Origin of the sequence: Pseudomonas kurunegalensis (assembly GCF_030291635.1) — a bacterium.
GTDB classification, from domain to species: domain Bacteria; phylum Pseudomonadota; class Gammaproteobacteria; order Pseudomonadales; family Pseudomonadaceae; genus Aquipseudomonas; species Aquipseudomonas monteilii.
The window spans coordinates 397,911-455,581 of sequence record NZ_CP127871.1; the positions used below are offsets into that span (position 1 = coordinate 397,911).

General features: G+C 63.4%; 46 protein-coding genes and 1 pseudogene (2 of these 47 cut by a window edge). 23 read left to right on the forward strand and 24 right to left on the reverse strand.

From position 1 onward, the window contains the following. On the forward strand, nucleotides 1–130 hold the end of the coding sequence (gene creC, locus QQ992_RS01640) for a two-component system sensor histidine kinase CreC (RefSeq protein ID WP_286112038.1). It extends 1,304 nt beyond the left edge of the window; 130 of the gene's 1,434 nt are visible here — the last part of the coding sequence; its start codon lies beyond the left edge, outside the window; its stop codon occupies nucleotides 128–130. A gap of 95 nt (nucleotides 131–225) precedes the next feature. Beyond that, the gene (creD, locus tag QQ992_RS01645) at nucleotides 226–1,554 is read left to right on the forward strand and encodes a cell envelope integrity protein CreD (protein WP_286112039.1); all 1,329 of its coding nucleotides are present in this window, start codon (nucleotides 226–228) and stop codon (nucleotides 1,552–1,554) included. Between the two features lie 147 nt (nucleotides 1,555–1,701). On the opposite strand, the gene QQ992_RS01650 is transcribed toward creD, so the two are convergent. The 5 genes from QQ992_RS01650 to aceE all read right to left on the reverse strand — a co-directional run bounded on the left by QQ992_RS01650 (nucleotide 1,702) and on the right by aceE (nucleotide 10,437). Then, a complete protein-coding gene (locus QQ992_RS01650; RefSeq protein ID WP_286112040.1) occupies nucleotides 1,702–2,325 on the reverse strand; it encodes a glutathione S-transferase in 624 nt (207 codons plus the stop codon). Between the two features lie 3 nt (nucleotides 2,326–2,328). Further along, nucleotides 2,329–2,997: a peptide-methionine (S)-S-oxide reductase MsrA gene (msrA, locus tag QQ992_RS01655; RefSeq protein WP_286112041.1), complete on the reverse strand. Its 669-nt coding sequence runs from the start codon at nucleotides 2,995–2,997 to the stop codon at nucleotides 2,329–2,331. 168 nt (nucleotides 2,998–3,165) lie between these two features. Next, entirely contained in the window at nucleotides 3,166–5,856 is a 2,691-nt protein-coding gene (locus QQ992_RS01660) for a putative bifunctional diguanylate cyclase/phosphodiesterase (RefSeq protein WP_286112042.1), read from the reverse strand. A 281-nt stretch (nucleotides 5,857–6,137) separates the two neighbouring features. Beyond that, on the reverse strand, nucleotides 6,138–7,778 hold the full coding sequence (gene aceF, locus QQ992_RS01665) for a dihydrolipoyllysine-residue acetyltransferase (RefSeq protein WP_027610127.1): 1,641 nt from the start codon (nucleotides 7,776–7,778) through the stop codon (nucleotides 6,138–6,140). Between the two features lie 13 nt (nucleotides 7,779–7,791). Further along, entirely contained in the window at nucleotides 7,792–10,437 is a 2,646-nt protein-coding gene (gene aceE / locus QQ992_RS01670) for a pyruvate dehydrogenase (acetyl-transferring), homodimeric type (protein ID WP_119368577.1), read from the reverse strand. A gap of 383 nt (nucleotides 10,438–10,820) precedes the next feature. On the opposite strand from aceE, the gene glnE reads away from it, so the two are divergent. From glnE to QQ992_RS01710, 8 genes are all read left to right on the forward strand, one after another. After that, nucleotides 10,821–13,754 (forward strand): bifunctional [glutamate--ammonia ligase]-adenylyl-L-tyrosine phosphorylase/[glutamate--ammonia-ligase] adenylyltransferase, encoded by a 2,934-nt coding sequence (gene glnE / locus QQ992_RS01675; protein ID WP_286112043.1) that lies wholly within the window; start codon nucleotides 10,821–10,823, stop codon nucleotides 13,752–13,754. A gap of 226 nt (nucleotides 13,755–13,980) precedes the next feature. Continuing rightward, complete coding sequence (waaF, locus tag QQ992_RS01680; protein WP_286112044.1) at nucleotides 13,981–15,030, forward strand: lipopolysaccharide heptosyltransferase II; 1,050 nt, start codon at nucleotides 13,981–13,983, stop codon at nucleotides 15,028–15,030. Then, nucleotides 15,031–16,089, forward strand: coding sequence for a lipopolysaccharide heptosyltransferase I (waaC, locus tag QQ992_RS01685; RefSeq protein WP_286112045.1), 1,059 nt, complete (start codon nucleotides 15,031–15,033; stop codon nucleotides 16,087–16,089). Continuing rightward, on the forward strand, nucleotides 16,089–17,213 hold the full coding sequence (locus QQ992_RS01690; RefSeq protein WP_060499115.1) for a glycosyltransferase family 4 protein: 1,125 nt from the start codon (nucleotides 16,089–16,091) through the stop codon (nucleotides 17,211–17,213). Before waaC ends, QQ992_RS01690 begins: the two co-directional genes overlap by 1 nt. Then, the gene (gene rfaP, locus QQ992_RS01695) at nucleotides 17,210–18,016 is read left to right on the forward strand and encodes a lipopolysaccharide core heptose(I) kinase RfaP (protein WP_060709251.1); all 807 of its coding nucleotides are present in this window, start codon (nucleotides 17,210–17,212) and stop codon (nucleotides 18,014–18,016) included. Before QQ992_RS01690 ends, rfaP begins: the two co-directional genes overlap by 4 nt. After that, nucleotides 18,016–18,750 (forward strand): lipopolysaccharide kinase InaA family protein, encoded by a 735-nt coding sequence (locus tag QQ992_RS01700; protein ID WP_016714545.1) that lies wholly within the window; start codon nucleotides 18,016–18,018, stop codon nucleotides 18,748–18,750. Before rfaP ends, QQ992_RS01700 begins: the two co-directional genes overlap by 1 nt. Further along, complete coding sequence (locus tag QQ992_RS01705; RefSeq protein WP_286112046.1) at nucleotides 18,747–19,499, forward strand: lipopolysaccharide kinase InaA family protein; 753 nt, start codon at nucleotides 18,747–18,749, stop codon at nucleotides 19,497–19,499. Before QQ992_RS01700 ends, QQ992_RS01705 begins: the two co-directional genes overlap by 4 nt. After that, nucleotides 19,499–20,941: a lipopolysaccharide kinase InaA family protein gene (locus QQ992_RS01710; protein WP_286112047.1), complete on the forward strand. Its 1,443-nt coding sequence runs from the start codon at nucleotides 19,499–19,501 to the stop codon at nucleotides 20,939–20,941. Before QQ992_RS01705 ends, QQ992_RS01710 begins: the two co-directional genes overlap by 1 nt. On the opposite strand, the gene QQ992_RS01715 is transcribed toward QQ992_RS01710, so the two are convergent. From QQ992_RS01715 to QQ992_RS01750, 8 genes are all read right to left on the reverse strand, one after another. Continuing rightward, nucleotides 20,902–23,925 (reverse strand): dermonecrotic toxin domain-containing protein, encoded by a 3,024-nt coding sequence (locus tag QQ992_RS01715; protein ID WP_286112048.1) that lies wholly within the window; start codon nucleotides 23,923–23,925, stop codon nucleotides 20,902–20,904. The two genes, QQ992_RS01710 and QQ992_RS01715, sit on opposite strands and share 40 nt — an antisense overlap. Nucleotides 23,926–23,996: 71 nt before the next feature. Continuing rightward, nucleotides 23,997–24,173, reverse strand: coding sequence for a DUF4175 domain-containing protein (locus tag QQ992_RS01720; protein ID WP_147406331.1), 177 nt, complete (start codon nucleotides 24,171–24,173; stop codon nucleotides 23,997–23,999). Beyond that, the gene (locus tag QQ992_RS01725) at nucleotides 24,170–25,282 is read right to left on the reverse strand and encodes a PepSY-associated TM helix domain-containing protein (RefSeq protein ID WP_286112049.1); all 1,113 of its coding nucleotides are present in this window, start codon (nucleotides 25,280–25,282) and stop codon (nucleotides 24,170–24,172) included. Before QQ992_RS01725 ends, QQ992_RS01720 begins: the two co-directional genes overlap by 4 nt. A 56-nt stretch (nucleotides 25,283–25,338) precedes the next feature. Next, nucleotides 25,339–27,774 (reverse strand): TonB-dependent siderophore receptor, encoded by a 2,436-nt coding sequence (locus tag QQ992_RS01730; protein WP_286112050.1) that lies wholly within the window; start codon nucleotides 27,772–27,774, stop codon nucleotides 25,339–25,341. Between the two features lie 108 nt (nucleotides 27,775–27,882). Beyond that, the gene (locus QQ992_RS01735; RefSeq protein ID WP_286112051.1) at nucleotides 27,883–28,839 is read right to left on the reverse strand and encodes a FecR domain-containing protein; all 957 of its coding nucleotides are present in this window, start codon (nucleotides 28,837–28,839) and stop codon (nucleotides 27,883–27,885) included. After that, a complete protein-coding gene (locus QQ992_RS01740) occupies nucleotides 28,836–29,354 on the reverse strand; it encodes an RNA polymerase sigma factor (RefSeq protein ID WP_286112052.1) in 519 nt (172 codons plus the stop codon). Before QQ992_RS01740 ends, QQ992_RS01735 begins: the two co-directional genes overlap by 4 nt. Nucleotides 29,355–29,745: 391 nt before the next feature. Beyond that, nucleotides 29,746–30,456, reverse strand: a complete 711-nt coding sequence (locus tag QQ992_RS01745; protein ID WP_286112053.1) for a 3'-5' exonuclease — start codon at nucleotides 30,454–30,456, stop codon at nucleotides 29,746–29,748. Beyond that, entirely contained in the window at nucleotides 30,453–32,390 is a 1,938-nt protein-coding gene (locus QQ992_RS01750) for a DUF294 nucleotidyltransferase-like domain-containing protein (RefSeq protein ID WP_119368588.1), read from the reverse strand. The genes QQ992_RS01745 and QQ992_RS01750 overlap by 4 nt, the downstream gene beginning before the upstream one ends. Nucleotides 32,391–32,506: 116 nt before the next feature. On the opposite strand from QQ992_RS01750, the pseudogene QQ992_RS01755 reads away from it, so the two are divergent. Further along, nucleotides 32,507–33,045 (forward strand): annotated as a pseudogene (locus tag QQ992_RS01755) (response regulator). A 34-nt stretch (nucleotides 33,046–33,079) separates the two neighbouring features. On the opposite strand, the gene QQ992_RS01760 reads toward QQ992_RS01755, so the two are convergent. Then, the gene (locus QQ992_RS01760) at nucleotides 33,080–35,257 is read right to left on the reverse strand and encodes a malate synthase G (protein WP_286112054.1); all 2,178 of its coding nucleotides are present in this window, start codon (nucleotides 35,255–35,257) and stop codon (nucleotides 33,080–33,082) included. Nucleotides 35,258–35,706: 449 nt separating this feature from the next. On the opposite strand from QQ992_RS01760, the gene QQ992_RS01765 reads away from it, so the two are divergent. Next, a complete protein-coding gene (locus tag QQ992_RS01765; protein WP_286112055.1) occupies nucleotides 35,707–36,225 on the forward strand; it encodes a glycine cleavage system transcriptional repressor in 519 nt (172 codons plus the stop codon). A gap of 231 nt (nucleotides 36,226–36,456) precedes the next feature. Here the strand turns inward: QQ992_RS01765 and rarD are convergent, their stop codons facing one another. The 4 genes from rarD to QQ992_RS01785 form a co-directional block, all read right to left on the reverse strand. Beyond that, nucleotides 36,457–37,344: an EamA family transporter RarD gene (gene rarD / locus QQ992_RS01770; RefSeq protein WP_060499101.1), complete on the reverse strand. Its 888-nt coding sequence runs from the start codon at nucleotides 37,342–37,344 to the stop codon at nucleotides 36,457–36,459. Nucleotides 37,345–37,408: 64 nt separating this feature from the next. After that, nucleotides 37,409–38,383 (reverse strand): serine/threonine protein kinase, encoded by a 975-nt coding sequence (locus QQ992_RS01775; protein WP_119368590.1) that lies wholly within the window; start codon nucleotides 38,381–38,383, stop codon nucleotides 37,409–37,411. Between the two features lie 94 nt (nucleotides 38,384–38,477). Further along, nucleotides 38,478–39,242: a TOBE domain-containing protein gene (locus tag QQ992_RS01780; RefSeq protein WP_286112056.1), complete on the reverse strand. Its 765-nt coding sequence runs from the start codon at nucleotides 39,240–39,242 to the stop codon at nucleotides 38,478–38,480. A 59-nt stretch (nucleotides 39,243–39,301) separates the two neighbouring features. Continuing rightward, nucleotides 39,302–40,033, reverse strand: coding sequence for a ComF family protein (locus QQ992_RS01785; RefSeq protein WP_286112057.1), 732 nt, complete (start codon nucleotides 40,031–40,033; stop codon nucleotides 39,302–39,304). 89 nt (nucleotides 40,034–40,122) lie between these two features. Between QQ992_RS01785 and bioB the strand changes: the two genes are divergently transcribed. The 9 genes from bioB (at nucleotide 40,123) to QQ992_RS01830 (ending at nucleotide 50,463) form a co-directional block, all read left to right on the forward strand. Further along, nucleotides 40,123–41,181: a biotin synthase BioB gene (gene bioB / locus QQ992_RS01790; protein ID WP_016714563.1), complete on the forward strand. Its 1,059-nt coding sequence runs from the start codon at nucleotides 40,123–40,125 to the stop codon at nucleotides 41,179–41,181. Nucleotide 41,182: 1 nt separating this feature from the next. After that, nucleotides 41,183–42,355, forward strand: coding sequence for an 8-amino-7-oxononanoate synthase (gene bioF, locus QQ992_RS01795; RefSeq protein WP_286112058.1), 1,173 nt, complete (start codon nucleotides 41,183–41,185; stop codon nucleotides 42,353–42,355). Continuing rightward, complete coding sequence (locus QQ992_RS01800) at nucleotides 42,348–43,079, forward strand: alpha/beta fold hydrolase (protein WP_286112059.1); 732 nt, start codon at nucleotides 42,348–42,350, stop codon at nucleotides 43,077–43,079. The genes bioF and QQ992_RS01800 overlap by 8 nt, the downstream gene beginning before the upstream one ends. Beyond that, nucleotides 43,072–43,890: a malonyl-ACP O-methyltransferase BioC gene (gene bioC / locus QQ992_RS01805; protein WP_286112060.1), complete on the forward strand. Its 819-nt coding sequence runs from the start codon at nucleotides 43,072–43,074 to the stop codon at nucleotides 43,888–43,890. Before QQ992_RS01800 ends, bioC begins: the two co-directional genes overlap by 8 nt. Before the next feature lie 10 nt (nucleotides 43,891–43,900). Next, nucleotides 43,901–44,581 carry a dethiobiotin synthase gene (gene bioD / locus QQ992_RS01810; RefSeq protein WP_105947305.1) on the forward strand — a complete coding sequence of 227 codons (681 nt, stop codon included), beginning with the start codon at nucleotides 43,901–43,903 and terminating at the stop codon, nucleotides 44,579–44,581. A 146-nt stretch (nucleotides 44,582–44,727) separates the two neighbouring features. Next, nucleotides 44,728–45,024 (forward strand): pyrroloquinoline quinone biosynthesis protein PqqE, encoded by a 297-nt coding sequence (locus QQ992_RS01815; RefSeq protein ID WP_286112061.1) that lies wholly within the window; start codon nucleotides 44,728–44,730, stop codon nucleotides 45,022–45,024. A 289-nt stretch (nucleotides 45,025–45,313) separates the two neighbouring features. Then, a complete protein-coding gene (locus tag QQ992_RS01820) occupies nucleotides 45,314–47,119 on the forward strand; it encodes a phenylacyl-CoA dehydrogenase (RefSeq protein WP_286112062.1) in 1,806 nt (601 codons plus the stop codon). A 157-nt stretch (nucleotides 47,120–47,276) separates the two neighbouring features. Continuing rightward, nucleotides 47,277–48,560 (forward strand): GGDEF domain-containing protein, encoded by a 1,284-nt coding sequence (locus QQ992_RS01825; RefSeq protein ID WP_105947302.1) that lies wholly within the window; start codon nucleotides 47,277–47,279, stop codon nucleotides 48,558–48,560. A gap of 124 nt (nucleotides 48,561–48,684) precedes the next feature. Continuing rightward, entirely contained in the window at nucleotides 48,685–50,463 is a 1,779-nt protein-coding gene (locus tag QQ992_RS01830; protein WP_286112063.1) for an acyl-CoA dehydrogenase C-terminal domain-containing protein, read from the forward strand. Between the two features lie 280 nt (nucleotides 50,464–50,743). Here QQ992_RS01830 and QQ992_RS01835 read toward each other — a convergent pair whose 3' ends face one another. After that, nucleotides 50,744–51,667: a LysR family transcriptional regulator gene (locus QQ992_RS01835; RefSeq protein WP_012270171.1), complete on the reverse strand. Its 924-nt coding sequence runs from the start codon at nucleotides 51,665–51,667 to the stop codon at nucleotides 50,744–50,746. 210 nt (nucleotides 51,668–51,877) lie between these two features. On the opposite strand from QQ992_RS01835, the gene QQ992_RS01840 reads away from it, so the two are divergent. Both QQ992_RS01840 and QQ992_RS01845 read left to right on the forward strand, forming a co-directional pair. Next, nucleotides 51,878–53,158 (forward strand): aspartate aminotransferase family protein, encoded by a 1,281-nt coding sequence (locus QQ992_RS01840; RefSeq protein ID WP_286112064.1) that lies wholly within the window; start codon nucleotides 51,878–51,880, stop codon nucleotides 53,156–53,158. Nucleotides 53,159–53,311: 153 nt separating this feature from the next. Next, entirely contained in the window at nucleotides 53,312–53,470 is a 159-nt protein-coding gene (locus QQ992_RS01845) for a YqaE/Pmp3 family membrane protein (RefSeq protein ID WP_009681539.1), read from the forward strand. A 134-nt stretch (nucleotides 53,471–53,604) separates the two neighbouring features. On the opposite strand, the gene QQ992_RS01850 is transcribed toward QQ992_RS01845, so the two are convergent. The 5 genes in view from QQ992_RS01850 to pqqB are tightly spaced (at most 9 nt apart) and all read right to left on the reverse strand, a layout consistent with a single transcriptional unit that may run on beyond the window. After that, the gene (locus QQ992_RS01850; RefSeq protein ID WP_286112065.1) at nucleotides 53,605–55,428 is read right to left on the reverse strand and encodes a S9 family peptidase; all 1,824 of its coding nucleotides are present in this window, start codon (nucleotides 55,426–55,428) and stop codon (nucleotides 53,605–53,607) included. Further along, nucleotides 55,394–56,554 carry a pyrroloquinoline quinone biosynthesis protein PqqE gene (gene pqqE / locus QQ992_RS01855; RefSeq protein WP_161989624.1) on the reverse strand — a complete coding sequence of 387 codons (1,161 nt, stop codon included), beginning with the start codon at nucleotides 56,552–56,554 and terminating at the stop codon, nucleotides 55,394–55,396. Before pqqE ends, QQ992_RS01850 begins: the two co-directional genes overlap by 35 nt. Beyond that, nucleotides 56,526–56,801, reverse strand: coding sequence for a pyrroloquinoline quinone biosynthesis peptide chaperone PqqD (gene pqqD, locus QQ992_RS01860; protein ID WP_003255595.1), 276 nt, complete (start codon nucleotides 56,799–56,801; stop codon nucleotides 56,526–56,528). Before pqqD ends, pqqE begins: the two co-directional genes overlap by 29 nt. Further along, nucleotides 56,798–57,553 (reverse strand): pyrroloquinoline-quinone synthase PqqC, encoded by a 756-nt coding sequence (gene pqqC, locus QQ992_RS01865; protein WP_108078213.1) that lies wholly within the window; start codon nucleotides 57,551–57,553, stop codon nucleotides 56,798–56,800. Before pqqC ends, pqqD begins: the two co-directional genes overlap by 4 nt. A 9-nt stretch (nucleotides 57,554–57,562) precedes the next feature. Then, nucleotides 57,563–57,671, reverse strand: the final stretch of a protein-coding gene (gene pqqB, locus QQ992_RS01870) for a pyrroloquinoline quinone biosynthesis protein PqqB (protein WP_119368602.1). The gene runs 803 nt beyond the window's last position; the window shows 109 of its 912 coding nt (coding positions 804–912); its start codon lies beyond the right edge, outside the window; it ends in the stop codon at nucleotides 57,563–57,565.

A 57,671-nucleotide genomic window follows, 5' to 3' on the forward strand; every position in this document is an offset into this window, starting at 1 on the left:
CAAGAGCACCGGGCTGGGGCTGAACTTTGTGGCTGAAGTGATGCAGCTGCATGGTGGGGCGTTGGCGGTGGATAACGTCGATGGCGGGGTGCGGGTAAGGTTGTGGCTGCCGGTGCGGCGTATCAGTTGAGATAACTGCGGCCCAAAAACACACAATCTCCACACAGCCTCCCCAAGGCCTCCACGCAAGGCGCAGACACTGCGCCCACTGCCACAGGAGGCCCCATGACCAAGACCCTCGGTTACAAACTCGGCATGATCGCCGTGCTCATCTTGCTGCTGCTCGTCCCGTTGCTGCTGATCAACGGCCTGATCGATGAGCGCCAGGCCCTGCGCGACGACGTACTGCGCGACATCGCGCAAAGTGCCAGCTTCGACCAGCAGCTCAGCGGCCCGCTGCTGGTGGTGCCGTACCGCAAGTACCAGCGCCGCTGGATCGAAAAGGATGGCGAGCGTACTCAGGAAACCAGCACTGTTGCCGGCCACCTGTACTTCCTGCCGGAAACCTTTGACGCCGACCTGGGTGTGGACACCGAACTGCGTGCCCGAGGTATCTACCAGGCCCGCCTTTTCCACGCCAAAGGCCGCATCACTGGCCGTTTCAAGCTCCCGGAGCGCTGGGGCATCGACAAGGACTTCGACGATTACCGCTTCGACAAGCCGTTCCTGGTGGTGGGCATCAGCGATATCCGCGGCATCGAGAACGGCCTGGAACTGAGCATGGATGAGCAAAAGGTGCCGTTCGAGGCTGGTACCCGGCTCGACTGGATGCGCGGCGGCGTGCATGCCAGCCTGCCAGCGCTGGACGGCCTGCAGGCGCGGGAATTCAGCTACGGCTTCGATCTGGCGCTGCAAGGCACTGGCCAGTTGCACATCGTGCCGGTGGGCCGCACCAGCAGCGTGGACATGCGCGCCAACTGGCCGCACCCAAGCTTCGTCGGCAGCTACCTGCCCAACCGCCGCGACATCGATGCCCAGGGCTTCAGCGCCCATTGGCAGACATCGTTCTTTGCCACCAACCTTGAAGACGCCCTGCGTCAGTGCGCCATTGCCGGGCAGTGCGCCGACTTCAGTGAGCGCAGCTTCGGGGTGAGCTTTGTCGACCCGGTGGACCACTACCTGAAAAGCGAACGGGCGATTAAATACGCGCTGTTGTTCATTGCGCTGACCTTTGCCGGCTTCTTCCTGTTCGAAGTGCTGAAAAACCTGAGCGTACACCCGGTGCAGTACATCCTGGTGGGCGTGGCGCTGGCGTTCTTCTACCTGTTGTTGCTGTCGTTGTCCGAGCACATCGGGTTCGGCCTGGCGTATGGGGTGTCGGCTTCGGCGTGCGTGCTGCTGATCGGCTTTTACCTCAGCCATGTGCTGCGCAGTCTGGGGCGAGGGGTTGGCTTTGCGGCGGGGTTGGCGGCGTTGTATGCGCTGCTCTACGGGCTGCTGAGTGCCGAGGACTATGCGCTGCTGATGGGCTCGCTGCTGTGTTTTGGCTTGCTGGGGGTGTTCATGGTGCTGACCCGGCGGCTGGACTGGGCGCGGGTGGGGAGGGTGGCATGAGGGAGGATAGAGAAATTGGGCGGTGGCTGGCCCAGCGGATTGGGCAGCTGTTTCCTGTTGTACCGAGGTGAGGCCATCGCGAGCAAGCTCGCTCCTACAGGGGCGCCACAGGCCATGTAGGAGCGAGCTTGCTCGCGATAGGGCCGGTCAGGCCACCGGTGCAGTAGCGACCATCGACGGCCGCTTGGCCACCTCGGCATACCACGCTGCCAACCCTGGCTGGCGCTCACGCCAGCCAAACTCGGGTTGACGCAAATCCAGATACCCCAGCGCACAGGCCACGCCAATTGCCGCCAGATCGAACCCGGACATCAGCTCGGGCAAATGCTCCTGCTCCAGGTTGGCCAGGCTGCGGCGGATCTTGTCGCCCTGCGCCTGCAACCAGCCGTCCCAGCGCTTGTCTTCGGGCCGCAGGAAGCTTTCATAACGCGACGACACCGCCGCATCCATGATCGCATCGGCCTGCGACACCAGCGTCAGGCGCCGCCAGCGCGCCGAGCCCTCTCGCGGCAACAGCGGCAGGCCGACGTGTTGCAGGTCGAGGTACTCGCAGATCACCCGGCTGTCGTGCAGCACGGTGCCGTCTTCCAGGCGCAGGGCCGGGATCTTGCCGATCGGGTTGTCCTGGTTGAGCTGCAGGTCGCCGCTCACCGGGCTGATGTTCACCGGCTGCAGCTGCACCCTTTCGAGTTGGCCGGTCTCATGCAACACCACCATGACCTTGCGCACGAAAGGCGACAACGGCGAGTGGAACAGGGTCATCGTGCTCATGCTTCAATTGCCCTGCAGGCTGGATGGCAGGCACACACCGGTGCCGCCGATGCCGCAGTAGCCGTCCGGGTTCTTGGCCAGGTACTGCTGGTGGTAGGCCTCGGCAAAGTACACGGTCGGCGCCTGGTCGATTTCAGTGGTGATTTCACCAAAGCCGGCCTTGCTCAGTTCGGCCTGGAAGGCGTCGCGGCTGGCCTTGGCCTGTTCCAGCTGTTCCGGGCTGGTGCAGTAGATGGCCGAGCGGTACTGGGTGCCGACGTCATTGCCCTGGCGCATGCCCTGGGTGGGGTTGTGCAGCTCCCAGAACATCGCCAGCAGCTCGCGGTAGCTGACTTTGTCCTTGTCGAACACCACCAGCACCACTTCGGTGTGGCCGGTCAGGCCCGAGCAGACTTCTTCGTAGGTAGGGTTTGGGGTGAAGCCACCGGCGTAGCCGACCACAGTGCTGACCACACCCTCGCGCTGCCAGAAGCGGCGCTCGGCGCCCCAGAAGCAACCCAGGCCGAAGATGGCGAAGTCGATGGCGCCTTCGAAGAACGGGCCGAGCAGCGGGGTGCCTTCGAACACGTAGTGGAACTCGGGCAGGGTCATTGGCGTTTCGCGGCCAGGCAGCGCCTGTTCCGCAGTTGGCATGACGTTTTTGTTCACCAGGATTTCCGAACGCAGGACCATGGCCGTTCCTCTGTGTTTATTCAGTTGGATAGGTGGTGGGGCCATCGCCGGCAAGCCAGCTCCCACAGGGATACCACAGGTCTGGAAATCTGTGCGGTCCCTGTGGGAGCTGGCTTGCCGGCGATAGGGCCCGAATGGTCTCTATAGTGCCCGAGGTTTGAGCTGCTGTCAGGCCACCGGGCCACGCGGATAGCGTTTCAGCCGCTCAGCCAGCTCCCGCCCCGGAATCGGCCGGTCGAACAGGTAACCCTGACCCACATCGCAGCGGTGCCGGCGCAGGAACGCCAGCTGCTCCGGCGTCTCGATCCCTTCGGCCACTACCTTCAGCTTTAGGTTGTGCGCCATGGCCACCACCGCCGAGGTAATTTCCATGTCGTCCTGGTTGTCAGGGATCTCATTGATGAAGCTGCGGTCGATCTTGAGAATGTCGATCGGAAACTTCTTCAGGTAGCTCAGCGACGAGTAACCGGTACCGAAGTCGTCCATGGCCAGGGTCAGGCCCAGGGCTTTCAGCTCGTCCAGCTGGCGGTGGGTATCTTCGGTGGCTTCCAGCAGCAGGCCTTCGGTCAGCTCCAGCTCCAGCAGGTGCGGGGGCAGGGCTTCTTCCTTGAGGATGGTGCTGATAGAGGCTACCAGGTCGGGGTCGGAAAACTGCTTGGGCGACAGGTTGATCGCTACGTGCAGGTTACCCAGGCCGGCCTCGCGCAGTTGCTGGCTCATGCTGCATGACTGGCGTATCACCCATTTGCCAATGGGAATGATCAGGCCGGTTTCTTCTGCCACGCTGATGAACTGGTCCGGGCGGATCATGCCGCGCTCGGGGTGGTTCCAGCGCAACAGCGCTTCCAGCCCCAGCAGGCGGCCGCTGCGCAGGCAGATCTTGGGCTGGTAGAACACTTCCAGCTCGTTCTGGGTCAGGGCACGGCGCAGGTTGTTCTCGACGAACAGCTTGTAGCTGGCTTCGGCATTGAGCACTTCGGTAAACACCTGCACCTGATGCTTGCCGTTGGCCTTGGCCTTGTGCAACGCCAGGCCGGCGTTCTTCATCAGGCTGGCCGGGTCAGCGCCGTGCAGCGGCGCGTAGGCCAGGCCCACCGAGGCCGTGACGTTGATCAACTGGTTGTCGACGAACATCGGCTTGTCGAGGGTGCGCAGCAATTGTTGAGCAACGCCCTGACCATCTTCCAGGCTGGTATCGTCAAGCAGTACCGCAAACTCGTTACTGGCAAAGCGCGCCAGGATACCGCCGGTGTGCAAGCTGTTGCGCAGGCGGCGGGCCAGGCTGATCAGCAGCTTGTCGCCGGTCTGGTGGCCAAGGCTGTCGTTGATGCGCTTGAAGTTGTCGATGTCCACCAGCAGCAGGCACATCGCGCTTTCGCCATCGCGGGCAAAGCACTCGTCCAGGCTGCGGATGAACGCCGGGCGGTTGCCCAGGTTGGTCAGGTTGTCGGTGTAGGCCAGTCGCTCGATGCGCTGCTGGGCCAGCTTGGTCTGGGTGACGTCTTCGTAGATGCCGATGTAGTGGGTCAGCTCACGGTTATCGCCGTACACCTTGGAAATCGACAGCTGGCCCCAGTAGGGCTCCAGGTTCTTGCGCCGGCTCTTGAATTCGCCCTGCCAGCTGTTGCCCATGGCCAGGCTCGATGGCGAGTCGAACAGCAATTCGCTGAGGTTCTCCAATGCCGGCAGCTCACCCAGGTGGCGGCCTTGCACTTCTTCGGTGCTGTATTGGGTGATGGCGGTGAAACTCGGGTTTACGTACTCCACCCGGCCATCGCGGTTCACCAGCAAAAAGGCGCTGGCGCTTTGCTCGACGGCACGCTGGAACAGGTGCAATGCGCTGGCCGCAGTGCGCCGGTTGTGGTTGGTGATGACTTGGGCGAACTGGTCGGCCAGCTCACCTGCAAAGGCAATCTCGTCCGACTGCCAGGCCCGTGGCTGGCCGGTCTGCTCCAGGCACAGCACGCCGACTACCTGGCCATCGACACGGATACTGGCGTCGAGCATGGCCTTGTTTTCCGGGCGCAGGCTTTGCGCCAGGGCGCGGGTGCGTGGGTCGTGGCCGGCGTTGTGGGCGTCGATGGCGCGGCTGGCGTGCAGCGCGTCGAGGTAGTCGGGGAAACGGCTGGCATCGATGGCTTCGGGCTGGCGATGCTCCTGTGCATCGCGGTACCAGGCGGTGATCGGTTCCAGACGCTGGTCGTCCAGGTGCCAGATGCTGGCGCTGTCGACCTTGTAGATTTCGCAGGCGCTGCGGGTAATCAGCTGGGCAGCTTCCAGCAGCGAGTTCCCGGCACTGTAGCGCTGGCGAGCCAGACGCAGGATCAGGTCCTGCTGGCCGCGCACGCGCTCCAGGTGTTCCAGCTGCTCTTGCTGGGCGCGCTGGTTCAGTTGCAGGGCCAGTTGCAGGCGGTTGTTGCGTGATTCCAGGTCGTTGGCGTCGGCCTCGCCGGAATCGTCCTGCTGGTCATCGAGCACGCTCAGGTAGCCGCGCAACAGCTGGCGGTTATGCTGCTTGTAGGCTTCACCCACCTCCAGCAGGCGCAGCGAGGCGCTTGGCGTGTGCAGGGTGTAGCGCACGCGGTAGTAGCCGCGCTGGGCCAGTTGCAGTTGGACCTCGTCGTGCAGCCGGTAGCGAGCTTCGGGTTCCATCAGGCTGGCGTAGGGTGCGTCTACCAAGGCACACAGGTCGCCGGCGTGCAGGCCGAACTGGCGCTCGCAGGCCGGGTCCAGGTAGAGCATGGCCCAGGTGGCTTCGTTGAGCCGTTCGAAACGCAGCATGCCGAGCCGCGAGGGCACGGGTAACGGCGTGACGACCTCGGCCGCCACACGGCTGGCGGCATCGGGTTGGCTTTTCATCGAAGACTCGCTTGAAGAGGGAACGCGGCCTTGCGGCGGCGGCAGATTCGGCAAGGTTGCATCATGTCCCGAGGGCTGGCAAGCGGCCATGCGTGATGCTGTGTACGGGTTATCGGCTGTCAGGGCTGATTCTGTAGTTTGGCTGGAGATTTTGGGGCCGCTTTGCGGCCCTCCCAGCTTTCTCAAGGCAAAAAAAAGCCCCGCCAATCGACGGGGTTGAGGTACGAGCGTGGCAGCTCGAAAAGGGTACTGCCCCTCGCAAGGAGGGGCAGCGGGCTGCCTTACAGCAGCATGGTGCGGATATCGCCCAGCACGTCGCCCAGGCGCTTGGTGAAGCGCGCGGCGGCTGCGCCGTTGATCACACGGTGATCGTAGGACAGCGACAGTGGCAGCATCAGCTTAGGCTGGAAGGCCTTGCCATCCCACACTGGCTGCATGGTCGCCTTGGAGACGCCCAGGATAGCCACTTCCGGCGCGTTGACGATCGGCGTGAAGCCGGTGCCGCCAATGTGGCCGAGGCTGGAGATGGTGAAGCAGGCGCCTTGCATCTCGTCGGCAGACAGCTTCTTGGTGCGGGCTTTTTCGGCCAGCGCAGCCGCTTCGGCAGCCAGTTGCAGCAGGCTCTTCTGGTCGACGTTCTTGATCACAGGGACCAGCAGGCCGTCCGGGGTGTCCACGGCGAAGCCGATGTGCACGTACTTCTTGCGGATGATGGCCTTGCCGCTTGGCGCCAGCGAGCTGTTGAAGTCTGGCAGTTCCTTGAGCAGGAAGGCGCAGGCCTTGAGCAGCAGTGGCAGCACGGTCAGCTTCACGCCAGCTTTCTCGGCCACGGCCTTCTGCGCAACGCGGAAGGCTTCCAGCTCGGTGATGTCGGCGGAGTCGAACTGGGTCACGTGCGGCACGTTCAGCCAGCTGCGGTGCAGGTTGGCGGCACCGACCTGCATCAGGCGGGTCAGGGCCACTTCTTCCACTTCACCGAACTTGCTGAAGTCCACGGCAGGGATCGGCGGGATACCGGCGCCGCCGGTTGCACCGGCAGCGGCCGGGGCTTCCTTGGCCTTCTGCATCATCGCTTTGACGTAAACCTGCACGTCTTCTTTCAGAATGCGACCGTGCGGACCGGTGGCGGCAACTGCGCCCAGGTCGACACCAAATTCACGGGCCAGCTGACGAACGGCTGGGCCTGCGTGAACCTTGGCGTTGCTGCCAGCGGCCGGTGCGGTAGCAGCCGGTGCCGGGGCAGCAGCCGGGGCGGCAGCGGCAGGTGCGGCAGCCGGAGCAGCCTCAGCCTTGGCTGGCGCCGGGGCAGCAGCAGGGGCCGGAGCGGCAGCCGGGGCTGCGCCTGCCACTTTCAGCTTGAAGATCAGGTCGCCAGTGCCGACTTCGTCTTCCAGCTTGCACAGCACTTCTTCGACCACGCCAGCAGCTGGCGACGGGATTTCCATGGAGGCCTTGTCGGACTCCAGGGTAATCAGCGACTGGTCGGCTTCGACGGTGTCGCCGACCTTGACCAGCACTTCGATGATCTTGGCCTTGCCCGACGAGCCGATGTCCGGCACGTGGATGTCCTGCACGCTGGCGGCAGCCGGGGCTGCAGCTGGCGCAGGGGCGGCTTCGGCAGCCGGCGCTGGGGCAGCAGCCGGGGCCGGAGCAGCAGCGGCAGGAGCCTCAGGGGCCGCAGCAGCGGCGCCCTCGGCTTCCAGAACCAGCAGCTCGTCGCCTTCTTTCAGGCGGTCGCCCAGCTTGACCTTCAGTTCCTTGATGACGCCGGCCTTGGGGGCCGGGATTTCCATGGAGGCCTTGTCGGACTCCAGGGTCAGCAGGCTCTGGTCAGCCTCGATACGGTCACCGACCTTGACGAACAGCTCGATGATTTCACCTTCACCGCTGCCGATGTCAGGTACGCGAATGAGTTCGCTCACTTAAAAATACTCCTCAGCAGTCCAGTGGGTTGCGCTTGTCCGGATCGATACCGAACTTGACGATAGCGTCTGCAACAACCTTGGGTTCGATCTCGCCACGGTCAGCCAGGGCTTCCAGGGCAGCCAGCACCACGAAGTGGCGGTCGACTTCGAAGAAGTGACGCAGCTTCTTGCGGCTGTCGCTGCGACCGTAACCGTCGGTACCCAGGACCTTGAACTCTTTGCTCGGTACCCACTGGCGAATCTGTTCGGCGAACAGCTTCATGTAGTCGGTAGAGGCGATGACCGGGCCTTTGCGACCGTTCAGGCACTGCTCGACGTAGGTCTGCTGTGGCTTCTGGCCAGGCTTCAGGCGGTTGGCGCGTTCCACGGCCAGGCCGTCGCGGCGCAGTTCGTTGAAGCTGGTGACGCTCCACACGTCGGCACCGACGTTGAACTCTTCACGCAGGATCTTCGCCGCTTCGCGGACTTCGCGCAGGATGGTGCCGGAGCCCATCAGCTGTACGTGGTGCGCGGCTTCGCGGGTGTCTTCTTCCAGCAGGTACATGCCCTTGATGATGCCTTCCTCGACACCGGCCGGCATGGCTGGCTGCTGGTAGGATTCGTTCATCACGGTGATGTAGTAGAAGATGTCCTGTTGCTCTTCGGTCATCTTCTTCATGCCGTCCTGGATGATCACCGCCAGCTCGTAGCCGTAGGTTGGATCGTAGGTGCGGCAGTTCGGGATGGTGCCCGCCATCATGTGGCTGTGACCGTCTTCGTGCTGCAGGCCTTCACCGTTCAGGGTGGTACGGCCGGCGGTACCGCCGATCAGGAAGCCACGGGTGCGGCTGTCGCCAGCGGCCCAGGCCAGGTCGCCAATGCGCTGGAAGCCGAACATCGAGTAGAAGATGTAGAACGGCAGCATCGGCTGGTTGTGGCAGCTGTACGAGGTACCGGCAGCGATGAACGACGACATGGCGCCGGCTTCGTTGATGCCTTCCTCGAGGATCTGGCCCTTCTTGTCTTCGCGGTAGAACATCACCTGGTCTTTATCGACTGGCTCGTAGAGCTGGCCGACCGACGAGTAGATGCCCAGCTGGCGGAACATGCCTTCCATACCGAAGGTACGGGCTTCGTCCGGAATGATCGGGACGATGCGCTGGCCGATTTCCTTGTCCTTGACCAGCTGCGCCAGAATGCGCACGAAGGCCATGGTGGTGGAGATTTCGCGGTCGCCCGAGCCGTCCAGGATCGCTTTCAGCGTTTCCAGTGGCGGGGTCGGTACGCTGAAGCTCTTGGCGCGGCGCTGTGGCACGAAACCGCCCAGGGCAGCACGGCGCTCGGCCAGGTACTTGGCTTCGGCAGAACCTTCTTCCGGCTTGAAGAACGGCAGGTTTTCGAGGTCCGCATCCTTGACCGGGATGTCGAAGCGGTCACGGAAGTGACGCAGGCTGTCGACGTCGACCTTCTTGGTGTTGTGCGCGGTGTTCTTGGCTTCGCCAGCACCGGTGCCGTAACCCTTGATGGTCTTGGCCAGGATGACGGTCGGCTGCTCTTTGTGGTTGACCGCCTGGTGGTACGCCGCGTAGACCTTGTACGGGTCGTGGCCGCCACGGTTGAGCTTCCAGATCTCGTCGTCGGACAGGTCTTCGACCATGGCCTTGAGTTCTGGGGTGTTGAAGAAGTTTTCACGAACGTACGCGCCATCTTTGGCTTTGTAGTTCTGGTATTCGCCGTCGATGACTTCGTCCATGCGGCGCTGCAGGGCACCGTCGGTGTCCTTGGCGAACAGTGGGTCCCAGAAGCGGCCCCAGACAACCTTGTTGACGTTCCAGCCACCGCCACGGAACACGCCTTCGAGTTCCTGGATGATCTTGCCGTTGCCGCGAACCGGGCCGTCGAGGCGCTGCAGGTTGCAGTTGATGACGAAGATCAGGTTGTCCAGCTTCTCGCGGCCGGCCAGGGCGATTGCGCCCAGGGATTCCGGCTCGTCACACTCGCCGTCGCCCATGAAGCACCAGACTTTCTGCTTGCCGGCCGGGATGTAGCCGCGCGCTTCCAGGTACTTCATGAAGCGTGCCTGGTAGATGGCCTGGATCGGGCCCAGACCCATCGATACGGTCGGGAACTGCCAGAAGTCAGGCATCAGCCATGGGTGCGGGTACGAAGACAGGCCGTTGCCGTCCACTTCCTGACGGAAGTTGTTCATCTGGTCTTCGTTGATGCGGCCTTCCATGAAGGCGCGGGCGTAGATGCCTGGGGAGGCGTGGCCCTGGAAGAAGATCAGGTCGCCGCCGTGTTCTTCGGTCGGGGCCTGGAAGAAGTAGTTGAAGCCGATGTCGTACAGGGTGGCACTGGAGGCGAAGCTGGAGATGTGTCCGCCCAGGTCCGAGTCTTTCAGGTTGGTGCGCATGACCATGGCCAGGGCGTTCCAACGCACCATCGAGCGAATGCGGCGTTCCATGAACAGGTCGCCAGGCATGCGTGCTTCGTGGGTGACAGGGATGGTGTTGCGGTATGGCGTGGTGATCGCATACGGCAGCTGGGAGCCACTACGGGTGGCCAGCTCGCCCATACGGGTCATCAGGTAATGAGCGCGGTCTTCGCCTTCTTTGTCGAGGACCGACTCCAGGGCATCCAGCCATTCCTGGGTTTCGATTGGATCGAGGTCTTGCATGGCTTGCTCCAGGGCGGAAAGGCAACCAGAATCGATTGCCTGAAGTTGCGACTGGCCTTATGGGCAGACGTCGTGAATTCTTGGATTACCGGGGTGTCTTCCGGCGCGTTGTAGTTTTACTACATTTGCGTTCGCATTTCATGCTTTTACACGACACGAGTAGTAGTAAAACTACATTTGTGCGACGTTTGGTCGCACCTTGGCTTGTGAGGAAAAACGTTCATGTTGGTTGGCATTGTGTCGCGAACGGGTGGTTCTTGATGTTTGTTGCCAAATTTTCGTTTTTTTCAGCTATTTCCAACTTTTGTACGACAGTCCAACCGTGGTCCGGCTTCCCCTTGGCCGCTTTTTCCCCTCTATTTCACGCCGATCAAGGATAGACCATGCGCCTGCCTTTGCCGTCCGATCTGCCCGCCATCCTTCAGCCACTGGTCGCTCGCAACCAGCAATTCCTCAGCGATGCGCTAGCGGCTCATCCTGAGCTCGACCTGAATGCCTGGAGCCCGCTGCACCGGCAGCAATTCGACCAGGTGGCCGCAGCCAGCGATTTTGTCCTGGGCCTGGCCCAGCGCGAGCCGGCCATGCTGTTCGGCCTGCTGACCAGTGGCGAGCTGGAGCGTCGTTATGCGCCGGGTGAGCTGCGCGGGCACATCGCTGCGGCGGCCCAGGCGGCGCAAAGCGACGATGAGCTGGCGCGCAACCTGCGCCGCGAGCGCAACCGCCAGCAGTTGCGCATCATCTGGCGCGACATCACCCGCCAGGCGGAACTGGGTGAAACCTGTCGCGACCTGTCGGACCTGGCCGATGCCGCCATCGACGAAGCCTACCAATGGCTGTACCCGCGCCATTGCCAGCAGTTCGGCACGCCCATCGGCAACCGCAGCGGCCAGCCGCAGCACATGGTGGTGCTGGGCATGGGCAAGCTGGGGGCGGTGGAACTGAACCTGTCGTCGGACATCGACCTGATCTTCGGCTTCCCCGAAGGCGGCGAAACCGAAGGGGTGAAGCGCTCGCTGGAAAACCAGGAGTTCTTCACCCGCCTGGGCCAGCGGCTGATCAAGGCGTTGGACCCGGTGACCGTCGACGGCTTCGTGTTCCGCGTTGACATGCGCTTGCGCCCCTATGGTTCGGCCGGCGCACTGGTGCTCAGCTTCAATGCCCTGGAGCAGTACTACCAGGACCAAGGGCGCGACTGGGAGCGCTACGCGATGATCAAGGCGCGGGTGGTGGCCGGTGATCAGGCTGCCGGCGCACAACTTCAAGAGATGCTGCGCCCGTTCGTGTACCGCCGTTACCTGGACTTTTCCGCGATCGAAGCGCTGCGCACCATGAAGCAGTTGATCCAGCAGGAAGTGCGGCGCAAGGGCATGGCCGACAACATCAAGCTGGGTGCCGGTGGTATCCGTGAGGTTGAGTTCATCGCCCAGGCCTTCCAGCTGATCCATGGCGGGCGCGACCTGAGCTTGCAGCAACGGCCGTTGCTCAAGGTGCTGGCCACCCTCGAAGGCCAGGGGTACCTGCCGCCGGCGGTGGTCGCCGAGCTGCGCGAAGGTTATGAGTTCCTGCGTTATACCGAGCACGCCATCCAGGCCATTGCCGACCGCCAGACGCAAATGTTGCCAGAGGGCGAGACCGACCAGGCGCGGGTGGCCTACATGCTCGGTTTTGCCGACTGGCAGAGCTTCCACGACCAGTTGACCTACTGGCGTGGCCGTATCGACTGGCACTTCCGCCAGGTGATCGCCGACCCGGATGATGAAGACGGTGAAGGCGAACTGGTGGTGGGTGGCGAATGGTCGCCGCTGTGGGAACAGGCACAGGATGAAGAAGCCGCGGGCCGGCAGCTGGAAGAGGCTGGCTTCAAAGAGCCTGTCGAAGCCTTGCGGCGTTTGGCGGGGCTGCGCTCCAGCCCGCAGTTGCGGTCGATGCAGCGCATTGGCCGTGAGCGGCTGGATGCCTTCATTCCGCGCCTGCTGGCCCAGGCGGTCGAGCACGACAACCCTGACTTGGTGCTGGAGCGTGTGCTGCCACTGGTCGAAGCCGTGGCGCGGCGTTCGGCTTACCTGGTGCTGCTGACCGAAAACCCGGGTGCCCTGCGCCGCCTGCTGACCTTGTGCGCCGCCAGCCCGTGGATTGCCGAGCAGATTGCGCTGTACCCGTTGCTGCTCGACGAACTGCTTAACGAAGGCCGCCTGTTCAGCCCGCCCTTGGCTCCAGAGCTGGCCAGCGAGCTGCGTGAACGCCTGACCCGCATCCCCGAGGACGACCTGGAACAGCAGATGGAGGCGCTGCGCCACTTCAAGCTGGCCCACAGCCTGCGCGTGGCCGCCTCGGAAATCAGCGGCAACCTGCCGTTGATGAAAGTCAGCGACTACCTGACCTGGCTGGCCGAAGCGATCCTCGACCAGGTACTGGCCCTGGCCTGGCGCCAGACCGTTGCCCGCCACGGCCAGCCCAAGCGCAGCGACGGCAGCCTGTGCGACCCAGGTTTCATCATCATTGGTTACGGCAAGGTTGGTGGCCTGGAGCTGGGGCATGGCTCGGACCTGGACCTGGTGTTCATCCACGACGGTGACCCACAAGAGGAAACCGACGGTGCCAAGCCCATCGACAGTGCGCAGTTCTTTACTCGCCTGGGCCAGCGCATCATTCACCTGCTGACCACCCAGACCAACTCGGGCCAGCTGTATGACGTGGACATGCGCCTGCGACCTTCCGGCGCCTCCGGCCTGCTGGTGAGTTCGCTGGGCGCCTTCGAGCGCTACCAGCAGAACGAAGCCTGGACCTGGGAGCATCAGGCCTTGGTGCGGGCCCGCGTGCTGGTGGGCTGCAAACAGGTCGGTACCGCGTTCGAAGGCGTGCGTGCCAAGGTGCTGGGCCAGGCCCGCGACCTGGAAAAACTGCGCACCGAAGTGAGTGAAATGCGCGCCAAGATGCGTGACAACCTGGGGACCAAGGCCACGGCTGCGGGTACTGCGGCTAACGCGTTCGAGGCCGGTGTGCCCTTCGATATCAAGCAGGATGCCGGCGGTATCGTCGATATCGAATTTATGGTGCAATACGCCGCTTTGGCCTGGTCTCACGACCATCCGGCCATACTCCGATGGACCGATAACATCCGCATTCTGGAAGAGCTGGAGCAGGCGAGTTTGATGCCGGCCAGTGACGCGGTGCTGTTGCGTAAAGTGTACAAGGCGTTCCGCTCGGCCTCGCACCGCCAGGCCCTGCAGAAGCAGGCTGGGGTGATTGACGCGGCGCAGTTTGCCGATGAACGCCGCGAGGTGCGGCGGATCTGGGGTGAGCTGGGTTTGACTTGAGATTGCTGGGGCCGCTTTGCGGCCCATCGCGACACAAGGCCGCTCCTACAGGAGATCGCATGCCCTTTGTAGGAGCGGCCTTGTGCCGCGAATGGGCTGCAAAGCAGCCCCAAGGGTTCATGCCTCACCACCGGTGGTACACTGTCCGCCACATAGCCTGAATATAAAGAGGGGAGGCCAGGCTGTACCGCAGTCTGTAGCCTCCCCGAGCGTTTCTGGACTAAGCATGAGAATACTGATCATTGGCCCCAGCTGGGTCGGCGACATGGTGATGGCGCAGACCCTGTTCCAGTGCCTGAAACAGCAGCACCCCGACTGCGTGATCGACGTGTTGGCCCCCGAGTGGAGCCGGCCGATCCTGGAGCGCATGCCCGAGGTGCGCCAGGCCTTGAGCTTCCCGCTCGGCCACGGCGCGCTGGAGCTGGCCACGCGCCGGCGCATCGGCAAGTCCCTGGCCGGCCAGTACGACCAGGCCATCCTGCTGCCCAACTCGCTGAAGTCGGCACTGGTGCCGTTCTTCGCCGGCATCCCCAAACGCACCGGCTGGCGCGGCGAAATGCGCTTTGGCCTGCTGAACGATGTGCGCAAGCTGGACAAGGACCGCTACCCGCTGATGATCGAGCGCTTCATGGCCCTGGCCTACGCGCCCGGCGCCGAGCTGCCGCAGCCTTACCCGCGCCCGAGCCTGCAGATCGAAGCGCAAAGCCGCGACGCCGCGCTGGCCAAATTCGGCCTGGAGCTGGACCGCCCGGTACTGGCGCTGTGCCCAGGCGCCGAGTTTGGTGAGGCCAAGCGCTGGCCGGCCGAGCATTATGCCGAGGTGGCCGATGCGATGATCCGCCAGGGTTGGCAGGTGTGGCTGTTCGGCTCGAAGAAAGACCACCCGGTGGGTGAACAGATCCGCGACCGGCTGATTCCGGGCTTCCGTGAAGAGTCGTCCAACCTGGCCGGGGAAACCTCGCTGGCCGAGGCCATCGACCTGATGTCTTGCGCCCATGCCGTGGTGTCCAACGACTCCGGCCTGATGCACGTAGCCGCTGCGCTGAACCGCCCGCTGGTGGCGGTGTATGGCTCGACCTCGCCAGGCTTCACCCCACCGCTGGCCGAGCAAGTGGAAGTGGTGCGCACCGGTATCGAGTGCAGCCCCTGCTTCGACCGCACCTGCCGCTTTGGCCACTACAACTGCCTGCGCCTGCTGGAACCGGGCAAAGTCATCGCCGCCCTGCACAGCCTGAGCGGGCCGGACCTGATCGATACCGTGGCCGAGGTCGACTAAGTGCGGGTACTGATCATCAAGACTTCGTCGCTGGGTGATGTGATCCACACCCTGCCGGCGCTCACCGATGCCGCCCATGCCATCCCGGGCATCCGTTTCGACTGGGTGGTGGAAGAAGGCTTCGCCGAAATCCCCAGCTGGCACCCGGCGGTAGACAAGGTTATCCCGGTGGCCATCCGCCGCTGGCGCAAGAACCTCTGGCAAACCCTCAAGAGTGGCGAGTGGAAGGCGTTCAAGCAGCGTGTGCGCGAACGCAAATACGACCTGGTGATTGATGCCCAGGGCCTGGTGAAGTCGGCCTGGCTGACCCGCTACGTGAAGGCGCCGGTCGCTGGCCTGGACCGCTACTCTGCCCGCGAAGGCTTGGCCAGCCGCTTCTATGACCGGCGTCTGTCGGTTGCCACCGGCCAGCATGCGGTGGAGCGGGTGCGCCAGTTGTTCGCCATGGCCCTGGCCTACGACCTGCCGGAAGGTATCGGCAACTACGGCCTGGACCTCGACCGTCTGCAACTGCCGCCTGCGGCCCCTTACGTGGTGTTCCTGCACGGTACAACCTGGGCGACCAAGCACTGGCCCGAAGCCTACTGGCGCGAACTGGCCGAACGCATGGGCCGGCGCAAGCTCGAAGTGCGTCTGCCTTGGGGCAACCCGGCCGAGAAGGCGCGCGCCGAGCGTATCGCCCAGGGCTTGAACAACTGCCAGGTACTCCCCAAATTGAACCTTGCCGGCGTTGCCCGCGTACTGGCAGCGGCAAAAGCCTGCGTGGCGGTCGATACCGGCCTTGGCCACCTGGCCGCAGCACTCGATGTACCCACCATTTCGCTGTTCGGCCCGACCAACCCGGGCCTGACTGGCGCCTACGGACGGACCCAGATTCACCAGGCCAGTGACTGGCCTTGCGCTCCCTGCCTGCAGAAGAAGTGCACCTACAAACCGAGCGCCGATGACCTGCGCCGGTTCGATCTGAAACGCGAGTGGCCGCTGTGCTTCACTCGCCTGAATCCCGAGCATGTGGCGGGCCGCTTGAGCGCGTTGCTGCTGGCTGAGGATGTCCGTTGATGCAACTGGCTTTCGTGCTTTACAAATATTTCCCCTTCGGCGGGCTGCAGCGCGACTTCATGCGCATTGCCCTGGAATGCCAGAAGCGGGGCCACCAGATCCGTGTGTACACGCTGATCTGGGAAGGTGACATTCCGCCGGGCTTCGAAGTGCTGGTGGCGCCGGTGAAGGCGATTTTCAACCACCGCCGTAACGAGAAGCTCAGCGCCTGGATGGCCGCCGACCTGGCCAAGCGCCCGGTCGACCGCCTGATCGGCTTCAACAAGATGCCGGGGCTGGACGTGTACTACGCCGCCGACGGCTGCTTCGAAGACAAGGCGCAGACCCTGCGTGGCGGCCTGTACCGCCGCTGGGGCCGTTACCGGCACTTTGCCGAGTACGAGCGTGCGGTATTCGCCAAGGACGCCCACACCGAAGTGCTGATGATTTCCGAAGTGCAGCAGCCGCTGTTCATCAAGCACTACGGCACCCCGGTGGAACGCTTCCACCTGCTGCCGCCGGGCATTTCCCAGGACCGCCGTGCGCCGGCCAATGCTGCCGAGATCCGCGCCGAGTTCCGCAAGGAGTTCAACCTGGGCGATGACGACCTGTTGCTGGTGCAGATTGGCTCGGGCTTCAAGACCAAGGGCGTGGACCGTAGCCTCAAGGCCCTGGCCGCGTTGCCGTCGGCCCTGCGCAAACGCACGAAGCTGATGGTGATCGGCCAGGACGACCCCAAGGTGTTCCAGCTGCAAAGCGCCACCCTGGGCCTGGGCGACCAGGTGCAGTTCCTCAAGGGCCGCAGCGACATCCCGCGCTTCCTGCTGGGCGCCGATTTGCTGATTCACCCGGCGTACAACGAGAACACCGGTACGGTGCTGCTCGAAGCGCTGGTGGCCGGTCTGCCGGTACTGGTGTCCAAGGTGTGCGGTTACGCCCATTACATTGCCGAGGCCGACTGCGGCCTGGTGCTGGACGAGCCGTTCGAACAGGACCAGCTCAATGGCTACTTGCAACGCATGCTCGAAGACTCGCAGGCCCGCGCCAGTTGGTCGCGCAATGGCCTGGCGTTCGCTGAAACCGCTGATCTGTACAGCATGCCGCAGCATGCTGCCGACGTGATCCTGGGGCAGAAAACCGCATGAAGCTGATAGTGGCCGAGCCCTTCAAACGCCTGTGGGCCGGGCGGGATGCCTTCGACGCCGTCGAGGCGCTGCAAGGCGAGGTCTATCGCGAACTGGAAGGGCGCCGCACGCTGCGTACCGAGGTGGAGGGCGAAGGGTTTTTCGTCAAGATCCACCGCGGCATCGGCTGGGGCGAGATCTTCAAGAACCTGTTCACCGCCAAGCTGCCGGTGCTCGGTGCCGGCCAGGAATGGCGGGCCATCCAGCGCCTGCACGAGGTGGGTGTGCCGACCATGACCGCAGTCGCCTATGGCGAGCGCGGCAGCAACCCGGCTACGCAGCACTCGTTCATCATCACCGAGGAACTGGCGCCGACCATCAGCCTGGAAGATTTCAGCATCGACTGGGTCAAGCAGCCGCCCGCGCCACGCCTGAAGCGCGCGCTGATCGCCGAAGTGGCGAAGATGACCGGTGGCATGCACCGCGCCGGGGTCAACCACCGCGACTGCTACATCTGCCACTTCCTGCTGCACACCGACCGCCCGGTGACGGCGGATGACTTCAAACTGTCGGTTATCGACCTGCACCGTGCCCAGACCCGAGCGAAAATCAGCCGCCGCTGGCGCGACAAAGACCTGGCCGCGCTGTACTTCTCGGCGCTGGACATCGGCCTGACCCAGCGCGACAAACTGCGCTTTTTGCGGGGTTACTTCCAGCGCCCGCTGCGGCAAATCCTCAAGGACGAAGCCCGGTTGCTGGCCTGGCTGGACCGCAAGGCGCAGAAGCTCTATGACCGCAAGCAACGCTATGGGGATGCACTCTGATGGCGGGTTGGACACTGGCGCCAGGCTATGAACACCTGGCGGCGGACTTCGGCAGCCTCGATGCGGTATTTGCCCTGCAAGGCGAACGCCTGACCCGCGACCCGCTCAGCGAGGTGGTGCGCATCGAGCGTGACGGGGTCAACTACTACGTCAAACGCTACACCGGGGCCGGCAAGCACATGCGCCGCTACCTGGGCCGGCCACGTATCAAGGCCGAATGGCAGAACCTCAAGCAGTTCGCCAAGTGGGGTATTCCCACTGCCGAAGTGGTGGCGTGGGGGCTTGAGCGCAATGGCCTGGCCTTTGGCCGTGGGGCGATGATCACCCGCGAGCTGCCGCGCACCGAAGACCTGTCGGCGCTGGCTGAACGCAACGATGCACGCTTGGCCGACCGGGCCTGGGTCGATCACCTCAGCCGCCAGCTGGCGCGCCATACCCGGGTGATGCACGAGCACCGCTTTGCCCATAACGACCTGAAGTGGCGCAACCTGCTGGTCGATGACCAGGGCACGCTATTCTTCATCGACTGCCCTACCGGCGACTTCTGGCGCGGCTTCATGTGGCGGCACCGGATGATCAAGGACCTGGCCTGCCTGGACAAAGTGGCCAAATACCACCTGTCGGCCACCCAGCGCCTGCGCTTCTACCTGCAATACCGTGGCCGTGACCGGCTGAATGTGCGTGACAAGAAGCGCATTCGCCAGGTGCTGGGCTTTTTCGAGGGAAGGGAATGACCGATTACCTGGCCAGCGCGGACCTCGCGCTGCTCAAACGCCATGGCCTGGACGACTTCGAGGCGCTGTGGGCGCTGCAACTGGATGCCGTGGACGAACCCAACACGGGCCGTGGCGGCTGGAGCAGCGTGTTCCGCCTGGAACTCGAAGGCAAGGGCTACTACCTCAAGCGCCAGAGCGACTACCTGACCCGCACCCTGCACCGACCGTTCGGCGAGCCGACCTTCGCGCGAGAATTTCGCAACATCAGCCGCTACCAGAAGCTGCACATTCCGGCCTTGCAGGCGGTGTTCTATGGCGAGCGGAAGCGAGGCGGCAAGCACCGGGCCATCCTGATGACCCGTGCCCTGGACGAGTGGGCCGACCTCGACAGCCTGCTGGCCCAATGGCCGCAGCTAGGCGATGGCGAACGCACCGGCATCCTGCAGGCGTGTGGCCAGCTGGCGCGCACCCTGCACAGCGCCGGCCAGGTGCACGGCTGCTTCTATCCCAAGCACATCTTCCTGCGCCAACGCCGCGATGGCTGGGACGCGCAACTGATCGACCTGGAAAAGACCCGGCCTTTGCTGTTCGGCATGCGCGACCGCCTCAAGGACCTGGAGCCGCTGCTGCGCCGCGCCCAGGCCTGGAGCGAGGCCGATGTGCGCACGCTGCTGGCGACCTACCTGACGCAGCCGGCTGACAGCACACTGGTCGACACCTGGCTGCAACGCCTGACGCAACGCCGTCGTGAAAAAGAGGCCCGCTGATGCGTTTGTCTGAACTGAAGGACGCCGGGCGAAGCCCGTCGTTACCCCTGAGTATTACCCTGGCCGATGCCGCCGGCAGCGCCGACCTGCAACTGCTCAGCCTGTTGCGCGTGCTGCCGGGCCAGCGCTATGTGGGCGCTGGCGTCTGGCGCGGCACCCCGGTGCTGGCCAAGTTGCTGGTAGGCAGTAACGCCGCCCGGCATTTCCAGCGTGAGCTGCAAGGCGTGAAGCTGCTGGCCGAGCAGGGGCTGACCACGCCGAAGCTGCTGGCTGACGGCCTCAAGGAAGGCGAGGGTGGCTGGCTGCTGTTCGAATTCCTCGACGGCGCCGAAAGCCTGGCCGATGCCTGGGCTGCGGTGGAAGACCTGCCGGTGCTGGCCGACGAGCAACACCTGGTGCTGGGCGAAGCGCTAACGGCTGTCGCGCAGATGCACGCCCAGGGCCTGTGGCAGGAAGACCTGCACCTGGACAACCTGCTGCGCCACGGCGGCAAGCTGTACCTGATCGATGGTGCTGGCATCAAGGCCGAAACGCCTGGCCAGCAACTGTCACGCCCACGCGTGCTCGAAAACCTCGGCGTGTTCTTCGCCCAGCTGCCCAAGCGCCTGGAGCCGTTCATCGAAGAACTGCTGGTGCATTACCTGCTGGCCAATGCCGAACATGCACTGCCGATGGAGGCCTTGCAGAAGCAGGTGGACAAGGTGCGCAACTGGCGCCAGAAGGATTACCTGGAAAAGGCCGGCCGCGAGTGCAGCCTGTTCAGCGTCGAGCGCACCCTGTCGGGCTTGCAGGCGATTCGCCGCAGCGAGGTCGATGCCATGCAACCTGTGCTGGCGCAGGCTGATGCGTTGATCGACCAGGGCCACCTGTACAAGACCGGAGGCGCTGCCAGCGTGGCGCGGATCGAGGTCAATGGCCGCCAGCTGGTGCTCAAGCGCTACAACATCAAGAACACCGCGCACTGGTTCAAGCGCTTCTGGCGCCCGAGCCGTGCCTGGCATTCGTGGATCGAAGGCCACCGCCTGGAATTTCTCGACATCGCCACACCCAAGCCGCTGGCGGTGCTGGAACAGCGGGTGATGGGCCTGCGCAGCCGCGCCTACCTGGTCACCGAGTATGTCGATGGCCCGGACCTGACGGCCTGCTTCGCGCCCTACGTGGAGAGCGGCGAGGCCCCCGAGGAACAGGTGGATGCCCTGGTGCATGTGATGCAGCAGCTGATTCGCGAACGCATCAGCCATGGCGACTTCAAGGGCCATAACCTGTTCTGGGACAACGGCCAGTGGTCATTGATCGACCTGGATGCCATGTGCCAGCACGCCACCCAGCTCAGCTTCGCCCCGGCCTACGCCCGCGACCGGGCACGGCTGTTACGTAACTGGCCGAGCAGCAGCGCGTTGCATCAGCGGCTGGACAGGTTGTTGCCGACGCTGTCGGCGTAACCGTTCGGGAGTGCCAGCCAGTCGCTACTGCGGCCGGTCTGGCGCACGCGGATGCGCCATTGCTGTGCCTGCCTGCGCAGCACTGCCCAGGCCGGCACGCTACCCAGCAGGTTTTCAGGCATCACCAGGTGGTAGTGGCCGGCCAGCAGGTGGCGGCGCACGGGTAACTGATGGTTGTTGAATTGCAGGTACAGAAAGGTGCCGTGCGCGTACAGCTGTGGTTCATCATCGGCAGCGACGCCTTGAAGGGGTGAGGCCAGCTGACAGTCGTCCAGCAGGCGTTCGATATCCGGCAGGCCGTCGTACCAGTGCAAGGGAGAATCAATGACCCAGCTTCCGTCCTGGCAACGTTTGATGGGCAGCTTCAGGTAGGCGCCGGGGTGGTTCGGGTCGGTGGCGCGCCAGCGGGTGCCGTCGAAGCTGACATTGTAGTAACGGCCAAGCGCGTCCTTCACGTAATACAGTGACAGCCCCTGGTTTACAGACATTTTTTCGTAAACCGCCTCACCGACGTTCGCGTCCAGCCGATAGCGCAGGCGTTCTGCTTCGACGGCAACTTCATAGTGCCTGGGTAGCGGAACAGGCGGGGGTTTGGGTAGCCCGCGCATGACACGCCTGATCAGTCCCGACCCACTCACCTCATTGAAGCCAGCCGCAGCATGCCCCAGGGCAGCGACGGCATGGTGCAGTGCACCGTTGCGGTCATCTTCATCGAATGCTTCAAGCCCATCCCAGATTGAAATACCCATTCGGCCGAATGAGAGCGCAGCGGTGCCCACCTTGGGCAGCACCAGGGTGACGATATCCAGCACCAGCCTGAGCACGTTGACGGAAACCTGGCCGAGCAGCTCTTCTTCGCTGCGGGTAACAGCGTTGGTGTAGGCCATCAGGTGTTTGACCTCTGCACGGTAGAGCGCCTCGTACAGGTCGCCGGTAATGGTCTGCAACTGGATATGCGAGCCAAGCCGGCCTTTTTGCAGCAGCTTGTCGAGCGTGTTGCTGTTGCCCAAAGGCAAGCGTTGAATCACGTAGCGTCGCAGCGCGTCATCGTTACGCACTGCCCGGATCAGCTGCCTGGGGTTGATGTATTCGCGCCAATAGCGCCGGTCGGGCGCATCAGGGGTATAAACCACGATGCGCAGTGAGTTTTCCGGGGAAACCAACAGTAATACACCCAGCAGGGTCTGCCCCTGAACCAGCATTTGCTTGACCATGACCTGCTGCCCGTTCTTATGCGGGCGGGTGTGGCTATTGGCAAACCGAATGGCTGTGCTGGCCCAGTTATACCCTTGTTCCAGGTGGTCTTTGAGAAAGTGCCCTGCGTAACGCGCCTTCACCGCCTCGGCATTCATTCGCGTGCGTTGCAGCTGCCCATAGGCCTGCTGGCGCCATTGGCCTTGGGGGGAATCGAGCAGGTGCGTGTGCAGGTAGGCCTGATAGCCGCTTCCTGCGTTCAGCCGGCGGATGATCTGTTTGACCCTTGTCGGTGTAAGGGCAGGTAATGGCTCGCCGTTTTCAAGGTGTACCCGTGCCGTAAGCCAGTAGTCAACGTCGAACCAGGCGATGTTCACCAGGGCCAGTTCATCGAGTGGATAGGTGAGCTCAATGAGCTCGATGCTGTCACCGGATTGCGCACGGCTGGCAACGGCGACGTAGCCCGAAGGGGCTGTGGACAGGGGGTTGACGATAGCGCCGGTCTGGCGAGCCAGGGTTACGCTTACCAGGATAGCCTCAGGCGCCTGGTCGATGCCGGGGTCGCGTTGCAGAAACTCACGCATGCGCTGGCGTACCCAGGTTATCAGTGAGTGCCGTTGCTGGAACTGTTCAAGCGTGAGAATGCCGGGTGCAGCAGCGGCCTCGATGGCCATCACTTGTTCCTGCATCGCCTGCATGATGTGGGCGACGCCCTGCTGTGAGGTGGACTGCAGCCAGTTGGGCAGGTGTTTTTCCAGCAGCAGGCCGTAGCGGGTCGCCAGCAAGCCTTGGCTCGCAAGTTCAGTGTGCAGGTTCAGTGCCTTGGCCAGTGCGGCGTCAAGTTGTTCGACGTCGCGTTGCACGCCGTCCTTCCAGGCCGTCTCCCAGGCCAGTGACAGGCGTTTGATGTGTGCATCGCGAGCATCCATGGCTTGTGTCTGTGCCAGGTCTTCGGTGTGCCAGTCGTAGCGCAGCCGCTCGGCGCGCATTGCGCGATACTGATCTTGCGGGTTGACCAGTAGCCGCAGCAGGGGCTCGCTTTGTAGCGGGTCTTCAAGGCGTTCGCACAGTTCGATATGCAGGTCGGACAAGCTGTCGAAGGCCTCTATGCCGTGCGCATAACTGCATAGAAGTGCCCGGCCAACCGATTCATCAGCCTCGAGAACGCGGCCCTCCGGACCTTGCTCGGTAATCACCAGGACGCCAGGCAAGTGGCTGCGCCAATGGGGCGACGCTGTCGAGAGCAGCGGCCGATACACCTGGGGGCGTGCCGTGCCAGGCATGTCACGGCGTTGCCAGGGATACGGGTATTCGATGCAGGCAGTGAGTAATTTGGCGTGTTCGGGTGGCAGGGTTTCGTCAGCCTGGCGCAACGCCATCTCGGTGAACAGCTGCTCGCGCCTCAGCACCGACAACCGAGTCACGCGGCTCAGCCCCTTGCTGTCGCGCGCCAGCCAGTAGGCGGCCAGGCGTGCATGCAGGTCCTGGCGTAGCGTGGCGCAGAACCCGCCTATATGCGTATTGAAGTCGCTGGGTAATGTCAGTTGCGGGTAGCTGTCGTGGCTGGCGTGGGTGCCAGGTGGCAGCTTGAAGCTGCCACCATCGAAAAGGTGAAGGCCTATCAGCTGCAGCAGGTTGAAGTGGCCAATACGTAAGGTACGCGCCGTGACAGCCTGGTTGGGGAGCAATGTTGACAGGTGGCTGTTCAGGCGCTGTTCGATGCCTTGCAGGGGCGGTAGCAGGGTTGCCAGTTGCGTGTCCAGCGCCTGAAACTGCTGCAGTGGGGTCATGGTTCATTTCCTTGGGTGGAAGTGAACCATGCTGCTGCAAACCGCGCGGGCAGCTGTGTTAACCCACTACCTCAACGGCGGCGCAGGCCGCGTATCGCCAGAACTGCCGGTAGGCCCAGGCCCAGCCAGGACAGCCCATCCCACACACCATCGCCGAGCAGGGCGGCAAACAGCCCCAAGGCGCTCAAAGCGCCTATCAGCGCGGGCCAGGCGAAAATGCGCCAGGCCGACTGCGACGTGTGGCTCATGCGCGTACCTCTCTGGGCTTGCGCTGTTTGCCCCACCACAGGTACAGGCCGCTGCCGAGCACGATGATGGTCAGCACGTCGAGCACCGCCCACAGGATCTGCATCGGTCGCCCGCCGTAATCGCCGAAATGCAGCGGTTGCGACAGGCCCATGGCGTCCATGTACCAAGGGCGTTCGCCAACCGCTGTAACCTCCAGGGTACGGGCATCGATCAACACGGGTGTGAACAGGTGCGAGCTCAGGTGCGTGGCGCCGTTCATGAACACTGCGTAGTGGTGTTCACTGGAAAAGCGCGTGCCGGGGAAGGCGATGAAGTCCGGGCGCATGCCGGGCGCGGCCTGTTCGGCAATTGCCAGCAGGCGTGTGGCTGGCGCGCGTTCGGTGAGCGGCGGGGCGTCGCGGTAAGGCGCGACCATGGCGGCCAGGCTGTCGTTACGCCACGCCGCGATAACCAGGTCGGACAGGGCACTGATCACGCCGGTTATGCCTACCGTCAATGCCCAGACCAGGGTGACCACGCCGATCAGGTTGTGCAGGTCGAGCCAGCGCAGGCGGGTGGACTTTTCGTGGCGCACCGTGCCGAAGGCCAGGCGGCGCATGAACGGCGCATACAACACCGTGCCAGAGACGATCGCGACGACGAACAGTACGCCCATGAAGGCCAGCAGCAGCTTGCCGGGCAGGCCGGCGAACATGTCCACATGCAGGCGCAGCATCACCATCATGAACCCGCGATTGGCCGCCGGCATGGCCACTGCTTCGCCGGTGCGGGCGTCGAGCATGAAGGTGTGCGACAAGTTGGGGTCGGTGCCCGCAGTGGCGGCGGTGATGGCGACCACGCCGTTAGGTTCGTCTTCGTCGTAGCCAAAGTACTGCATGACTTCGCCGGGGCGGTGTTGTTCGGCTTTCAGTACCAGCTGCTGCAGGTCGAGGTGCGGGGTGCCTGCTGGTATGTCACGCAGTTCGGGGGCGTCGCCGAGCAGGTGTTCGATTTCGTGGTGGAAAATCAGCGGCAGGCCGGTGAGCGCCAGCAACAGCAGGAACAGGGTACAGACCAGGCTGCTCCAGGTGTGGATCACGGACCAGCGGCGGATGGTTCGGCTTTTCATCACGGTACCGTTTGTTGTCTGTTGGAACAGGGGGCCGCAAAGCGGCCCCCGTTCACTCAGAACTTGTAGTTGACGCTGGCGACCACGTTGCGTTCGTCGCCGTAGTAGCAGTAGTACCCATCACACGTCGACAGATAGTCCTTGTTGAACAGGTTTTTCGCATCTACAGCCACGGTGACGCCCTTGAGTGTGTTGTTCAGGCGGCCAAGGTCGTAATGTACGGAGGCGTCGTAGACTGTGTACGAGCCCACATGGCCCCAGTCGGTATTCGTGGTGTTGCCGTAGGTATCGCCCACGTAGCGCACGCCAACGCCTACGCCAAAGCCGTCCAGCGCCCCGCTGTGCCAGGTGTAGTCGGCCCAGGCAGTGGCCTGGTTGCGCGGAACCTGCGCCATGCGCTTGCCTTTCTCTTCGCTGGTGCCTTTGGTGATTTCGCTGTCGTTGTAGGTGTAGGAACCCACCAGCTTGAGGTTTTCGCTCACATCCGAAGTAGCCTCAAGCTCAAGGCCTTTCACACGCACTTCGCCAACCTGGCGGGTGACGCCACCCTCGGTCACCGACATGTTCTGCTGCGTCAGGTCGAATACAGCGGCAGTGAACAGGCTTTTGCTGCCTGGCGGTTGATACTTGATACCCAGTTCGTATTGCTTGCCTTCGGTCGGCTTGAATGCATCGGTGCTATTGACGGTTGACCCGGTAGCGGCCTGGAACGACTCGGCATAGGAGATGTAAGGCGTCAGGCCGTTATCGAACACATAACTGAGCGCTGCGTTACCACTGAACTTCTTGTCGCGCTGGGTATTGGTAGCGTCGCCCTGATTGTGGAAGGTGGTGCCGGTGTGCACCCAGTCCTCACGACCACCCAGGGTCAGGCGCCAGTTGTCCAAGGCCATCTGGTCTTGGGCGTACAGGCCGGTCTGCTGGGTTTTCTGATCGTAGTCGTACATGTCGAAGTACTGAACGTTCGAGAAATCCTGGCCGTATATCGGGTTATGGATGTTGCTTGATGGCACGCCGGCCGAGCCCCAACGCCAGCGAGCGTTGCTGTCCGAGCGCTGATGGTCGAGGCCCAGCAGCAGGGTATGGGAGAGTTGGCCAGTCTGGAAATCGGCCTGGAAGTTGTTGTCCACTGCGAACTGGGAGATATCTTCCTCGACGATACCGGCAGTACGTTGCACGGTGCCATCGGCGCTGACGGCTTCGTCCGGCCCGGCTGGCCAGATCGAGCCACCGGCGGTAATACCCTTGAAGTCCAGTTCGTTGCGCGCATAGCGCAGGTTCTGGCGGAACTGCCAGGTGTCATTCAGGCGGGTTTCAAACGCATAGCCGAGGTGATAGTAGGTGCGGTCGTAGGACTCCCAATCCGGGTCACCCAGGTTCTTGTGGTGAGAAATCTTGCCCGCCGGGCTGTCCAGCTTGGTGCCTTGCAGAGGCAAGAACTGGCCAGTAATACCGGTATCATCGCGGGTGTACTGGGAGATGAAGGTCAGCTTGGTGTCGTCGTTGATGTTCCAGGTCAGGCTGGGCGCGATGTTATAGCGCTTGTCCGGTATATGGTCGATCGGCGAGCCGCTGTCACGCACGGTACCGCTCACCCGGTACAGGAACTGGCCTGCATCGTCGAGCTTGCCGGTGCTGTCGAAGTTGATCTGCTTGTGATTGTTGCTGCCAACCTGGGCTTCGATTTCATGGCTGCTTTCCAGTTGCGGCCGACGGCTGGTCATGTCCAGCAACCCGCCTGGCGGGGTCTGGCCGTACACCGATGAAGCCGGGCCGCGCAGCACGGCGATGCGCTCCAGGTTCCAGGGTTCGATCTTGGGGGTGGCATAGTTCCCCTTGGGCAATGGCAGGCCATCCAGGAACTGGGTGGGCACAAAACCACGTACCAGCAACCAGTCGCTGCGGGAGTCGGAGCCGTAGCCGCTGCTCTGCACGCCTGCCGTATAGCGCAGGGCATCATTCAGGCTGAGTACTGGACGATCTTCCATCTGCTGCCGGGTGATCACGGTTACCGAGCGGGGTAGTTCGGCGATGGCAGTGTCTGTCTTGGTGCCTGCGGCCGTGCGGGTTGCGGTGTAACCCTCGACCGCCCCCCAGGCGCTTTCATAATTGGCTGTAGCGTTGATTGCGGTTTCTGGTAACGCCAGTGTCCCTTCCGGCGTAGCCACCAGGCTGTAGCTGCCCACGCTGCTTTGTTGCAGTTGCAGGCCCGTGCCGCGCAGGGCGGCTTGCAGGGCACCGAGGCCGTCGTACTGGCCGGTCACCGGGGCCGAGGTGCGACCGCTGACCAACGCCGGGTCGATGGCCAGGGCGATACCGGCCTGGCTGGCGATCTGGTTCAGGGTGGTGGCCAGCGGGGCGCTGGGCAGGTCATAGGCGCGCGCAGCGGATTGCTCGGCGGCACACAAGACGGGGCTGGCCAATGGCGCGGCTACGGCGATGGCAAGGGCCATCAGGCTAGGGCGCAAGATACGATCAACAGCACGGGACATGCAGTGGCTCCTGGACGGATAAGTGCTAACTGCTTCCTTGCCGAGCGAGATTTGAAAAGTGACAGGGCTGATCTGAAAATTTTTGAGCAGTATTTTTGGCGTTCAGCCTTACTTCGGTACCACGTTCACCCACCACTGGGTATGCCGCTCGATTTTCACCGGCAAAGCCGGCACCAGCGATGCCAGCGCCAGGTCGGTGTCGGTCAGCGGGAAGCTGCCGGTTACGCGCAGGTCGGCGACCTTGGCGTCCACCCCGAGGTGGCCAGTGCGGTACTGGCCCAGCGCGGCCAGCAGGTCGCCCAGGCGCACGTTGTCGACCACCAGCATGCCCCGGGTCCAGGCATCGGCACCGGCGGGCACCGTGCCGATCTGGCCGAGGCCGTTGGCGTTCATCAACACTTGCTGGCCTTCACGCAGCACTTGCTCGTCGCCACTGTTATGCGGCATGGCCGCGACCGAGGCTTGCAGCACTTCCAGGCGCGTACCGTCGGCTTCGCGGCGTACCAGGAAGCGCGTGCCCAGTGGCCGCAGGCGGCCATCGTCGGTACGTACCAGTAGAGGACGCGAGTCCTGGTGGCCGGTTTCGACCGAAATTTCGCCTTGGTGCAGCACAATCACCCGCTGCTCGCCTGCGTAGTCGATGTCCACGGCGGTGTGGGTGTTCAGGCTCAGCAATGTGCCGTCTTGCAGGCGCAAGGTACGCAACTCGCCAGTTGCGGTGCGCTGGTCGGCCAGCCAGTAGCTGGGTGCCAGCGACGGGGCGCCGACCCAGGCCAGCAGTGAGCCGAGCAGAAACATGCCGGCCAGCCCGCCGCCAACCTTGCCGATTCGGCGCCGCAGGCTGACGCGCGATTGCAGCAGGGCCTGGCGTGCCGGGCCGGCCGCTGCGCTGACGCGTTGGTCCATGGCGCCGAGCTGGCGCCAGGCCCGGGCATGTTCTTCACTGGCGGCATGCCAGCGCATGAATTCGTTGCGTTCATCCGGTGAGCCGCTGGCGTCGCCGAGGCTGAGTTTCCAGGCGATGGCGGCCTCCAGTACCCGGGACGAAACCGGTGCGTTGCTCACGCCGGCTCCCCGTACAGGGCCACGTAGCACTGGCGCATGCCTTGGGCGATGTACTGGCGCACCCGCGATACCGAAACGCCCAGGCGCTCGGCGATCTCGGCATGCCCCATGCCGTCCAGACGGTTGTGCAGGAACGCCGCGCGGGCCTTGCTCGACAGCTTGCCCAGCAGGCGGTCGATGGCCTTGAGGTCTTCGAGGATCAGGTGTTGCACTTCAGGCGAAGGTTGTTCGGCTTCCGGGATCAGCGCCAGCTCGGCCAGGTAGGCCTGTTCCAGCGCCGCTCGGCGGAAGTGGTCGAACATCAGCCCCTTGGCGACGGCGGCGAGGAAAGCGCGGGGTTCGCGGGGGGTGTCCAGCTGCTCGCGGCCGAGCAGGCGCACGAAGGTGTCCTGGCTCAGGTCTTCGGCACGTTGGCGGCAGGCCATGCTGCGTTGCAGCCAGGCGAGCAGCCAGCCGCGATGGTCGCGGTACAGCGCACCGACCAGATCGGCGTGTGGGCTCTGTGCAGAAGACAAGCAGCGTCCCCCCGGAACGTATGCATTAACTAACGATAATTATTCGCGATTGTTGCAGAGGGGAGGGGGTGGGTGCAATGGACGCTTATCGGATTGCCATCATGGAAAAGGCTGATGGGGCTGGCTTGAGTCTTTTAGCGCTTGTGAAATCGAGCGCCGCCCGCGCGGCGCATCGCGAGCAAGCTCGCTCCTACATTTGTTTCGGGCCAGTAACTCCTGCGACAGCGCGCGCGACCGCCTTGTTTGTTCCACACGATATAGAGGTGGACGCCAAGGGGCCGCGCGCCTCGGCCTCAGGAATAACTGGCCCGAAACAAATGTAGGAGCGAGCTTGCTCGCGATGCGCCGCGCGGGCGGCGCTCGATGTCACAGGCGCTGCCTAACTAACGCCCTACAACCCGTGACTCTGCAGCTTGCGCCTACGCCACCCACGCAACCGCTGCTCCAGCTGCAACGGGCTGTCCAGCTGCTGGCGCCGGGCCTGGCTGAACAAAATCAGCGCCAGTTCAGCCGTTACCTGAGCATCGGCACTGGCATGGTGGCGTTCTTCCACCTGCAAGCCAAACCGCGCGACCCAGTCATCCAGCCCGGCCTCGCGCAACACGGTGTCGGGGTTAAGCATCGGCGCCAGTTCGGCCACATCGAGGAACGGTGACTGCAAGCGGTAACCCAGGCTTTCCTTCAGCGCCCGCGCCAGCATGCGTTGGTCGAATGGCGCATGAAACGCCAGTACCGGGCTGCTGCCAATGAAGTCGAGCAAATCCAGCAAGGCCTCGGCCGGGTCGCAACCGGCGGCCAAGGCACTAGGGCCAAGGCCGTGGATCAGCACGCTGGCGTTGGTTTTCTGCAACGGCCGGTGCAGGGTGCGTTCGAACTGTTGCGCAAAGTCGATAGCACCGTCCTCGATGGCCACCGCCCCGATCGACAACACCTGATCACGGTTGGGGTTAAGCCCGCTGGTTTCCAGGTCCAGCACTACCCAGCGCTGCTCACGCAAACTGCACACACCCAGCGGCGCGGGCTTGGGCTGCCGGGCCAGGCGCTGACGCATGGCGTGGTCCAGCTCGGGCGTGCTGGGGCGCAGCCAGGCAAACAGGCTCATAGCTGATACCGCAAGGCCAGGCTGCTTTGCAAGCGTTGGGCCTGGCGCAGGGACTCGCGCAGGATGCGCCGGTCCAGGTGGTTGAGGCTGTCCGGGTCGAGCCGGTTGGAGTACGGCAGGTTGTCGCGGGTCTGGCGCTGATGCTGCTGCATGCGGGTCTGCTGGATGAAGTGATAAGCCTCTTCATAGGCAGCGCCATCCAGTGGCTCGATCACGCCATTGGCCACCAGTTGGCGCAGGCGCTCCAGGGTATTGCAGGCGCCGATGCCATTGGCCAGGGCCAGCAAGCGTGCGCCATCGACGAAGGGCGTCAGGCCCTGGACCTTGAGGTCGAGGGTGGCGGCCTTGTCGTTGCCCTGGCGGGTCAGCACGAATTCGCGCAGGCGGCCCACCGGTGGGCGCTGGCGCAGGGCATTGTCGGCCATCATGCGCTGGAAGAGGCGGTTGTCGGCTACTTGCTCCAGCAGGCTTTGGCGCAGCTGCTCGCAGCCTTGCTCGTCGCCCCACACCACGCGCAGGTCGAAATAGATGCTGGAGCCCAGCAGGTTCTCCGGGCTGGCTTCGCGGACAAAACCGGCAAAGCGCCGTGCCCACTCGCTGCGCGACAGGCACAATTCAGGGTTGCCGGCCATGATGTTGCCCTTGCACAGGGTAAAGCCGCACTGTGCCAGGCACTGGTTGATGTACTGCGCCAGCGGCAGCAGGCGCGCACGGATGCTGTCGGCCTCGGCGCTGTCGGCGGCCTCGAAGAGGATGCCGTTGTCCTGGTCGGTGTGCAGGGTCTGCTCGCGGCGCCCTTCGCTGCCGAAGCACAGCCAACTGAATGGCACGCCCGGGTCGCCGCGCTCGGCCAGTGCCAGCTCGATCACCCGGCACACGGTGTGGTCGTTGAGCAAGGTGATGATCTGGGTGATCTGCGTGGACGATGCGCCGTGGGCGAGCATGCGCTCGACCAGCTGGCTGATTTCACCGCGCAGCGAAACCAGGGTGTCCAGCCGAGGCGCATGGCGGATGGTACGCGCCAGGTGCACCAGGTCGACCCGTTGCAGCGAGAACAGGTCGCGCTCGGAAACCACCCCGCACAGGCGTCGGTTTTCCACCAGGCACACGTGGGCGATATGCCGTTCGGTCATGGCCATGGCCGCGTCGAAGGCGCTGGCCTGGGGGCTGAGGTAGAAGGGCTTGGCGGTCATGTGCCGCTCGATGGGGGCGCCCAGGTCTGCATCCATCGACGCCACCACCTGGCGCAGATCGCGCAGGGTGAAGATGCCGACAGGGTAGCGCTGCAGGTCGATCACCACGATGCTGCCGACCTGCTGTTCGTGCATCAGCCGCACGGCATCGCGCAACGGTGTATCGGCGCTGCACACCACCGGGTGACGCATGGCCAGCTCACCCAGCGGGGTGTTCAGTGAGTACTGGGTACCGAGGGTTTCCACCGCGCGCTGGCGTACCTGTTGGTTGACCTGGTCGAGCAGGCTGCTGACCCCACGCAAGGCAAAATCCCGAAACACTTCAGACATCGAGAACACGCGGATGAACGCGGCTTTGTTCAACTGCAGGCAGAAGGTGTCTTCACCGGCCAGGTGCTCGGTGCGGGTCGCCCGTTCGCCCAGCAGTGCGGCCAGCGGGAAGCATTCGCCGCTGGTGATTTCGAAGGTGGTCTCCACGCCAGGTTTGACCAGGTGCTGGCGCTCGCCAACCACTCGCCCCTGCTTGACGATGTAGAAGTGCTCCACCGGCCCGTCGGCAGGTTTGACGATGCTTTCGCCGCTGGCATAGAAGCGCAGCTGGCACTGTTCCACCAGGAAGGCCAGGTGGCTGTGCTCCATCTGGTTGAACGGCGGGAAGCGCTGCAGGAACTGCAGGGTGCCCTGGATGTTCTGCAGCACTGCCGTCCTGCCCGCCTGGCTGTAGGCGTCCTTTTTGCTCATGAAACTGACCGTATCGCTATGCCGAACTATATATATCTATATATAGGTGCCGGCCCTGTTGTTCTCTGCCTCCATGGTCGGCTTGCGGCGGGGTGGTGCCCATTGGACGTAAGTCTATGAGCCCCCCTGTCAAAGACCCGACGAAAGGCGAACCGGGTTACGCAAGTAAAGTGGTCCTACTGCTGAAGCGGAATTTTTTGACGAGATGACCATGCCTGAGCACACCGACATCCTGAGCGACGCCGAGCGCGAGGCATTGGCCGTGGTGAGTGCGCCTGTGGCGCCCAGGCCGTTGGTGCTGGTGGTGGACGATAACGCGGTTAACCGCGAGGCGCTGATCCTGTACTTGAAAAGCCGGGGCATCGATGCGGTGGGGGCGGACGGGGCCGAGGAAGCCAGGCTGTACCTCCACTACCAAAAGCGCATAGCGTTGATGATTACGGATTTGCGCATGCAGCCTGAAGATGGCCTGGACCTGATCCGGACGATTCGCGCGTCGGAACGGGCGGCGTTGTCGATCATCGTGGTATCGGGCGACACCGATGTGAAAGAGGCGGTGGACGTGATGCACCTGGGGGTGGTGGATTTCCTGCTCAAGCCGGTGGACCTGGGCAAGCTGCTGGAGCTGGTGAAGAAAGAACTGAAAATAGAGTGATGCAGAAAGGGGCCGCAAAGCGGCCCCTTTCGATTTACAACCCGTTACGCGCCTTGAATTCGCGGCGACGACGGTGCAGCACCGGCTCGGTGTAGCCGTTCGGCTGCTTGCCACCTTCCACCACCAACTCGACAGCGGCCTGGAACGCGACGTTGTCGTCGAAGTTCGGCGCCATCGGGCGGTACAGGGCGTCGCCGGCGTTCTGCTGGTCAACCACCACGGCCATGCGCTTGAGGCTTTCCAGCACTTGCTCCTGGCTGACTACGCCATGGCGCAGCCAGTTGGCCAGCAGCTGGGCCGAAATACGCAGGGTGGCGCGGTCTTCCATCAGGCCGACGTTGTTGATGTCCGGCACTTTCGAGCAACCCACGCCCTGGTCGATCCAGCGCACCACGTAGCCGAGGATGCCCTGGGCGTTGTTGTCCAGCTCGTTGCGGATTTCTTCGGCCGACCAGTTGGTATCGGCAGCCAGCGGGATGGCCAGGATGTCGTCTACCGACGCCGGGGTACGCGAAGCCAGTTCACGCTGGCGCGCCTGCACGTCCACTTTGTGGTAGTGCAGGGCGTGCAGGGTGGCGGCAGTCGGCGACGGCACCCAGGCGGTGTTGGCACCGGCCAGCGGGTGGGCGATTTTCTGCTCCAGCATGGCAGCCATCAGGTCGGGCATGGCCCACATGCCTTTGCCGATTTGCGCACGGCCTTGCAGGCCGGTGGCCAGGCCAACGTCGACGTTGTTGTTCTCGTAGGCGCCGATCCACTTCTCGTTCTTCATGGCGCCCTTGCGCACTACGGCGCCGGCTTCCATCGAGGTGTGGATTTCATCGCCCGTGCGGTCGAGGAAACCGGTGTTGATGAACGCAACGCGCTCGGCGGCTGCCTTGATGCAGGACTTGAGGTTGACCGTGGTACGGCGCTCTTCGTCCATGATGCCGACCTTGACGGTGTTGCGCGGCATGCCCAGCAGGTCTTCGACCTGGCTGAAGATCTCGGCGGCGAAAGCCACTTCTTCCGGCCCGTGCATCTTCGGCTTCACGATGTACACGCTGCCGCTGCGGGTGTTCTTGCGGCTGGTGTTGCCGTTGAGGTTGTGCAGGGCGATCAGGTTGGTGAACAGGCCGTCCTGGATACCTTCAGGAATTTCGTTGCCCTGGGCATCGAGAATCGCCGGGTTGGTCATCAGGTGGCCAACGTTACGCACGAACAGCAGCGAACGGCCATGCAGGGTCACGCTGCCGCCGTTTGGCGCGGCGTACTCGCGGTCCGGGTTCATGGTGCGGGTGAAGGTTTTGCCACCCTTGCTCACGCTTTCGGCCAGGTCGCCTTTCATCAGGCCCAGCCAGTTGCGGTAGACGATCACCTTGTCGTCGGCATCGACGGCGGCAACCGAGTCTTCGCAGTCCATGATGGTGGTCAGTGCCGATTCCATCAGGATGTCTTTCACACCCGCAGCGTCGGTGCTGCCAACCGGGGTGCTGGCATCGACCTGGATTTCGAAGTGCAGGCCGTTGTGCTTGAGCAGCACAGCAGTCGGCGCGGCGGCGTCGCCGTGGAAGCCGATCAGTTGCGCGTCATCACGCAGGCCGCTGTTGCTGCCGCCTTTGAGGGCCACAACCAGTTTGCCGCCTTCGATGCGGTAGCCGGTGGAGTCGACGTGCGAGCCGGCGGCCAGTGGCGCGGCTTCGTCAAGGAAGGCACGGGCGAAGGCGATGACCTTGTCGCCACGGACCTTGTTGTAACCCTGGCCTTTTTCGGCGCCGCCTTCATCGCTGATGGCGTCGGTGCCGTACAGGGCGTCGTACAGCGAACCCCAACGGGCGTTGGCGGCGTTGAGGGCGAAACGGGCGTTCATCACCGGAACGACCAGCTGTGGGCCGGCCATGTGGGCGATTTCTTCGTCCACGTTCTGGGTGGTGGCCTGGAAATCGTCGGCTTGTGGCAGCAGGTAGCCGATTTCCTGGAGGAATGCTTTGTAGGCTACGGCGTCGTGGGCCTGGCCTTTGCGTGCCTGGTGCCAGGCGTCGATCTTGGCTTGCAGCTCGTCGCGCTTGGCGAGCAGGGCTTTGTTCTTTGGAGCGAGGTCATTGATGATCTTCTCTGCACCCGCCCAGAACTGCTCGGCGACGATGCCGGTCCCGGGGATGGCTTCGTTGTTCACGAAGTCGTACAGGACCTTGGCGACCTGAAGGCCACCGACTTGAACGTATCCAGTCATTGCTTGCCTCACTCTGCTCAGCTATTTCGCTCTTCTGTATTAAGCCTGTAGCGCTTCTCTAAACACGGCACCAGTGCATGCCCCCGGGTTGCGCCGGACGCGGCTGGGTGCGGCCTGCCAGACTGGCTGGCGGGCAGTGTGCGTATTTTCACAGGCGCCTTGGCAGACATCCAAACGACGTTTTGTAGTCCGCGCCACGGGATACTACATGAAGCAGTAGGCGGGGCAAAATCAGACTAAAAGCGCCGTTATGCGACCCGTTGGTCGCGTATGGTCACGCTGGGAGTGGGTATGTTCGCAAAAAACAGGTGGATTGTTCCAGATAAATCTTGAAACAGTACACGATTGGTTGTGCGGATTGCCCTGCGGCAGGTTGCCGCGCCTTGCCTATACTGAGTCGATCCCCCGATTTTCTGCCGCCCGGCGCGGTCCGACACGAGGAAGGGCTTGTGGATCATCTTGTACTGACGGTAATTGCCCCTGACAAGGCCGGCCAGGTCGAACGTATTGCCCAATGCATCGCCGACCACAGTGGCAACTGGCTGGAAAGCCGTATGTCGCGTATGGCCGGGCAGTTTGCCGGCATCCTGCGGGTGGCGGTGCCGGCTGAGAATTACGCTGAGCTGGTGGCGTCGCTGGAGGGGTTGGCCAGGTATGACATTCGGGTGCTGATTGCCGAGAGCGGGATTGAGCCCTCTTGCACATGGAAACCGATTGCCATGGAACTGGTGGGTAACGACCGGCCAGGGATCGTGCGTGACATTACTCGTTTGCTGGCTGAGTTGCAGGTGAACGTCGAGCGGTTTTCCACAGAGGTGCGGCCTGCACCGATGAGCAGCGAGCCGCTGTTTCATGCCGATGCGCTGCTGGCGCTGCCGTTGACCTTGCCGCTGGATGTGCTGCAGCAGAAGCTGGAGAGCCTGGCGGACGACTTGATGGTGGAGTTGCACTTGCGGGCCGAGGATTGATTCGAGACTGACCCTTGCGGTTATCCCGATATCACGGGGAAGGCCCTGTGGATAACCTGGGGGTTCCCCTCTCCAGCCCAGGCCGCACGTGCCTTACACAGGTTTGCTCAAAAAACACCCAAAAATCAGCACCTTGTGCACAAAGCACGGGGACGAGGATGTGGATAACCTTTGGAGATTTCTCTGCAGGCCACGCATCACCTGGCCTGCAGAGATTTGATCATTTTTTGATCAGCTGCGCTTGCGCAAACTTAACCAGGCATCGACGCTGTAAATGGCCAAACCCGCCCAGATGAACATGAACGCCACCAGGTTGCTCGACGACAGGTGCTCATCAAACAGCAGCACTGCCTGCAGCAACACCAGTGTGGGTGCCAGGTATTGCAGGAAGCCCAGCGTGGTGTACGGCAGGTGCCGCGCCGCCGCGTTGAAGCACACCAACGGTATCAGCGTCACCGGCCCGGCAGCCATCAGCCACAGCGCCTCGCTGCTGGTATAGAACGCGCCTTGGGCACTCATCGCCGCCGGGTGCAGCAGCAGCCAGCCAAGGGCCAGCGGCACCAGCATCCAGGTTTCCACTACCAGGCCCGGCAATGCCGCCACTGGCGCCTGTTTGCGAATCAGCCCATAGAAGCCGAAGCTCAGCGCCAGCACCAGCGACACCCAGGGCAGGCTGCCCACTTGCCACACCTGCTGGGCCACGCCCACGGCGGCCATGCCCACCGCCAGCCACTGCAGGCGGCGCAGGCGTTCGCCAAGAATCAGCATGCCCAACAGCACATTGATCAGCGGGTTGATGTAGTAGCCCAGGCTGGCTTCGAGCATGCGGCCGTTGTTCACCGACCACACGTACGTCAGCCAGTTACCGGCGATCAGCGCACCGCTCAGGGCCAGGATGCCCAGCCGGCGGGGGTTGTCACGCAGTTCGCGCCACCAGCCGGGGTGCTTCCACACCAGTAGCAGCAGCGAGCCGAACAATGCCGACCAGAGTACCCGGTGGACAATGATCTCCACCGCTGGGACGCTCTGGATCGCCTTGAAGTACAGGGGGAACAGGCCCCAGATGATGTAGGCACTGAGGCCCAGTATGTACCCGCGACGCGGGTTTGCGGCGTGCATGCAGAATCCTTGCTTAGGTAGCTAAATAAAGCGACGCCTATTGTAGACAGAGGCGGGCGTGCTTCTAGAACAATTTCAGCGGTGCTTCGTCCAGTGCCGCCATCTGTTCGCGCAGGGCGAGAATCTGGTCGCCCCAGTAGCGGGGCTGGCCGAACCACGGGAAGCTGGGCGGGAACGCCGGGTCGTCCCAACGCCGCGCAAGCCAGGCGCTGTAGTGCAGCTGGCGCAGGGCGCGCAGGGGTTCGATCAGGGCCAGTTCGCGCGGGTCGAAGTCGTGGAACTCGTTGTAGCCATCGATCAGCTCGGCCAACTGCCCCAGCCGCTCTTCGCGGCTGCCGGCCAGCATCATCCACAGGTCCTGCACGGCCGGGCCCATGCGGCAGTCGTCGAGGTCGACCACGTGGTACACCTCGTCGCGGTGCATCAGGTTGCCGGGGTGAAGGTCGCCGTGCAGGCGGATGAGCTGGTGGGGCGTGCGGGCGTAGATCTCCTCAACCCGCTTGAGCACGTCGCGGGCCACGGATTCGAATGCTGGCAGCAGCTCGCGCGGAACAAAATCGCCTTCCAGCAAGGTATTGAGCGAGGCGTGGCCGAAGTTGTCCACAGCCAAGGCCTCACGGTGCTCGAACGGTTTGCTGGCGCCTACGGCGTGCAGGCGGCCGAGCAGTTGGCCCAGGCGGTACAGCTGGTCGAGGTTGCCCGGCTCCGGGGCGTGACCACCACGGCGGGGGAACAGGGTGAAACGGAAACCCTGGTGTTCGAACAAGGTGCGGCCATCGTGCTGCAGGGGCGCAACCACCGGCACTTCGCAGTCAGCCAGTTCGGCGGTGAAGCGGTGTTCTTCGAGGATGGCCGCATCGCTCCAGCGACCTGGGCGGTAGAACTTGGCGATCAGCGGCTGCGCGTCCTCGATGCCCACCTGATAGACGCGGTTTTCGTAGCTGTTCAGTGCCAGCACCCGGGCATCGCTGAGAAAGCCGATGCTTTCCACGGCGTCCAGGACCAGGTCGGGGGTGAGGGTGTCGAAGGGGTGGGACATGGAGGCTCCGGGGATAAGCGGCGTGGGGCCATGTTACCGCGTTCCACCTGTGCCGGCCTCTTCGCGCCCGCGAACCGCGCGAAGCGCGGCCAGGCTAGGCAGGAACCCCGATCAGCACATAGGACGGATGAAACTGCACCCGCACCGAACTGCCCGCCGCCACCTGCTGTCCGGACAACCAATCCACCTCGGCAATTGCACACAGCGTCTGCCCATTGCCCAGCGCCAGCCGGACCTCACCAGGTCCGTCATCCTCCGCCAGCACGTCTTCCACCGTAGCGCTCAAGCAATTGCTGCCCGCTTCAGCCTCTTCCCCCTCCGCTAACAACCGTACCCAGCCAGCCTTGAGCAACGCCACCACCATCGTCCCCAGCGCCAGCTCCAGCCGCGCGGTACTGTCGTGCGTGATCAGCGCATCAATTTCCAGCCCACCGCCCAATGCCAGGCTGACACGGTCATACCGGCCTTCACGGCGCAGGCCGCTGACCTGGCCCTGCAGCTGGTTACGCGCGCTGGTGCGCAGCATCAGGCGGCCGAGCAGGTCGAGGTCGCTGGACTCTTCGGCGGCTTCAAGGATTTGCGCCTGCAAGGCCTGCAGCCGCTGATACAGGCGCAGCACCCGCTCGCCTTCCGGCGACAAACGCGCACCGCCACCGCCACGGCCACCGGTGCTGCGCTCCACCAAGGGCTGGCTGGCCAGGTTGTTGAGCTCGTCAATGGCATCCCAGGCTGCCTTGTAGCTGATGCCCGCAGCCTTGGCGGCGCGGGTGATCGAGCCTTGCTCGGCAATGTGCTGCAGCAGCGCAATGCGCTTGGGGCGGCGGGCGATGTGCTGGGTAAGCAGAGTGGGCAGCGGCATGGGCATTGAGTCGTTGTAAATGAAGGGCCTGAAGGTGGATTGTGTAGGACTGTGCAGTGTCATGCATACCCCGGCTTGGGCGTGCGCGCCAGGCAATACACATCCACACGCTGCGCGCCGGCTTTGCGCAGCACTTCGGCAATGGCCTGTACGGTGGCACTGGTGGTTACCACATCATCGACGATGGCCACATGCTTGCCTGTCAAATCGCCCGTGACCGCAAACGCCTGACGTAAATTGCGCCGCCGTGCCTTGGCGTCCAGCTGTTGTTGTGCAGGCGTCTCGCGCGTGCGCACCAATAACCGCTCGTCGCAAACCAGCCCAAGTTGCGAAGACAACCAACGCCCAAGCATCCCCGCCTGGTTGAACCCTCGTTCGCGCAGTCGACGCCTGGCCAAGGGGACGGGCAACAGCAGTTCAGGGCGGGCTACCCCTTCGGCAAAGCGGTGCAGCAGCCCATGCCCCAGCAATTCAGCCATCAACCGCCCCAAGGGCCACTGCCGGTTGTGCTTGAAGCGGCTGACCAGCGTATCGACCGGAAAGCCGAATTGCCAAAGCGCAAACACCTGGTCGAAGGCCGGCAGGCAGCGACAGCACTGAGCGCAGGTCAGGCCCGCCATGGGCATCGGCAGGGCGCAGCGCTGGCAATGATCACCTAGCCAAGGCAATTCCTGCTCGCAGGCAATACACAGGGGGTAGGCCTGCTCGGCAGGCTCATCGCACAATAAACACGATTGATTAATAAATGAGCACTTGTAAACCAGTGTTTTCCAGTATGGTTGACAGTTCATAGGCCTTCCATGACTATGCGAGCTATCCGTGATGCGCTGGCGGGCTTTCCTGTCCCGGCGCCAGCTACAGCCTAAACAAGGAAACGCCGATGAGCGCCAGCACAACTGCAACAACACGTCACGACTGGTCCCTGGCCGAGGTCAAGGCGCTGTTCCAGCAACCGTTCAATGACCTGCTGTTCCAGGCGCAGACCGTGCACCGCGCGCATTTCGACCCGAACCGCGTGCAGGTTTCGACCCTGCTGTCGATCAAGACCGGCGCCTGCCCGGAAGATTGCAAATATTGTCCGCAGTCCGGCCACTACAACACCGGGCTGGAAAAACAGAAGCTGATGGAAGTGCAGAAGGTGCTGGAAGAGGCCGCGCGCGCCAAAGCCATCGGCTCCACCCGTTTCTGCATGGGCGCGGCCTGGAAGCACCCATCGGCCAAAGACATGCCCTATGTGCTGGAGATGGTCAAAGGGGTAAAGGCCATGGGCCTGGAAACCTGCATGACCCTGGGCAAGCTTGACCAGGAGCAAACCGTGGCCTTGGCCCAGGCGGGCCTGGACTACTACAACCACAATCTCGACACCTCGCCGGAGTTCTACGGCAGCATCATCACCACCCGCACCTACAGCGAGCGCCTGCAAACCCTGGCCTACGTGCGTGATGCCGGCATGAAGATCTGCTCGGGCGGCATCCTGGGCATGGGTGAGTCGCTGGACGACCGCGCGGGCCTGCTGATCCAGTTGGCCAACCTGCCCGAGCACCCGGAGTCGGTGCCGATCAACATGCTGGTCAAGGTGGCCGGCACGCCGCTGGCCGAGGAAGAGGATGTGGACCCGTTCGACTTCATCCGCATGCTGGCCGTGGCCCGCTTGCTGATGCCCAAGTCGCACGTGCGCCTATCCGCCGGCCGCGAGCAAATGAACGAGCAGATGCAGGCCCTGGCCTTCATGGCCGGCGCCAACTCGATCTTCTACGGCGAAAAACTGCTGACCACCGCCAACCCGCAGGCCGACAAGGACATGCAACTGTTCGCGCGCCTGGGCATCAAGCCCGAAGCGCGTGAAGAGCACGCCGACGAAGTGCACCAGGCGGCCATCGAGCAGGCGTTGGTCGAACAGCGCAGCAGCGAGATGTTCTACAACGCTGCATCGGCCTGACATGGCCTTCGACCTGGCGGCGCGCCTGGCCGAACGGCGCGCCGCAGACCTGTATCGGCAGCGGCCACTGCTGGAAAGCCCGCAGGGGCCGGAAGTGGTGGTCGACGGCCAGCGCTTGCTGGCCTTCTGCAGCAATGACTACCTGGGCCTGGCCAACCACCCTGAAGTGATCGCCGCCTGGCAGACCGGCGCCGAGCGCTGGGGTGTGGGTGGCGGCGCTTCGCACCTGGTGGTCGGCCACAGCACGCCGCACCACCAGGTTGAAGAGGCGCTGGCCGAACTGACCGGGCGCCCGCGTGCGCTGCTGTTCTCCACCGGCTACATGGCCAACCTGGGTGCTATCACCGCATTGGTGGGACAGGGCGATACCGTGCTGCAGGACCGCTTGAACCACGCGTCCCTGCTGGATGGCGGGTTGCTCAGTGGCGCCCGCTTCAACCGCTACCTGCACAACGACCCGGCCAGCCTGGCCAGCCGCCTGGACAAGGCCGTCGGCAATACCCTGGTGGTGACCGATGGCGTGTTCAGCATGGACGGCGACCTGGCCGACTTGTCGGCACTTGCCGATGTCGCCCGGGCGCGCGGTGCCTGGCTGATGGTCGACGATGCCCATGGTCTGGGTACCTTGGGTACGCAGGGCGGCGGTATCGTCGAGCACTTCGGCCTGGGTGTGGAGGACGTGCCGGTGCTGATCGGCACGCTGGGTAAGGCCTGCGGTACTGCCGGTGCCTTCGTTGCCGGCAGCGAAGAGCTGATCGAGGCGCTTGTGCAATTCGCCCGCCCCTACATCTACACCACCAGCCAGCCACCGGCGCTTGCCTGCGCCACGCTCAAGAGCCTGGAGTTGCTGCGCCGCGAGACTTGGCGGCGTGAGCATCTGACTGCGTTGATTCGCCAGTTCCGCGAGGGCGCGCAGCAGATCGGGCTGCAACTGATGGACAGCCCGACGCCGATCCAGCCCATCGTGATCGGCGACAGCGCACAGGCCCTGCGCCTGTCGCGCATGCTGCGCGAGCGCGGCTTGCTGGTGACGGCCATCCGCCCACCTACCGTGCCGGCAGGCAGTGCGCGCCTGCGGGTGACCCTGAGCGCCGCGCACAGCGAAGCGCAGGTGCAGCTATTGTTGAATGCATTGGCCGAGTGTTATCCACAGTTGGAGAACGCCGATGCGTAATCGCCTTGTACTGCTGCCCGGCTGGGGCCTGGGCACTGCTTCCCTGGAGCCGCTGGCAGCCAGCCTGCGCGCCCAGGACGCCCGCCTGCAGGTGGAGTTGATGCCCTTGCCGGAATTGGCCGACAGCGATGTTCAGGCCTGGGTCGACCACCTGGATCGCAAGCTGCCGAACGACGTGTGGCTGGGCGGCTGGTCGTTGGGCGGCATGCTGGCCAGCGCCTTGGCACACAAGCGCGGTGACCACTGCTGTGGCCTGCTGACCTTGGCCAGCAACCCCAGCTTCGTGGCCCGCCCGGACTGGCCCCATGGCATGGCCGAAGACACCTTCGGCACCTTCCTCGATGGCTGCCGCAGCCATACCCAGGTCACGCTCAAGCGCTTCCGCACGCTGTGCAGCGATGGCGCCCAGCAACCGCGCACGTTGCTGCGGCAACTGGGTGTCGGCGTGCCGGATACCGACCCGCTGTACCTGGCCACAGGCCTTGAAGTGCTGGCCCAGCTTGATACCCGTGAGGCCCTGCAGGCCTATGCCGGCCCGCAGTTGCACCTGTTTGCCGGTAGCGATGCACTGGTGCCGGCAGAGGCGGCAAAAGCGTTGAGCGAGTTGCTGCCCGATGTGGAAGTGGGCCTGGTCGAAGACAGTTCCCACGCATTCCTGCTGGAGTACCCGCAGGAGCTGGCGGCGGGCATCAAGAGTTTCCTGCATGAGAGTGGCGATGACTGACCTTTCCCGTCCGACTTTACCCGGCGCGCTGCCCGACAAACGCCAGGTGGCCGCTTCGTTCTCCCGCGCTGCCGCCAGCTACGACAGCGTGGCGGCCTTGCAGCGCGCGGTAGGTTTAAGCCTGCTGGAGCAGTTGCCGACTGGCCTGCAGCCGTCGCGCTGGCTGGACCTGGGCAGCGGCACTGGCCATTTCAGCCGCATCCTGGCGCAGCGTTTTACCCAGGCCAGTGGCGTGGCGGTGGATATCGCCGAAGGCATGCTGCGCCATGCCCGTCATGAACAGGGTGGGGCGCAGTACCACGTGGCAGGTGATGCCGAGCGTTTGCCGCTGCGTGACGGCAGTGTCGACCTGGTGTTTTCCAGCCTGGCCGTGCAGTGGTGCGACCAGTTCGCCAGCGTGCTGGCAGAGGCGTCGCGTGTGCTGCGCCCCGGTGGTGTGCTGGCCTTCAGTAGCCTGTGCGTGGGCACCCTCGACGAACTGCGGGCCAGTTGGCAGGCAGTGGATGGCCTGGTGCATGTGAACCGCTTCCGCCGTTTTGAGGATTATCAACGCCTGTGTGCTGGCAGTGGGCTGGAACAGCTTGAATTGCAGCGTTGCCCGCACGTGCTGCACTACCCGGATGTACGCAGCCTGACCCATGAACTCAAGGCGTTGGGGGCACACAACCTGAACCCCGGGCGACCTTCCGGGCTTACCGGTCGGGCGCGCGTGCAGGGCCTGTTGCACGCTTATGAGGCATTTCGCCAGCCTGCGGGGCTGCCAGCCACCTATCAAGTGGTCTATGGTGTGTTGCGCAAGCCACAGGCGTAAGGGGAGCACGATGAGCCAGGCCTATTTCATCGCCGGTACCGATACCGATGTCGGCAAGACCACCATCGCCGCCGGGCTGTTGCATGCGGCGCGGTCGCAGGGCATGAGCACGCTGGGCGCCAAACCGGTGGCCTCGGGCTGCACGATGACGCCGAAAGGGTTGCGCAATAGTGATGCCCAGGCGCTGATCGATGAAAGTACGATCAAGTTGCCGTATGAGCAGGTCAACCCGTTCGCCTTCGAGCCGGCGATTGCCCCGCATGTGGCGGCGCGCGAGGCGGGGGTGACGCTGGCCGTGCCGGCGCTGTTGGCAGCGATGCGCAATGTGCTGCAACAAAATGCCGACTTCACGCTGGTTGAAGGTGCGGGTGGCTGGCGTGTGCCGTTGTCGGGGTTGGAGAACCTTTCGGACCTTGCCGTTGCCCTGCAATTGCCGGTGATTCTGGTGGTGGGCGTTCGCTTGGGTTGTATCAGCCATGCCTTGCTCAGTGCCGAGGCGATCGAGCGAGACGGGCTGCAATTGGCCGGGTGGGTGGCGAACATCATCGAGCCGCGTACTTCGCGGCTGGAAGAAAACCTGGCCAGCCTGGCCGAGCGTTTGCCGGCGCCTTGCCTGGGGCGGGTGCCCAAACTGAAGCAGGCCAGTGCTGACATGGTGGCTGAACACCTGCAACTGGATCTTCTGGATTAGTGATTTCCAGGCTTGGCCGTTTCGCGGGCAGGAATACCCAAGGCCTATCAGCTGGCACCAGGCCATTAGGGATTTAAACGGGCCTTTTCACGGCAGGCCTGCTTTAATTGAGCCTGTTCGTCATCCAGCGTCAATGGAGTCCTGACATGGAAATCACCGGTAGCTCCGCCTACTACGCGGGCCTGAGCGCAATCCAGACCGGCCAGAACCGCGTCGATCAGGCCGCCGGCCAGATCGCCAACACCGCCGCCGAACGTACCGCCACCAGCCAGTCCAGCGACTTTCAGGCTGAGCGCTTACGTGCGGTCGACCGCAGCCAGCAGATGGACCTGGCCACCAGCACCGTGCAGATGGCCTTGGGCAAAACCGAAGTCGAGCTTGGCGCAAAGGTGGTCAAGGCATCCGACGAAATGCTCGGCCGGATTATCGACACTTACGCCTGATTCTCGGCGCACTCGTCAGCATTATCACCAACCCCTGTGGGAGCGGGTTTACCCGCGAATGCGTCAGCCCAGACAGCATCATTTTCTGGGCGGGCCTATTCGCGGGTAAACCCGCTCCCACAAGGGCTTTTATCATGTCGTGGCGTATTTGCCATTTTTCGTGGCGTAAATGGCACCATAGTCCATCCTTGACAGAACGCGGTGCTAAACGTAAGTTTCAAACAACTGTTTGATAAGACGGCCGCCAAGAGCTGGTCACCCCACAGAACTGACTCAGAGGTTCATCGCAATGCCTGATTACAAAGCCCCCTTGCGTGATATCCGCTTCGTTCGCGACGAGCTGCTTGGCTATGAGGCGCACTATCAGAGCCTGCCGGGCTGCCAGGACGCCACGCCCGACATGGTCGACGCGATCCTCGAAGAAGGCGCGAAGTTCTGTGAGCAGGTGCTGTCGCCGCTGAACCGTGTGGGTGACCAGGAAGGCTGCACCTGGAGCGAATCGGGCGTTAAAACCCCGACTGGCTTCAAGGCAGCCTACGAACAGTTCGTCGAAGGCGGCTGGCCGAGCCTGGCCCATGACGTCGAGCACGGCGGCCAAGGCCTGCCAGAGTCGCTGGGCCTGGCCCTGAGTGAAATGGTCGGTGGTTCGAACTGGTCGTGGGGCATGTACCCAGGCCTGTCCCATGGTGCGATGAACACCATCTCTGCGCACGGCACCCCCGAGCAGCAGCACACCTACCTGACCAAGCTGGTGTCCGGCGAGTGGACCGGCACCATGTGCCTGACCGAGCCACACTGCGGCACCGACCTGGGCATGCTGCGCACCAAGGCCGAGCCACAGGCTGACGGCAGCTACAAGGTGTCGGGTACCAAGATCTTCATTTCGGCCGGTGAACACGACATGGCCGACAACATCGTCCATATCGTCCTGGCCCGCCTGCCGGACGCACCGGCCGGTACCAAGGGTATTTCGCTGTTCATCGTGCCGAAGTTCCTGCCTGACGCCGAGGGCGGTGTGGGTGAGCGCAACGGCGTGAGCTGCGGCTCCATCGAACACAAGATGGGCATCCACGGTAACGCTACCTGCGTGATGAACTTCGATGCGGCCACCGGTTACCTGATCGGCCCGGCCAACAAAGGCCTGAACTGCATGTTCACCTTCATGAACACCGCTCGCCTGGGTACCGCGCTGCAAGGCCTGGCCCACGCCGAAGTGGCGTTCCAGGGTGGCCTGAAGTACGCCCGTGAGCGCCTGCAGATGCGCTCCCTGACTGGCCCGAAAGCGCCGGACAAGGCTGCTGATCCGATCATCGTCCACCCGGACGTGCGCCGCATGCTGCTGACCATGAAGGCCTTCGCTGAAGGCAACCGCGCGATGGTGTACTTCACGGCCAAGCAGGTGGACATCGTCAAGTACAGCCAAGACGAAGAAGAGCGCAAGAAGGCCGATGCCCTGCTGGCGTTCCTGACCCCGATTGCCAAGGCGTTCATGACCGAAGTCGGCTTCGAGGCCGCCAACCATGGCGTGCAGATCTACGGCGGCCACGGCTTTATCGCCGAGTGGGGCATGGAGCAGAACGTACGCGACAGCCGTATCTCCATGCTGTACGAAGGCACCACCGGCATTCAGGCGCTGGACCTGCTCGGCCGTAAAGTGCTGATGACCCAGGGCGAAGCACTGAAGGGCTTCACCAAGATCGTGCACAAGTTCTGCCAGGCGCAGGAAGGTAACGAAGCGGTCAAGGAGTTCGTCGAGCCGCTGGCGGCAATCAACAAGGAGTGGGGCGAGCTGACCATGAAAGTGGGCATGGCCGCCATGAAAGACCGCGAAGAGGTGGGTGCGGCCTCGGTCGATTACCTGATGTATTCCGGCTATGCCTGCCTGGCCTACTTCTGGGCCGACATCGCCCGCCTGGCGGCCGAAAAACTGGCAGCCGGCACCAGCGAAGAGGCGTTCTACACCGCCAAGCTGCAAACGGCGCGGTTCTACTTCCAGCGCATCCTGCCGCGCACCCGTACCCATGTAGCGACCATGCTGTCGGGTGCCAACAACCTGATGGCGATGGACGAAGAAAACTTCGGCCTGTCGTACTGATCCTACCGCTGTACACGGAACCCGCCTGCCCTCACCGGCAGGCGGGTTTTTCGCATCTGGGGCCAATCGACCCAACGGCAAATTCAACTGTTCATGTGCACTGCCGATGAACTAAGGGCACAATGCCACTATTGATCTGCCGGGTTGGAGATTACCCTTGTTTCGTCTTAATGCTGTTCGCGCAAGCCACTTCCTGCCTTCGCTGTTCTTGTTGCTGGCAGGGCTCGCCGCAGCCTATGTGAGAGACCTCAGTGTCTTCTTCACATCGCTGTTCAATGTCTTGCCTACGTTGGTTCTGCTGCTGGGCGGCGCCTACTGCGCCGTGTACCGCCGGCAACGTGAGCTGTTCCTGATGCTTACGGTGTACATCGCCTACTTTCTGCTCGACACCCAGACCGACTTCTACCGTGACCATGGCCGCGTGCGCGAGGACGCGGCGGTGATCTTCCACCTGGTGTGCCTGTTGCTGCCCGCGCTGTTCGGCTTGTATGGCGCCTGGCAGGAACGTACCCACCTGCTGCAGGACCTGGTCGCACGCGGCGCTGTGCTGTTTGCCGTGGGCAGCGTGGCGGTGGCTCTCGAACAAAGCTACCCCGAAGCGCTGCTGAGCTGGTTGGCGGAAATCCGCTGGCCAGCCTTGCACGGCCAGTGGATGAGCCTGATCCAGATGGTTTACCCACTGTTCCTCGCTGTATTCATCCTGCTGGTGGTGCAATACCTGCGTGCCCCCAGGCCTCTGCATGCTGCGCAGTTGACCGGCCTGCTGGGCATTTTCTGGATGCTGCCGCAAACCTTCATCCTGCCGTTCACCCTTAACATCATGTGCAGCCAGGTGATGTTGATGATCGCTGCAGCGGTAGCGCACGAGGCCTACCAGATGGCCTTCCGCGACGAGCTGACCGGCCTGCCGGGGCGCCGCGCGCTGAACGAGCGCATGCAGCGCCTGGGGCGCAACTATGTGATCGCCATGACCGACGTGGACCACTTCAAGAAATTCAACGATACCCATGGCCACGACGTGGGTGACCAGGTGTTGCGCCTGGTGGCCAGCCGTTTGTCCAAGGTGACCGGCGGCGGCCGGGCCTACCGATATGGCGGCGAGGAGTTCGCCCTGGTGTTCGCGGGCAAGACAGCCGAGGAGTGCGTGCCCCACGTGGAAGCGGTGCGTGAGGTGATCGCCAACTATGTGATGCACCTGCGCGATCAGCACAACCGCCCGCAGGACGACACGGCCGGGCGCCAGCGTCGGGCGGGCAGCAGTGGCGGCACGGTGTCGGTCACCATCAGTATCGGCGTGGCCGAGCGCCAGGCCGATCATCGCAACCCCGAAGCGGTACTGAAATCCGCCGACCAGGCGCTCTACAGCGCCAAAGGCGCGGGGCGCAATTGTGTCATGGTGCATGGGCAACAATCGCAGCGAGGGGCCGTACGCACGGCGTGACCGGGCAATACTGCATGGTCAGTTGATGACCCTATGTCTCGTAAAAGTTGTTCGGTTACACTGCCAGTAACCCCTGTGTCGCGGTTCCCCGAGACCGCCCCGACCCGACTAGCGAGAGGTTGTCATGGCTGACTATAAAGCGCCCCTGCGCGACATGCGCTTCGTACTGAATGAAGTCTTCAACGTGGCCGAGCAGTGGGCGCAGTTGCCCGGGCTGGCTGACGTTGTCGATGCCGACACCGCTCTGGCCGTGCTGGAGGAAGCCGGCAAGGTCACCGCCAAGTCCATCGCGCCGCTCAGCCGCGCCGCCGATGAAGAAGGTTGCCACTGGGACAACGGCGCAGTGCGCACCCCCGCCGGTTTCATCGAGGCCTACAACACCTACGCCGAAGGCGGTTGGGTCGGCGTGGGCGGCGACCCGCTGTTCGGCGGCATGGGCATGCCCAAGGCCATCTCGGCCCAGGTCGAGGAAATGGTCAACGCCTCCAGCCTGGCCTTTGGCTTGTACCCGATGCTGACCGCCGGCGCCTGCCTGTCGATCAATGCTCACGCCAGCGAAGCGCTGAAGGAAAAGTACCTGCCGAACATGTACGCCGGCGTATGGGCCGGTTCCATGTGCCTGACCGAGCCGCACGCCGGTACCGACCTGGGCATCATCCGTACCAAGGCCGAGCCCCAGGCCGATGGCAGCTACAAGGTCAGCGGCACCAAGATCTTCATCACCGGTGGCGAGCACGACCTGACCGAGAACATCATCCACTTGGTGCTGGCCAAGCTGCCGGACGCACCGGCGGGGCCGAAAGGTATTTCGCTGTTCCTGGTGCCCAAGTTCCTGGTCAACGAAGATGGCAGCCTCGGTGCACGCAACCCGGCCACTTGCGGTTCGATCGAACACAAGATGGGCATCCAGGCCTCGGCGACCTGCGTGATGAACTTCGACGAAGCAGTCGGCTATATCGTCGGTGAGCCGAACAAGGGCCTGGCGGCCATGTTCACCATGATGAACTACGAGCGCCTGGGTGTTGGTATCCAGGGCCTGGCCTCGGCCGAGCGCTCCTACCAGAACGCCGTGGAATACGCCCGCGACCGCCTGCAGAGCCGTGCCCCGACTGGCCCGCAGGCCAAGGACAAGGCCGCCGACCCGATCATCGTCCACCCGGACGTGCGCCGTATGCTGCTGACCATGAAAGCGCTGATCGAGGGCGGTCGCGCCTTCTCCACTTACGTGGCCATGCAACTGGATAGTGCCAAGTACAGCGAAGACGCCGCCGTGCGCAAACGCAGCGAAGAGCTGGTGGCGCTGCTCACGCCAGTGGCCAAGGCCTTCCTCACCGACCTGGGGCTGGAGTGCGCGGTGAATGGCCAGCAGGTGTTCGGCGGGCATGGCTACATTCGCGAATGGGGGCAGGAGCAGTTGGTGCGTGATGTGCGCATCACACAGATCTACGAAGGCACCAACGGCATCCAGGCCCTCGACCTGATGGGGCGCAAGGTGGTGGCCAGCGGTGGCGCGTACTACCGGTTGTTCTCCGACGAGATCCGCCAGTTCATTGCCAGCGCAGCTGGCGAGCTGGACGAATTTGCCAAGCCGTTGGCGGCCAGCCTCGACCAGCTCGACGGGCTGACTGAGTGGGTGCTGGAACAGGCCAAAGGCAACCCGAATGAAATCGGCGCGGCTTCGGTCGAGTACCTGCATGCGTTTGGTTATGTGGCCTACGGCTATATGTGGGCACTGATGGCACGGGCGGCCAAGGCGGGTGAGGGCGACGAGGCGTTCTACTCGGGCAAGCTGGGTACGGCGCGGTTCTACTTTGCGCGGTTGCTGCCACGGGTGGATTCGCTGGTGGCTTCGGTGAAGGCAGGCAGTGAATCGCTGTACCTGCTGGATGCCGAGCAGTTCTGACGTATTTGGGGGCCGCTTGGCGGCCCCGATTTTCGGCATGTCTGGGAATGAATCCTCTTTGTAAGCTTTTTCCTACACGACGTGGTGACTTTTCACCACTGTTCTCAGATTGGATCCACGGTTAATCTTTACCACATGGACGTTGCGCAGGAAGCGCAAAGGACAGATCAAGGAAGACGACGAAGGACCACCTGCCAGGACGGCGGGGCGATACGGATGTCACAGGGAAACAGTCTGGAAAACCCCGCTTCGGCGGGGTTTTCTTTGTGCGCGTGTTTTTTCAGGCCAGCACATCCAGCGGTGATGCCCCCAACAGGCGGGCGTCCGTCTCTTCTTCCAGCAGCGTGCGCAGTAGCTCCACAGAGGCCTGCTGGCGCTGGGCATCACGGAACACCAGGCCAACCTTCAGCGGCACCCGTGGCTCGCTCAATGGCTTCCACAACAGCCCCTGATCATCTTCGGCGGCCTCCTTGGCCCGCCCGGGCAGGATGGTCGCCAGCGCCGTGTGCGCCAGGCTGTCGAGAATCCCCGCCATGTTGTTCATCTCTGCCTGAACCTGCGGTCGACGGCCCTGGCTGGCCAGTTGCGCCTGCCAGATCTGACGGATCTGGAATTCTTCGCCCAGCATCAGCATGGGCAATTCGGCAGCCTGGCGGATAGACACCTTCTTGAAGTCCTTCAGCGGGTGGGTATCGGGGATGACCAGTTGCAGCTCGTCTTCATACAGCAGCAGGCCATGCAACCCGGGTTGGCGCGGCGGCAGGTAGCTGATGCCGATGTCCAGGCTGCCGTTGAGCAGGCGCCGTTCGATCTCCAGCCCCGACAACTCGTAGATCTGCACGACAAGGTGCGGCTGAGCCTTGCGCAGCCGTTCGAGCAGCTGTGGCACCAGGCTCGGTCGCACGGTTTGCAGCACGCCGATGGCCAGGGTGCGCAGCGACTGCCCCTTGAAGTTGCGCATGGCCTCGTGGGCGCGTTGCAGGCCGTCAAGCAAGGGCAAGGCATGGTTGTACAGGGTATGGGCAGCCAAGGTAGGCAACAGGCGCTTGTTGCTGCGCTCGAACAGGCTCAAATCAAGGCTGTGCTCCAGCTGCCGGATCTGCTGGGAGAGTGCCGGCTGGGACAGCGACAGGCGTTCTGCAGCGCGGCCCACGTGGCCTTCTTCATACACCGCGACGAAATAACGCAGTTGGCGGAAATCCATAAGTAACACTTATCGAAAATGCTGGAAAAACGAAATGGTCGAAAACCCTCGCGAAGCCTAGTCTATCGCCGTATTCCAACGGGTTACAGCGATGAATCGGTCGATTGTTACCCCGGATGAAAAACACTTTTGATAGGCAAGGCAAAATATCGAGTGCCGGCACCAAGACCGCACCGTTGCCGCCCCTTACCGTGATTGGTTGGAGCCCTGATGAACCTGTTCAACCTGCGCCGCTCGGCCCCTGTCGCTGCCGCCGAGCCCAAGCGTGCGCCGGTGATCGTGCCGCAAGCCGCTGAGCTGTCGCGTGATCGCCTGATGCCCAGCGCCGAGCGCACAGCGCAGGTCTTCGTGCGTGGCCAAGGCTCCTGGTTGTGGGACAGTGAAGGGCATGCCTACCTGGACTTCACCCAAGGCGGCGCGGTCAACAGCCTGGGCCACAGCCCGAGCGTGCTGGTGAAAGCGCTGGGCAACCAGGCCCAGGCGTTGATCAACCCGGGTTCGGGCTTCCATAGCCGTGGCTTGCTGGGGTTGGTGAACCGCTTGTGTCAGAGCACTGGCAGCGACCAGGCCTACCTGCTCAACAGTGGTGCCGAGGCCTGCGAAGGCGCGATCAAGCTGGCGCGCAAGTGGGGCCAGCTGCACCGCAACGGCGCCTATCACATCATCACGGCCAGCCAGGCCTGTCACGGCCGCAGCCTGGGTGCGCTGTCGGCGTCCGACCCGCTGCCATGCAACCGCTGTGAGCCTGGGCTGCCGGGGTTCAGCAAGGTGCCGTTCAACGACCTGGCGGCACTGCACGCCGAGGTGGATTCACGCACCGTGGCGATCATGCTCGAGCCGATCCAGGGCGAGGCGGGCGTGATTCCGGCCACCCAGGAATACCTCAAGGGTGTGGAAACGCTCTGCCGCGAACTGGGCATCCTGCTGATCCTCGATGAGGTGCAGACCGGTATTGGCCGCTGTGGTGCGCTGCTGGCCGAGGAAACCTACGGCGTGCGTGCCGACATCATCACCTTGGGCAAGGGCCTGGGCGGTGGGGTGCCACTGGCCGCCTTGCTGGCTCGGGGCACGGCGTGTTGCGCCGAGCCTGGCGAACTGGAAGGCAGCCACCACGGCAATGCGCTGATGTGCGCCGCCGGCCTGGCAGTGCTGGACACCGTGCTGGAGCCTGGCTTTTTCACGCATGTGCAGGACAACGGCCGTCACCTGCGTGAAGGCCTGAGCCGGCTGGCCGGGCGCTATGGCCAGGGCGAAGTGCGTGGGCAAGGCCTGCTGTGGGCGCTGCAACTCAAAGAAAACCTGGCCCGTGAACTGGTGGCTGCGGCGCTGCACGAAGGCCTGCTGCTCAACGCGCCACAAGCGGATGTGGTGCGCTTTTCACCTGCGCTGACCGTGAGCAAGGGCAACATCGACGAAATGCTGCTGCGCCTGGCACGCGCTTTTGCCCGTCTTCATGCGCAGCAGCAGGCCCGCCGCGAAGTGCCGGCCTGACTGTGTAGCAACACTGAGAATTCAACGAACCGTCTGGCGTTCCTGCGCATCGCCCCTGGCCTGTTTCATTCGGCCCGGGGCGTTTTTTTTTGCCTGTGGAACCTCTGCGGTGGGCGGCTAGTCTGTGAGATAACCCCTTCAGGAGAGACTTGCATGGACTTTATTCGCATCATCATCGCCATCATCCTGCCGCCGCTTGGCGTGTTCTTGCAGGTGGGGTTTGGCGGGGCGTTCTGGCTGAATATTCTGCTGACCTTGCTGGGCTACATTCCGGGGATCGTGCATGCGGTGTACATCATCGCCAAACGGTGAGGCTTATTGGGGCTGCTTTGCAGCCCATCGCGACACAAGGCCGCTCCTACAGGGATCGCATAAATCTGAATGTGGCGCAGTACCTGTAGGAGCGGCCTTGTGTCGCGAAAGGGCCGCAAAGCGGCCCCCAAATTTCAGCCTTTCAACACCCGGCAATAGAATCTCCACTCTTCTTCCAATGCATGGGCCAAGTTCTCTGCCTTGCGGAACCCATGCCGCTCGCCCGCATAGAAGTGCCCCTCAGCCTCGATCCCGTTAGCCTGCAACGCCGCCAGCATCGACCGCGTCTGCTCCGGCACCACCACCGCGTCCAGCTCACCCTGGAAGAAAATGACCGGCACCTTGATCTGCCCTGCATGCAACAGCGGTGTGCGTTGGCGGTAGCGTTCGACATCCTGTTGCGGGTCGCCGATCAGCCAGTCCAGATAGTCCCCTTCGAACTTGTGCGTGGCCCGGCCCAGGGCAACCGGATCGCTGACCCCGTACAGGCTGGCACCGGCGCGGAACACATCATGGAAGGCCAAGGCGCACAGGGTGGTGTAGCCACCCGCGCTGCCGCCACGGATGAACGCCTTGCGTTTGTCGACCAGGCCCTGAGCCGCCAGGTATTCGACCGCCGCACAGGCATCGGCCACATCGCTCTCGCCCCAGCGCAGGTGCAATGCCTGGCGGTATTCCCGGCCATAGCCGGTGCTGCCCCGGTAATTCAGGTCGGCCACGGCAAAGCCGCGCTGGGTCCAGTACTGGATGCGAGGCTCGAGCACCGGATAGCAGGCCGAGGTCGGCCCGCCGTGGATGAACACCACCAGCGGCGTGGCGCCTTGCGAGTGCGCTGCCGGGTAGAAGAATCCGTGGGCCCGCTCGCCATCACTGCCATAGTGAATCGACTGCGGCAGGCTGATTTGCCCTGCCGGCAGTATCTCGGCCCCCCCGGCCAGCACACGTACTTCGTGGTTACTGCGGTCGACAGCAATCACTGCAGGCGGGCTGATGGGCGAGGCGGCAATGGCATAAAGGTGATCGCTGTCCATGGCCAGGCTGCGAAAGCGCGTGTAGCCACTGGCGAAACGCTCCATGCGCCCATCGGGGTTACGCAGCCCCAGTTGCCCGAAGCCGTCTTTGAACCAACTCGCCAGATAGCTTTGCGGCCCCAGTGCCAACCAGGTACAGGTACCCAATTGCCAAGGCGCAGCAGCATGGTCCGCAGTCTCGGCAGGCAACGCCTGCCAGTGGCCATCCACCTCGCCCCAGGGCTGCCAGAAGCCATTGCGGTCGGACAGGCAGTAGAGCCGGCCTTCGGCATCGAAACGCGGTTGTTGCAGTGACTCATCATTGCTGGCGATGCACTGCGCCGGTCCCCACTGGCCACTGCTGTCGCGTGCGCGGCACATCAATCGGGTGATAGTCCAGGGCTGTGCCGGTCGGTCCCATTCGATCCACGCCAGGCGCATGCCATCTGCACTCACCGTGGGTGAGGCGTAGAAATCGGCGCCCTCGGCGAGCACCACCCGGCCGCTCTCACTCAGCGCGACAAGCCGATGCTCCACCTGCTCGGCATGGCGTTCCTCGACGGCCAGCACCTGGCCATCGTGCCACTGCACATCGCCGTAGCGGCAGCTGGCATCCTCGGTCAGCGCACGCGGTTGCGAATCGTCCAGCGGCTGGGTGTAGACCTGCTGGTCCTTTTCGTTGACGAACACCAGCCCGTCGCCACCCAGGCAGAAGCTACCACCGCCGTACTCGTAGACCCGGCTGCGCACGCTGAAGCCATCCGGCGTCAGGCAGCGGGCCTGGTGGTACAGCCAGTGCCAGATACGGCAAGCACCATCGGCCGGGCGAAACTCGAGCCAGAACAGCCCGTCGGCACTGGCTTTGAGTTCGGCGAAGTCGGTGCCGGCGGCAACGGCCTGGGCCGCGCTGAATTCAGCCACGGGCGATGACACGGGAGTTTCGCTCATTGCGGAAGGTCATCTGTTCAATGGCGAGCTGGGCGCTTTCTGCCTCCTCGCGGGCCTTGAGGATGATGCGGTGGTCGGCCGACTTGGCGCACACCGGGTCGGCGTTGCTGGCATCACCGGTCAGCATGAAGGCCTGGCAGCGACAGCCGCCGAAGTCCTTTTCTTTTTCGTCACAGGAGCGGCACGGTTCGCGCATCCACTCATAACCACGGAAGCGGTTGAAGCCAAACGACTCATACCAGATATGGTGCAGGTCGTGGTCGCGTACATTGGGGAACTGCACCGGCAGCTGGCGGGCGCCGTGGCAGGGCAGCGCGGTGCCGTCCGGGGTAATGGTGAGGAACAGGTTGCCCCAGCCATTCATGCAGGCCTTGGGACGCTCTTCGTAGTAGTCCGGGGTGACGAAGATCAGCTTGCACGGGTTGCCCTCGGCCTTGAGCTTGTCCCGGTATTCGTTGGTGATGCGCTCGGCCCGCTCAAGCTGCGCACGGGTCGGCAGCAGGCCCAGGCGGTTGAGGTGCGCCCAACCGTAGAACTGGCAGGTGGCAAGCTCGACGAAGTCTGCCTCCAGGGCGATGCACAGCTCGATGATGCGGTCGATCTTGTCGATGTTGTGCCGATGGGTAACGAAGTTGAGCACCATCGGGTAGCCGTGGGCCTTCACGGCGCGGGCCATCTCCAGCTTTTGCGCAAAGGCCTTCTTCGAACCGGCCAGCAGGTTGTTCACCTGCTCGTCGCTGGCCTGGAAGCTGATCTGGATATGGTCCAGGCCGGCCTTCTTGAAGTCAGCGATACGCGCTTCGGTCAGGCCGATGCCCGAGGTGATCAGGTTGGTGTAGTAACCCAGCCGGCGGGCTTCGCCGATCAGTTCGGCCAGGTCCTGGCGCACCAGCGGTTCACCGCCGGAAAAGCCGATTTGCGCCGCGCCCATCTCCCGAGCCTCGGCCATCACCTTGAACCACTGCTCGGTGCTCAGCTCCTGGCCCTGGGCGGCAAAGTCCAGCGGGTTGGAGCAGTACGGGCATTGCAGCGGGCAGCGGTAGGTGAGCTCGGCCAGCAACCACAGCGGCAGGCCGACCTCCGGCGTGGGCGGCAACTCAGGCGAGGACGATCCAGTGTTCGGCACGGGCCACCTCCATGAACTGCTCGATGTCGTCGGCCACTTCCGGGACATCGGGGAATTGCTGTTCGAGTTCGCTGATGATGGCGGCCACGTCACGCTGGCCGTCGATCAAGCCGCCAATCAGGCTGGCGCTGTCGTTGAGCTTGATCATGCCTTCGGGGTACAGCAGCACATGGCCTTTCTGCGCCGGTTCGTACTGGAAGCGGTAGCCGGGGCGCCAGTTCGGCACCTGATTGCGGTCGAAACTCATAGGGTGATCCCCTTGTGCCACACCCGTTCCTGGGTGACGGAATGATAGGGCGGGCGGTTCAGCTCGTAGGCCATGCTCATGGCGTCGAGCATGCTCCAGAGGATATCCAGCTTGAACTGCAGGATCTCCAGCATACGCTCCTGGCCCGTGCGGGTGGTGTAGTGCTGCAGGGTAATCGCCAGGCCGTGCTCTACGTCACGACGAGCCTGGCCCAGGCGGGTACGGAAGTATTCGTAGCCGGCCGGGTCGATCCACGGGTAGTGCTGTGGCCAGCTGTCCAGGCGCGACTGGTGGATTTGCGGGGCGAACAACTCGGTCAGCGAGCTGCTGGCCGCTTCCTGCCAACTGGCGCGGCGGGCGAAGTTGACATAGGCATCGACGGCAAAGCGTACGCCGGGCAGTACCAGCTCCTGGGAGCGCAGCTGGTCCGGGTCCAGGCCGACAGCCTGGCCCAGGCGCAGCCAGGCTTCGATGCCGCCGTCTTCACCAGGTGCGCCGTCGTGGTCGAGCAGGCGCTGGATCCACTCGCGACGTACTTCGCGGTCGGGGCAGTTGGCCAGGATCGCGGCATCCTTCATCGGGATGTTGACCTGGTAATAGAAGCGGTTGGCTACCCAACCCTGGATCTGCTCACGGGTGGCGCGGCCCTGGTACATCGCCACGTGGTACGGGTGATGAATGTGGTAATAGGCGCCCTTGGCGCGCAGGGCCTGCTCGAATTCGGCAGGGGACATTGGCAATGCGTCGCTCATCAGGGCTCCTTACAACTCAATGCTCATTCCGTCGAAGGCAACTTCCACACCGCGGCGCTGGACTTCGGCGCGCTCCGGGGAGTCTTCATCGAGGATCGGGTTTGTGTTGTTGATGTGG

Bases quoted from the DNA above. Each gene is read 5' to 3' on its own strand.
- QQ992_RS01730 (WP_286112050.1), bottom strand. From the start codon at position 27,774: ATGTCCCGTGCTGTTGATCGTATCTTGCGCCCTAGCCTGATGGCCCTT.
- pqqD (WP_003255595.1), bottom strand. From the start codon at position 56,801: ATGAGTTTCGACCGCAATCAGGTGCCGAACTGGCGCCCCGGCTACCGC.
- aceE (WP_119368577.1), bottom strand. From the start codon at position 10,437: ATGCAAGACCTCGATCCAATCGAAACCCAGGAATGGCTGGATGCCCTG.
- QQ992_RS01710 (WP_286112047.1), top strand. From the start codon at position 19,499: ATGCGTTTGTCTGAACTGAAGGACGCCGGGCGAAGCCCGTCGTTACCC.
- QQ992_RS01750 (WP_119368588.1), bottom strand. From the start codon at position 32,390: ATGAGCAAAAAGGACGCCTACAGCCAGGCGGGCAGGACGGCAGTGCTG.
- QQ992_RS01745 (WP_286112053.1), bottom strand. From the start codon at position 30,456: ATGAGCCTGTTTGCCTGGCTGCGCCCCAGCACGCCCGAGCTGGACCAC.
- QQ992_RS01845 (WP_009681539.1), top strand. From the start codon at position 53,312: ATGGACTTTATTCGCATCATCATCGCCATCATCCTGCCGCCGCTTGGC.
- QQ992_RS01830 (WP_286112063.1), top strand. From the start codon at position 48,685: ATGGCTGACTATAAAGCGCCCCTGCGCGACATGCGCTTCGTACTGAAT.
- QQ992_RS01800 (WP_286112059.1), top strand. From the start codon at position 42,348: ATGCGTAATCGCCTTGTACTGCTGCCCGGCTGGGGCCTGGGCACTGCT.
- QQ992_RS01785 (WP_286112057.1), bottom strand. From the start codon at position 40,033: ATGAACTGTCAACCATACTGGAAAACACTGGTTTACAAGTGCTCATTT.
- bioF (WP_286112058.1), top strand. From the start codon at position 41,183: ATGGCCTTCGACCTGGCGGCGCGCCTGGCCGAACGGCGCGCCGCAGAC.
- bioB (WP_016714563.1), top strand. From the start codon at position 40,123: ATGAGCGCCAGCACAACTGCAACAACACGTCACGACTGGTCCCTGGCC.
- QQ992_RS01835 (WP_012270171.1), bottom strand. From the start codon at position 51,667: ATGGATTTCCGCCAACTGCGTTATTTCGTCGCGGTGTATGAAGAAGGC.
- glnE (WP_286112043.1), top strand. From the start codon at position 10,821: ATGCGCCTGCCTTTGCCGTCCGATCTGCCCGCCATCCTTCAGCCACTG.
- QQ992_RS01760 (WP_286112054.1), bottom strand. From the start codon at position 35,257: ATGACTGGATACGTTCAAGTCGGTGGCCTTCAGGTCGCCAAGGTCCTG.
- QQ992_RS01700 (WP_016714545.1), top strand. From the start codon at position 18,016: ATGGCGGGTTGGACACTGGCGCCAGGCTATGAACACCTGGCGGCGGAC.
- QQ992_RS01725 (WP_286112049.1), bottom strand. From the start codon at position 25,282: ATGAAAAGCCGAACCATCCGCCGCTGGTCCGTGATCCACACCTGGAGC.
- rfaP (WP_060709251.1), top strand. From the start codon at position 17,210: ATGAAGCTGATAGTGGCCGAGCCCTTCAAACGCCTGTGGGCCGGGCGG.
- QQ992_RS01650 (WP_286112040.1), bottom strand. From the start codon at position 2,325: ATGAGCACGATGACCCTGTTCCACTCGCCGTTGTCGCCTTTCGTGCGC.
- waaF (WP_286112044.1), top strand. From the start codon at position 13,981: ATGAGAATACTGATCATTGGCCCCAGCTGGGTCGGCGACATGGTGATG.
- QQ992_RS01720 (WP_147406331.1), bottom strand. From the start codon at position 24,173: ATGAGCCACACGTCGCAGTCGGCCTGGCGCATTTTCGCCTGGCCCGCG.
- QQ992_RS01850 (WP_286112065.1), bottom strand. From the start codon at position 55,428: ATGAGCGAAACTCCCGTGTCATCGCCCGTGGCTGAATTCAGCGCGGCC.
- msrA (WP_286112041.1), bottom strand. From the start codon at position 2,997: ATGGTCCTGCGTTCGGAAATCCTGGTGAACAAAAACGTCATGCCAACT.
- pqqC (WP_108078213.1), bottom strand. From the start codon at position 57,553: ATGAGCGACGCATTGCCAATGTCCCCTGCCGAATTCGAGCAGGCCCTG.
- bioC (WP_286112060.1), top strand. From the start codon at position 43,072: ATGACTGACCTTTCCCGTCCGACTTTACCCGGCGCGCTGCCCGACAAA.
- QQ992_RS01815 (WP_286112061.1), top strand. From the start codon at position 44,728: ATGGAAATCACCGGTAGCTCCGCCTACTACGCGGGCCTGAGCGCAATC.
- QQ992_RS01840 (WP_286112064.1), top strand. From the start codon at position 51,878: ATGAACCTGTTCAACCTGCGCCGCTCGGCCCCTGTCGCTGCCGCCGAG.
- QQ992_RS01705 (WP_286112046.1), top strand. From the start codon at position 18,747: ATGACCGATTACCTGGCCAGCGCGGACCTCGCGCTGCTCAAACGCCAT.
- bioD (WP_105947305.1), top strand. From the start codon at position 43,901: ATGAGCCAGGCCTATTTCATCGCCGGTACCGATACCGATGTCGGCAAG.
- QQ992_RS01820 (WP_286112062.1), top strand. From the start codon at position 45,314: ATGCCTGATTACAAAGCCCCCTTGCGTGATATCCGCTTCGTTCGCGAC.
- QQ992_RS01775 (WP_119368590.1), bottom strand. From the start codon at position 38,383: ATGTCCCACCCCTTCGACACCCTCACCCCCGACCTGGTCCTGGACGCC.
- QQ992_RS01660 (WP_286112042.1), bottom strand. From the start codon at position 5,856: ATGAAAAGCCAACCCGATGCCGCCAGCCGTGTGGCGGCCGAGGTCGTC.
- creD (WP_286112039.1), top strand. From the start codon at position 226: ATGACCAAGACCCTCGGTTACAAACTCGGCATGATCGCCGTGCTCATC.
- rarD (WP_060499101.1), bottom strand. From the start codon at position 37,344: ATGCACGCCGCAAACCCGCGTCGCGGGTACATACTGGGCCTCAGTGCC.
- QQ992_RS01780 (WP_286112056.1), bottom strand. From the start codon at position 39,242: ATGCCGCTGCCCACTCTGCTTACCCAGCACATCGCCCGCCGCCCCAAG.
- QQ992_RS01690 (WP_060499115.1), top strand. From the start codon at position 16,089: ATGCAACTGGCTTTCGTGCTTTACAAATATTTCCCCTTCGGCGGGCTG.
- QQ992_RS01715 (WP_286112048.1), bottom strand. From the start codon at position 23,925: ATGACCCCACTGCAGCAGTTTCAGGCGCTGGACACGCAACTGGCAACC.